Source organism: Psychromonas ossibalaenae ATCC BAA-1528, from assembly GCF_000381745.1.
GTDB classification, from domain to species: domain Bacteria; phylum Pseudomonadota; class Gammaproteobacteria; order Enterobacterales; family Psychromonadaceae; genus Psychromonas; species Psychromonas ossibalaenae.
Genome location: NZ_KB906992.1, coordinates 1 through 57,671 on the forward strand (window position 1 = coordinate 1; position 57,671 = coordinate 57,671).

Annotated in this window: 55 protein-coding genes and 1 pseudogene (1 of these 56 running past the window's edge); 25 read left to right on the plus strand and 31 right to left on the minus strand. The window is 42.9% G+C overall.

Features of this window, described 5'->3' with window-relative positions; translation table 11 throughout:
• Positions 1-289: IS1595 family transposase (locus G327_RS24690; protein ID WP_019615245.1), on the plus strand; the 289-nt coding region annotated here is incomplete at its 5' end.
• A gap of 12 nt (positions 290-301) precedes the next feature.
• Here the strand turns inward: G327_RS24690 and tatC are convergent.
• The 15 genes and pseudogenes from tatC to agaR form a co-directional block, all read right to left on the minus strand.
• Positions 302-784, minus strand: a pseudogene (gene tatC, locus G327_RS24695) (twin-arginine translocase subunit TatC); the annotation flags it as partial.
• Positions 781-1,191, minus strand: coding sequence for a Sec-independent protein translocase protein TatB (gene tatB, locus G327_RS0113140; RefSeq protein WP_019615247.1), 411 nt, complete (start codon positions 1,189-1,191; stop codon positions 781-783). The gene tatB and the pseudogene tatC, both read right to left, overlap by 4 nt.
• Positions 1,192-1,410, minus strand: a complete 219-nt coding sequence (gene tatA, locus G327_RS0113145; protein ID WP_019615248.1) for a Sec-independent protein translocase subunit TatA — start codon at positions 1,408-1,410, stop codon at positions 1,192-1,194.
• A gap of 186 nt (positions 1,411-1,596) precedes the next feature.
• Positions 1,597-2,406: a Cof-type HAD-IIB family hydrolase gene (locus G327_RS0113150; RefSeq protein WP_019615249.1), complete on the minus strand. Its 810-nt coding sequence runs from the start codon at positions 2,404-2,406 to the stop codon at positions 1,597-1,599.
• Positions 2,407-2,477: 71 nt separating this feature from the next.
• Positions 2,478-3,560: a glycoside hydrolase family 88/105 protein gene (locus G327_RS0113155; RefSeq protein WP_019615250.1), complete on the minus strand. Its 1,083-nt coding sequence runs from the start codon at positions 3,558-3,560 to the stop codon at positions 2,478-2,480.
• 12 nt (positions 3,561-3,572) lie between these two features.
• A complete protein-coding gene (gene kduD, locus G327_RS0113160; protein ID WP_211217232.1) occupies positions 3,573-4,334 on the minus strand; it encodes a 2-dehydro-3-deoxy-D-gluconate 5-dehydrogenase KduD in 762 nt (253 codons plus the stop codon).
• A 60-nt stretch (positions 4,335-4,394) separates the two neighbouring features.
• On the minus strand, positions 4,395-5,225 hold the full coding sequence (gene kduI, locus G327_RS0113165; protein WP_019615252.1) for a 5-dehydro-4-deoxy-D-glucuronate isomerase: 831 nt from the start codon (positions 5,223-5,225) through the stop codon (positions 4,395-4,397).
• A gap of 46 nt (positions 5,226-5,271) precedes the next feature.
• Positions 5,272-6,420 (minus strand): N-acetylglucosamine-6-phosphate deacetylase, encoded by a 1,149-nt coding sequence (gene nagA / locus G327_RS0113170; RefSeq protein WP_019615253.1) that lies wholly within the window; start codon positions 6,418-6,420, stop codon positions 5,272-5,274.
• Between the two features lie 2 nt (positions 6,421-6,422).
• Complete coding sequence (gene agaF, locus G327_RS0113175; protein ID WP_019615254.1) at positions 6,423-6,872, minus strand: PTS galactosamine/N-acetylgalactosamine transporter subunit IIA; 450 nt, start codon at positions 6,870-6,872, stop codon at positions 6,423-6,425.
• Positions 6,873-6,932: 60 nt separating this feature from the next.
• Positions 6,933-7,841, minus strand: coding sequence for a PTS system mannose/fructose/sorbose family transporter subunit IID (locus G327_RS0113180; protein ID WP_019615255.1), 909 nt, complete (start codon positions 7,839-7,841; stop codon positions 6,933-6,935).
• Positions 7,831-8,601, minus strand: a complete 771-nt coding sequence (gene agaW, locus G327_RS0113185; protein ID WP_019615256.1) for a PTS N-acetylgalactosamine transporter subunit IIC — start codon at positions 8,599-8,601, stop codon at positions 7,831-7,833. Before agaW ends, G327_RS0113180 begins: the two co-directional genes overlap by 11 nt.
• A 38-nt stretch (positions 8,602-8,639) precedes the next feature.
• Positions 8,640-9,140 (minus strand): PTS N-acetylgalactosamine transporter subunit IIB, encoded by a 501-nt coding sequence (agaV, locus tag G327_RS0113190; RefSeq protein ID WP_019615257.1) that lies wholly within the window; start codon positions 9,138-9,140, stop codon positions 8,640-8,642.
• A 32-nt stretch (positions 9,141-9,172) separates the two neighbouring features.
• Positions 9,173-10,336 carry an SIS domain-containing protein gene (locus G327_RS0113195; RefSeq protein ID WP_019615258.1) on the minus strand — a complete coding sequence of 388 codons (1,164 nt, stop codon included), beginning with the start codon at positions 10,334-10,336 and terminating at the stop codon, positions 9,173-9,175.
• Between the two features lie 9 nt (positions 10,337-10,345).
• A complete protein-coding gene (gene kbaZ, locus G327_RS0113200) occupies positions 10,346-11,632 on the minus strand; it encodes a tagatose-bisphosphate aldolase subunit KbaZ (RefSeq protein WP_019615259.1) in 1,287 nt (428 codons plus the stop codon).
• 49 nt (positions 11,633-11,681) lie between these two features.
• Positions 11,682-12,455 carry a transcriptional repressor AgaR gene (gene agaR, locus G327_RS0113205; RefSeq protein WP_019615260.1) on the minus strand — a complete coding sequence of 258 codons (774 nt, stop codon included), beginning with the start codon at positions 12,453-12,455 and terminating at the stop codon, positions 11,682-11,684.
• Between the two features lie 425 nt (positions 12,456-12,880).
• Between agaR and G327_RS0113210 the strand changes: the two genes are divergently transcribed.
• Together G327_RS0113210 and G327_RS0113215 are read left to right on the plus strand one after the other, a co-directional pair.
• Complete coding sequence (locus tag G327_RS0113210; RefSeq protein ID WP_019615261.1) at positions 12,881-14,443, plus strand: sulfatase family protein; 1,563 nt, start codon at positions 12,881-12,883, stop codon at positions 14,441-14,443.
• 78 nt (positions 14,444-14,521) lie between these two features.
• Positions 14,522-15,250, plus strand: coding sequence for an oligogalacturonate-specific porin KdgM family protein (locus G327_RS0113215; RefSeq protein ID WP_019615262.1), 729 nt, complete (start codon positions 14,522-14,524; stop codon positions 15,248-15,250).
• A 104-nt stretch (positions 15,251-15,354) separates the two neighbouring features.
• Here the strand turns inward: G327_RS0113215 and G327_RS0113220 are convergent, their stop codons facing one another.
• A complete protein-coding gene (locus G327_RS0113220) occupies positions 15,355-15,975 on the minus strand; it encodes a histidine phosphatase family protein (protein ID WP_019615263.1) in 621 nt (206 codons plus the stop codon).
• Positions 15,976-16,270: 295 nt separating this feature from the next.
• A complete protein-coding gene (glmS, locus tag G327_RS0113225; RefSeq protein ID WP_019615264.1) occupies positions 16,271-18,103 on the minus strand; it encodes a glutamine--fructose-6-phosphate transaminase (isomerizing) in 1,833 nt (610 codons plus the stop codon).
• A gap of 283 nt (positions 18,104-18,386) precedes the next feature.
• Between glmS and G327_RS0113230 the strand changes: the two genes are divergently transcribed.
• The 3 genes from G327_RS0113230 to rmuC all read left to right on the plus strand — a co-directional run bounded on the left by G327_RS0113230 (position 18,387) and on the right by rmuC (position 22,925).
• The gene (locus G327_RS0113230; protein ID WP_019615265.1) at positions 18,387-21,197 is read left to right on the plus strand and encodes an FAD-binding and (Fe-S)-binding domain-containing protein; all 2,811 of its coding nucleotides are present in this window, start codon (positions 18,387-18,389) and stop codon (positions 21,195-21,197) included.
• Between the two features lie 127 nt (positions 21,198-21,324).
• The gene (locus tag G327_RS0113235) at positions 21,325-21,579 is read left to right on the plus strand and encodes a hypothetical protein (RefSeq protein WP_019615266.1); all 255 of its coding nucleotides are present in this window, start codon (positions 21,325-21,327) and stop codon (positions 21,577-21,579) included.
• Positions 21,576-22,925, plus strand: coding sequence for a DNA recombination protein RmuC (rmuC, locus tag G327_RS24700; protein WP_019615267.1), 1,350 nt, complete (start codon positions 21,576-21,578; stop codon positions 22,923-22,925). Before G327_RS0113235 ends, rmuC begins: the two co-directional genes overlap by 4 nt.
• Here the strand turns inward: rmuC and G327_RS0113245 are convergent.
• The 5 genes from G327_RS0113245 to def form a co-directional block, all read right to left on the minus strand.
• The gene (locus G327_RS0113245) at positions 22,922-24,319 is read right to left on the minus strand and encodes a TrkH family potassium uptake protein (RefSeq protein WP_051090318.1); all 1,398 of its coding nucleotides are present in this window, start codon (positions 24,317-24,319) and stop codon (positions 22,922-22,924) included. The genes rmuC and G327_RS0113245 overlap by 4 nt on opposite strands.
• Before the next feature lie 63 nt (positions 24,320-24,382).
• Entirely contained in the window at positions 24,383-25,759 is a 1,377-nt protein-coding gene (gene trkA / locus G327_RS0113250; RefSeq protein WP_019615269.1) for a Trk system potassium transporter TrkA, read from the minus strand.
• 178 nt (positions 25,760-25,937) lie between these two features.
• Positions 25,938-27,236 (minus strand): 16S rRNA (cytosine(967)-C(5))-methyltransferase RsmB, encoded by a 1,299-nt coding sequence (rsmB, locus tag G327_RS0113255; RefSeq protein WP_019615270.1) that lies wholly within the window; start codon positions 27,234-27,236, stop codon positions 25,938-25,940.
• A gap of 4 nt (positions 27,237-27,240) precedes the next feature.
• Positions 27,241-28,194 carry a methionyl-tRNA formyltransferase gene (fmt, locus tag G327_RS0113260; RefSeq protein ID WP_019615271.1) on the minus strand — a complete coding sequence of 318 codons (954 nt, stop codon included), beginning with the start codon at positions 28,192-28,194 and terminating at the stop codon, positions 27,241-27,243.
• 23 nt (positions 28,195-28,217) lie between these two features.
• Entirely contained in the window at positions 28,218-28,730 is a 513-nt protein-coding gene (gene def, locus G327_RS0113265; protein WP_019615272.1) for a peptide deformylase, read from the minus strand.
• 97 nt (positions 28,731-28,827) lie between these two features.
• Between def and G327_RS0113270 the strand changes: the two genes are divergently transcribed.
• The 14 genes from G327_RS0113270 (at position 28,828) to coaA (ending at position 40,004) form a co-directional block, all read left to right on the plus strand.
• Positions 28,828-29,910 carry a LysM peptidoglycan-binding domain-containing protein gene (locus G327_RS0113270; protein ID WP_019615273.1) on the plus strand — a complete coding sequence of 361 codons (1,083 nt, stop codon included), beginning with the start codon at positions 28,828-28,830 and terminating at the stop codon, positions 29,908-29,910.
• A 151-nt stretch (positions 29,911-30,061) separates the two neighbouring features.
• Positions 30,062-31,114 (plus strand): DNA-processing protein DprA, encoded by a 1,053-nt coding sequence (dprA, locus tag G327_RS0113275; RefSeq protein WP_483826383.1) that lies wholly within the window; start codon positions 30,062-30,064, stop codon positions 31,112-31,114.
• Positions 31,115-31,169: 55 nt separating this feature from the next.
• Positions 31,170-31,643, plus strand: a complete 474-nt coding sequence (locus tag G327_RS0113280) for a Smg family protein (protein ID WP_019615275.1) — start codon at positions 31,170-31,172, stop codon at positions 31,641-31,643.
• A 1-nt stretch (position 31,644) separates the two neighbouring features.
• Entirely contained in the window at positions 31,645-32,211 is a 567-nt protein-coding gene (locus tag G327_RS0113285; protein WP_019615276.1) for a DNA topoisomerase family protein, read from the plus strand.
• Positions 32,212-32,270: 59 nt separating this feature from the next.
• Positions 32,271-32,780: a 5-(carboxyamino)imidazole ribonucleotide mutase gene (gene purE, locus G327_RS0113290; RefSeq protein ID WP_019615277.1), complete on the plus strand. Its 510-nt coding sequence runs from the start codon at positions 32,271-32,273 to the stop codon at positions 32,778-32,780.
• 40 nt (positions 32,781-32,820) lie between these two features.
• Positions 32,821-33,384, plus strand: a complete 564-nt coding sequence (tsaC, locus tag G327_RS0113295) for an L-threonylcarbamoyladenylate synthase type 1 TsaC (protein WP_019615278.1) — start codon at positions 32,821-32,823, stop codon at positions 33,382-33,384.
• A 135-nt stretch (positions 33,385-33,519) separates the two neighbouring features.
• Positions 33,520-34,338, plus strand: coding sequence for a shikimate dehydrogenase (gene aroE / locus G327_RS0113300; protein ID WP_019615279.1), 819 nt, complete (start codon positions 33,520-33,522; stop codon positions 34,336-34,338).
• Positions 34,339-34,342: 4 nt separating this feature from the next.
• Entirely contained in the window at positions 34,343-34,603 is a 261-nt protein-coding gene (locus G327_RS0113305; RefSeq protein ID WP_019615280.1) for a DUF1488 family protein, read from the plus strand.
• A gap of 11 nt (positions 34,604-34,614) precedes the next feature.
• Positions 34,615-34,878: a YihD family protein gene (locus G327_RS0113310; protein WP_019615281.1), complete on the plus strand. Its 264-nt coding sequence runs from the start codon at positions 34,615-34,617 to the stop codon at positions 34,876-34,878.
• A 143-nt stretch (positions 34,879-35,021) separates the two neighbouring features.
• On the plus strand, positions 35,022-36,425 hold the full coding sequence (gene ccoG, locus G327_RS0113315) for a cytochrome c oxidase accessory protein CcoG (RefSeq protein WP_019615282.1): 1,404 nt from the start codon (positions 35,022-35,024) through the stop codon (positions 36,423-36,425).
• A gap of 208 nt (positions 36,426-36,633) precedes the next feature.
• Positions 36,634-37,626, plus strand: coding sequence for a serine/threonine protein kinase (locus tag G327_RS0113320; RefSeq protein ID WP_019615283.1), 993 nt, complete (start codon positions 36,634-36,636; stop codon positions 37,624-37,626).
• A 55-nt stretch (positions 37,627-37,681) separates the two neighbouring features.
• Positions 37,682-38,290, plus strand: coding sequence for a thiol:disulfide interchange protein DsbA/DsbL (locus G327_RS0113325; protein ID WP_019615284.1), 609 nt, complete (start codon positions 37,682-37,684; stop codon positions 38,288-38,290).
• A 108-nt stretch (positions 38,291-38,398) separates the two neighbouring features.
• Positions 38,399-39,064, plus strand: a complete 666-nt coding sequence (locus G327_RS0113330) for a nucleoside/nucleotide kinase family protein (protein ID WP_019615285.1) — start codon at positions 38,399-38,401, stop codon at positions 39,062-39,064.
• Positions 39,042-40,004 (plus strand): type I pantothenate kinase, encoded by a 963-nt coding sequence (gene coaA, locus G327_RS0113335; RefSeq protein ID WP_019615286.1) that lies wholly within the window; start codon positions 39,042-39,044, stop codon positions 40,002-40,004. The genes G327_RS0113330 and coaA overlap by 23 nt, the downstream gene beginning before the upstream one ends.
• 86 nt (positions 40,005-40,090) lie before the next feature.
• Here coaA and glpX read toward each other — a convergent pair whose 3' ends face one another.
• The 3 genes from glpX to G327_RS0113350 all read right to left on the minus strand — a co-directional run bounded on the left by glpX (position 40,091) and on the right by G327_RS0113350 (position 43,129).
• Complete coding sequence (gene glpX / locus G327_RS0113340; protein WP_019615287.1) at positions 40,091-41,104, minus strand: class II fructose-bisphosphatase; 1,014 nt, start codon at positions 41,102-41,104, stop codon at positions 40,091-40,093.
• Positions 41,105-41,200: 96 nt separating this feature from the next.
• Positions 41,201-42,415 (minus strand): aspartate aminotransferase family protein, encoded by a 1,215-nt coding sequence (locus G327_RS0113345; protein ID WP_019615288.1) that lies wholly within the window; start codon positions 42,413-42,415, stop codon positions 41,201-41,203.
• Between the two features lie 144 nt (positions 42,416-42,559).
• On the minus strand, positions 42,560-43,129 hold the full coding sequence (locus G327_RS0113350; protein WP_019615289.1) for an anthranilate synthase component II: 570 nt from the start codon (positions 43,127-43,129) through the stop codon (positions 42,560-42,562).
• Positions 43,130-43,278: 149 nt separating this feature from the next.
• Between G327_RS0113350 and G327_RS0113355 the strand changes: the two genes are divergently transcribed.
• Positions 43,279-44,175 (plus strand): TIGR01777 family oxidoreductase, encoded by an 897-nt coding sequence (locus G327_RS0113355; protein ID WP_019615290.1) that lies wholly within the window; start codon positions 43,279-43,281, stop codon positions 44,173-44,175.
• A gap of 2,028 nt (positions 44,176-46,203) precedes the next feature.
• Here the strand turns inward: G327_RS0113355 and G327_RS0113360 are convergent.
• From G327_RS0113360 to rpmH, 6 genes are all read right to left on the minus strand, one after another.
• Entirely contained in the window at positions 46,204-47,118 is a 915-nt protein-coding gene (locus tag G327_RS0113360; RefSeq protein ID WP_019615291.1) for a porin, read from the minus strand.
• Between the two features lie 312 nt (positions 47,119-47,430).
• A complete protein-coding gene (gene mnmE / locus G327_RS0113365) occupies positions 47,431-48,798 on the minus strand; it encodes a tRNA uridine-5-carboxymethylaminomethyl(34) synthesis GTPase MnmE (RefSeq protein ID WP_019615292.1) in 1,368 nt (455 codons plus the stop codon).
• Between the two features lie 84 nt (positions 48,799-48,882).
• Complete coding sequence (yidC, locus tag G327_RS0113370) at positions 48,883-50,547, minus strand: membrane protein insertase YidC (protein WP_019615293.1); 1,665 nt, start codon at positions 50,545-50,547, stop codon at positions 48,883-48,885.
• 8 nt (positions 50,548-50,555) lie between these two features.
• Complete coding sequence (gene yidD, locus G327_RS26540) at positions 50,556-50,825, minus strand: membrane protein insertion efficiency factor YidD (protein ID WP_083938514.1); 270 nt, start codon at positions 50,823-50,825, stop codon at positions 50,556-50,558.
• Positions 50,792-51,148: a ribonuclease P protein component gene (gene rnpA, locus G327_RS0113375; RefSeq protein WP_026339355.1), complete on the minus strand. Its 357-nt coding sequence runs from the start codon at positions 51,146-51,148 to the stop codon at positions 50,792-50,794. Before rnpA ends, yidD begins: the two co-directional genes overlap by 34 nt.
• A gap of 10 nt (positions 51,149-51,158) precedes the next feature.
• The gene (gene rpmH, locus G327_RS26545; protein ID WP_028869407.1) at positions 51,159-51,293 is read right to left on the minus strand and encodes a 50S ribosomal protein L34; all 135 of its coding nucleotides are present in this window, start codon (positions 51,291-51,293) and stop codon (positions 51,159-51,161) included.
• Between the two features lie 530 nt (positions 51,294-51,823).
• Here rpmH and dnaA point away from each other — a divergent pair.
• The 4 genes in view from dnaA to gyrB are tightly spaced (at most 52 nt apart) and all read left to right on the plus strand, a layout consistent with a single transcriptional unit that may run on beyond the window.
• Positions 51,824-53,197 carry a chromosomal replication initiator protein DnaA gene (dnaA, locus tag G327_RS0113380; protein ID WP_019615295.1) on the plus strand — a complete coding sequence of 458 codons (1,374 nt, stop codon included), beginning with the start codon at positions 51,824-51,826 and terminating at the stop codon, positions 53,195-53,197.
• A 13-nt stretch (positions 53,198-53,210) separates the two neighbouring features.
• The gene (gene dnaN / locus G327_RS0113385; RefSeq protein WP_019615296.1) at positions 53,211-54,314 is read left to right on the plus strand and encodes a DNA polymerase III subunit beta; all 1,104 of its coding nucleotides are present in this window, start codon (positions 53,211-53,213) and stop codon (positions 54,312-54,314) included.
• Between the two features lie 52 nt (positions 54,315-54,366).
• A complete protein-coding gene (gene recF, locus G327_RS0113390; RefSeq protein WP_019615297.1) occupies positions 54,367-55,446 on the plus strand; it encodes a DNA replication/repair protein RecF in 1,080 nt (359 codons plus the stop codon).
• A gap of 11 nt (positions 55,447-55,457) precedes the next feature.
• A protein-coding gene (gene gyrB, locus G327_RS0113395; RefSeq protein WP_019615298.1) for a DNA topoisomerase (ATP-hydrolyzing) subunit B crosses the window boundary here: on the plus strand, positions 55,458-57,671 show its 5' portion. 216 nt of this gene lie beyond the right edge of the window; the window shows 2,214 of its 2,430 coding nt (coding positions 1-2,214); the start codon lies at positions 55,458-55,460; its stop codon lies beyond the right edge, outside the window.

The window sequence follows — 57,671 nt, forward strand, 5'->3', positions numbered from 1 at the left end:
CCACATAGCAGAAAGTTCGGTATTATGCAGTGATGGTGCTTGGGCATATGTCAGTGTTGCAAAAAACACAAATTGCGATCACAAACGATTGATAAGTGGTAAAAAAAGAGTGATAGATAAAATTTATCATATCCAAACAGTTAATGGAGCAATAGCTCATTTCAAAGGTTGGGTGGATGTAAAAATGCGAGGTGTTGCGACAAAGTATTTGCCACATTATCTTGCTTGGTTTAGAGAAAGTAACTCAAACTTTGATTATCAGCGAATTTTACAATCCGCATACGGGTAACAACACATAAATGGAACAGAGCCCAGTTGCTATAGTGACACCTTCCGGCGCTGTACTGGTGAAAAAGGAAAAAGCTAAGGGGAAAACCACATAATAAGAAAATGCCATACCTAAATAAAATAGCAGCGCACTAGTGACCACCAAAGGCCAAATTAATTTACGTTCATGTTTGTATAAACCCGGTGCAATAAATGCCCAGACCTGATGTAAAATAGCCGGAATGGCAATAAAAAAGGACAGGACAATGGTCAGTTTGATCGGAGTGAAAAACGGCGTCGCTACCCCGGTTGCAATCATACTTGAACCTTCAGGAAGCTGGCTGCTAAGCGGGATTGCTAAGTAGTGATAAATATCATTAGCAAAATAAACCAGACTTAAAAAGAGAACCATAACGATAGCAGTAACACGTAATAAGCGGTCACGAAGCTCTAATAAATGCGTTATTAACGGCAAGCTGTGTTTTGTCTGCGGATCACAGGTTTCACTTGAACTCATTCACTTTTATCCGGTGTAATCGATGCGGCTGACTTGTTAATAATACTGTTTTCATCTGTCTTTACTGTGTTGACACTCTTTTCGGCAACTAATGAGTTTAAGTCTTCATTGCTGGCCTGATATGGACGGGTAATTTTCTGTGCCGTTTTTTTCATATCATCAATTGAGTCTTTAAGCTCAGGATCCAGATCGTTAAGACCCAGCTTACTCGCTTTAACCATATTCTCGTTTATTTCATGCAGCTTTAACTCTTGAGATATTTCAGTTTTGACAGAGTTAGCCATACCTTTGGCAGTATTTACCCAGCGCACAACACTACGGATAGCAGGAGGCAAGCGCTCGGGACCGAGCACTACTAACCCTATTACGGAGATAAAAACCATCTCCCAAAATCCAATATCAAACATTTAAATAGTTTTTCCGCTGAGAGTCTGTTCATCAGCAGCGCTTTTTTCTGATTTTTCATCAAATGCTGGAGAAGTTGACTCTTCATCTTTCACCGCATTTTTAAAGCCTTTTATTGCGCCGCCTAAATCACCACCAATGCCGCGTAGCTTTTTCGTGCCAAAAAGTAGAACTACAATCACTGCGACAATGACTAGCTGCCAGATACTGATACCACCCATAATTTGTTTCCTTCTCTTTCTATTATTTAATTAAACGGTTCCATGCAGGTAACCAGAAAAACTGCCGGCACTGCAAAGAATAATGTTTTAAAAATGTACACCTCGACCGACTCGAAGGTGCTTAACCAAACTCCGCCATAGCGCCTGAAAACTGTTTTTCTATGCTGATAAAAAATAGTTATGGCGCTACAACAGGTGTTTTTGTATATATTCAGCAACAGCCTGGTCAGCACTGCAGCCTATCACTTCATTATCAGGCAGCCGTTTTATTAAACGCTTCTGGCCCTCTGCCATAATCAAACCAAAACCGCTCATTTCCAGCATCTCCAGATCGTTCATCGCATCACCAAAAGCCATATAATTCTCAAGCTTATGCTTATGACGCTGTGCAATGATCTGCAGCGCTTGCCCCTTCGACGTACCGGCTGCGGTTACTTCTAAATTAGTCGGTGTTGACAGGTAAATATTGGCCCGACCGGAAAAAGAACTAATAATAGATTTTTCCAGTTTCGCCAGATAATCACCGCAGGGGTGAGATACTGATAATTTAGCCACATTTTCAGCCGGCGCAGCCGCTTTCTCAAAAAGCTGATAAGTAAAACCGCTGTCGGGATGGTACTTATCTGTATCAGCATAATCTTTGCTTGCTAACCAGGCGTTCTCAGTAAACAGATTAAGGGTAATACTGCTGTCATCTTTAAGCATGGCGGTAATGTTTTTTACCACATCGACATCAACATCTTTCCTGTAGATCAGCTGATCATTCTTATCATGAATCCGGGCGCCGTTGGAAGTGATCAGATAAGCGGGTACAGCCGCTGAATCACGAATATATTTAGCATCGAGGTAGTGACGTCCCGTTGCAACAATAAAATGAATATCCTGCTCATGCAGCGTCTTTAAGGTTTTCCGGGTATAAGCACCGATTCGATTATCGGCGGTTAACAGGGTACCGTCGAGATCCGAGACGACAGCCTTAATTTTTTTATAGCTCATAAAATACACTCTGAGTTTTCAGAAACGTTCTGCAGAAATGAAAAATCCCAGACTAGCTGGGATTTTTATCTTTACTCGGCGAGAATAGCCACTTCCGTAGCCGCCAGCATAAATGCACCAGCTCCATAATCCATATTGTGTTCAAACTTCACATCACGCGGGTTAAATGCAGGCAGCTGCACCCAGCCCATCATGCCGTTATCATGAACAGCAGTCTGCAGTGCACTCCAGGAGGACTCAACAACCGGCAGATAAATCTCACGATCTAAAATGCCGTTATTAACTCCCCATGCCAGACCGTAACAGAACAAAGATGTGGCACTGCTTTCCGGTGCAGGGAAGTTATCCGGATCTAATAAACTGGTACGCCAGAAACCATCAGCCTGCTGATACTTGATCACTTCTGCTGCCAATGCCGTAAACAAATCGATATAAGACTGGCGCTGCTCGAACCCCTCTGGCAGACGTGCCAGAATACGCGGGCATGCTGCCAGCATCCAGCCGATACCGCGCGACCAGAACACCTTCTCACCGTTAGCTTCGCGCAGCTCTGCCCCGCCGTCACCGAACTCATCACGGTACTTCTGACCCAGCTCAGTCGGCATGTAACGGTAGTCACGATAAAACAGTTTCGTTTCAGGATCATAAAGATGATCAATCGAATCCCAAAACGCCGTATGCATGTAATCAACATACTTGCGCTCGCCGGTCACTTTCGACAAAGCAGCAAAGGCAGCTGGTGCCATAAACAGTGAGTCCACCCACCACCAGTCGCGATGACCTGGTTTCGGCTGATCAAGCATAATATCAAACGCTTTAATGGTCGGTTCCAGCGCTTCAGGGATGTTTATTGCTGGGTAGACGTCCAGATAAGCCTGGGCACAAACATGGTCATCCGCAAAACGCGGAAATGCACCGGTACGAAAACCGGTGTGTAATGTGTAGTTCATGACACCATTCAGGTATTCCTGATCGTCAGTCGCCAGCCATGCCGCAGAGGCACAAGACCAGAATACACCACGTTCCCAGTCCGTATCCTTGATAAAGCGAGTCGCGCCGCTGCGACGGATCACGCTGCGAGTCTGGTTTTCAGCCTGATAGCGGTATACCCGCTTCATTACCTGTAAAACACTTTGTTTAGTACCTAAAGCCATCACTTTTACTCCTTAGCGTGCTAACCAGCCGCCGTCAACGGCGATGGTGTAACCATTTACATAATCACTTGCCGGTGAAGCAAGGAACACGATAGGACCAGCCAGATCTTCAGGGGTTCCCCAGCGATTGGCAGGAATACGCTCAAGAATAGCAGCATTACGCGCTTCATCGGCACGCAGTGCTTCAGTATTATCAGTCGCCATATAACCCGGTGCGATAGCATTAACATTTACTTCGTACTGTGCTAATTCATTAGCCAGTGCACGAGTCAGGCCCATTACCGCTGATTTGCTTGCAGTATAAGAAGGAACACGAATACCGCCCTGAAAAGACAGCATAGAAGCGATATTTATGATTTTACCGCCCTTACCCTGTTTAACGAACTGTTTAGCAACAGCCTGAGACAAGAAAAATACAGTTTTCTGGTTAATATTGATCACGTCGTCCCAGTTTGATTCAGAGAAATCGAGGAAATCTTCACGACGGATAATACCAGCATTATTGACCAGTATATCTACACGTCCCATTACCTCAACGGTTTCAGCGACAATATTTTCAAGCTGATCCTGAACCATCAGATTAGCTGTAATGTAGTGAAATTTACGCCCTAATGCTTCGATTTGAGCCTGAGTTTCCGGGGCTGGAATGTGCCCAATACCGACGATATCTGCGCCCGCTTTAGCAAGGCCAATTGCAGAACCCTGACCAAGACCTGTATTACAACCTGTTACAATCGCGACTTTACCGCTTAGATCAAAATTGTTCATGTTAATATCCTAATAATGAGTTAACTACGGCGCAGCTGCGGCACCGTAAATTGAAAGTGTTGAGGCTTATTTCAGGTCGCTCATAGCAACATGGTCCATATCGTGGAAAGTCTGATTTTCACCGACCATTCCCCAGATAAATGTATAAGAAGCAGTACCGACGCCAGAGTGAATAGACCAGCTTGGGCTGATCACAGCCTGTTCGTTACGCACTACGATATGACGGGTTTCACTTGGCTCACCCATGTAATGAAATGCAATGTTGTCGTCTTTCATATCAAAGTACAGATACACTTCCATACGACGCTCATGCGTATGGCATGGCATGGTATTCCACAGGCTGCCCGGCGCTAGCTCTGTCATGCCCATTAACAGCTGGCATGTTGGTAATACATCTGGGTGTAGATATTTATTAATAGTACGGACGTTACAGTTTTCCTGATTACCGATTGTTTCAGGTGAAGCTTCTGCACGCGTAATTTTACGTGTTGGATAAGCATGATGTGCCGGTGCGCAATTCAGATAAAAACGCGCCGGTTGATCGGCATCGACGCTGGCAAAGCTGATCTCTTTAGCACCCATTCCTACATAAACAGCTTCGCGGGCGGCTACTTCAAATCTTTCACCGTCAACAGTAACAATACCTGCAGCGCCGATATTGATAGCCCCTAATTCTCTGCGTTGTAAAAAGAAATCAACCCCAATCTCTTTACCGCCTTCAAAATCTACTGCGCTTGTTGTTGGTACAACACCGCCGACAATAATGCGGTCAATATGGCTGTAAGTCAGATTGATCTGACCTTCCTGAAACATATCTTCAATCAGGAACTGCTCGCGTAACCCGGCTGTATCTAACTGTTTAGCGTGATCACTATGAATTGGCTGACGAATTTCCATCTTTACCTCTTAACTTTTATTTAATTTGTGGTCTGACTGCCGGAATTTATTTTTTATATTCCCACTCGCCGTTAATAATTGTTCCCTGCACCTGTAGTTCATTATCCATAATGGTAAAACTTGCATCTAAACCCGGGGCTATACTGCCTAGGCGATGTTCAATACCCAGGTATTTCGCGGGAACTGCCGATGCCATCTGCACCGCTTCCCATTGTGGAACATCACTTTTAAAAACCATGTTACGCAGCGCCTGATCCAGACTGCAGGTACTGCCGGCTAAAGAGCCGCAGGGACTGCGCGCTTCGCCGTCTGTTACGGTAATAACCTGAGCGCCCAGCTGATAATCACCATCTGCTAACCCGCCGGCACGCATACAGTCGGTAATTAATGCGATGCCCTGGTAACCTTTCATGCGGTAGGCCAGCTGCATCATGACTGGATTAACATGAATACCGTCTGCAATCAGCTCGGCTAACATGTCGTGATATAAAACCGCACCGCAGCATCCAGGCTGGCGGTGATGTAATCCGCTCATGCCGTTAAATAGATGCACACCGCAGTCAGCACCAAGATGGAAAGCTTCAGTTACCTGCTCGAAAGTGGCATCGGTATGGGCCACAGAGGTTTTTATACCGTTTTCTGTCAGCCAGCGGACTGCTTCCATTGCGCCAGTGCCTTCCGGCGCAACCGCAGCTCGGATTAAAGAGCTTCCGGCGGCCTCTTTTAATTCCACCAGCTCAGAAATCGTTGGAGACTTCAAATAAGCAGGCGGATGTGAACCTCGGTGAGGCTCGGTAAAATAGGGCCCTTCTAAAAAACTGCCCAGCAGCTGTGCCCCCTGAGTCTGTTCTTTTCGGGTAAAACTGCGCACGGCAGCTAACGAATCTAAAATATCCTGCCAAGGGGCAGTTACCGTGGTACCAACCCAGCCGACAACCCCCGTTTCAGGCAGCGCATCGGCAATATTCTGCAGGGCCGACTGCGATGCATCCATCACATCCGCACCATCACGGCCGTGGATATGAATATCAATAAATCCTGGTAATAGAGATAAACCTTCAAGCTTGATCAGCTCGCAGTCAGTAGGAATATTTTCAGTGACAGCGGTGATTTTGCCGTTTTCAACTACCACGGCAGTATTCTTTTCAATTCCAGCAGCACCAAAAACTCGATCAGCAATTAAGGCATAACGCATATTTACAGTCCGTCTTCACATTCAAGTTCAAGTTCCGGCTCACTGGCCATTATTTTGTCCAGCTCGGCGCGCATATCCTGTATACAGGAAGTACCGATATCCAGCAGAACTTCAACAAGCTCTTTCAGTCTGGCACCGTCACGTTCAAAAGCAGCATTGGCGATCATCGGCAGGTTGGCTCCGGCAATCAGCTCAACGTTCTCTGTATCCATTAAAATGGCTGAAGCACGGTTCGAAGGTGATCCGCCCGGCACATCCGCGAGGAATAAAACACCGTCTCCAGAATCAACCTGTTTGGCGGCCTGACGTAATTGAGCTTCTAACTGATCTGTTGACATTGATTCAACGAAGTCAACATAAGCCATCTGTTCCTGCTCTCCGGTAATCGCCTTTACAGCCGACTGCATACCGGACGCAAAGTTAATATGTCCTGATACAACAATACCTATCATGGGGAAATCCTTAAAAAATGGGGGAAGTCTCCTTCCCCTTAACTATGTTTGAAATGCGGTTTATAAGATGCCTAGGTAATGTCCGATAACACCACCGGCTAAGGTTGCGAAAATCAATACCGGCGGCTTAGCCCAGAATCCTGTGCCTTTCACCATTTTCAGCATAAAGAACACCAATGCCAGCGGCAGCAGGTTAGGCATAATCTTATCGAACAGTGCAGTCTGCAGTTCAACAACCGCCCCGCCCAGTTCGACTGATAAGGTTGTCTGCACCCGGATAAAGGTGGCCGATAAGGCCCCGATAACAAAGATACCCATTATGTTGGCGGCTTTAGCCATTTTCTCCGTCGAGTCAGCCATACTTACCATGGCGTTAGTACCCGCTTTATAACCCATAAACATCAGGGCAAAGTACACCAGAAAATGTACTGTCTGGTATAAGATGAAGAAAACAAACGGTCCGGCAATCGACCCTTCAATAGCAATGGACGCCCCGAGAGCCAGGGTTAACGGCATCAACGTCATATGGTCAATAGCATCACCAATCCCCCCTGTCGGCCCCATTCCGGCAACTTTCATTACGTTAATCGTCGACGGCTGCTCTTTGTTTTCTTCCATTGCTACTGCAGTACCCAGCAGGAAGGTAAACAGTTTAGGGCTGGCATTAAAGAACTGTAAATGGTTCTTCAGTGCAGTAGCGAAATCACGTTTGTTATTGCCGTGAATACGCTTCAGCGCCGGGATAATTGAGTAGGCAAAACCACCCGCCTGCATACGTTCAAAGTTAAAGTTACCTTCCATAAATAAACCGCGGATAGCACACCACCACAAGTCTTTTTTGGTAATAACCTGACGTACTTCAGTATCCTGGTAGGCATCAATACCATCAGTTAAAACTTGTTTATCTTCTGTATCGCCTGCCATGTCGATGTCGTTCGGTAAAGTACCGGCTGCGCTGTTAGATCCCATCTTCAAATTCCTCTGCTTTTTGATTGTTTGAATTGTCATTTGAGCCGCTAAAGAAGAAATACAATGCGGCTAGCGACGCGCCGATAATTGCTACTGCCATAATTGGAAGCTGCAGGTAAGTTGTCATTACAAAACCGATAAAGAACACACCCGCCACTTCTTTTGACCACATGATTTTAAGCAGCATTGCAAAACCAATTGCCGGTACCATTCTCGCGCCGATACCTAAACCTTCTAACAGTACGGTCGGAGCATTTTCATCAATCCAGGCCGCGCCGTGCTCACCAAAGTAAACCGTTAAGAAAGCAACAACGGCATATAACATCGCACGCAGGCTGATAGTGGCATAGAGAAGATTATCGATACCTTTCGAGTCCCCCTTATCCGCATAATCATCCGCTTTACCCATAGTAAAGGCAGTCATCGCGAAGAAGCCGATAACCAGCATCTGCATAATAACGGCGATAGGCATACCTACACCCATTGCTACTTCAGCCGACTGCCCCGTCATTACTGCAAAAGCAACAGCGGCAATGGTACCCAGAGTAACATCCGGCGGCTGAGCACCGGCGTTAGGCACAAGACCTAACCAGGCTAACTCAAGTGTTGCACCGGCAATCAAACCGATCTGCATATCACCCATAATCAGGCCGATAACCGGGCCGGTAATTAACGGGCGGTGAATATTCAGTGCGACATCGTATTTATCGATACCACAGAAGAAGGCCCAGACAGCGACCAGTAAAGCTTCGTATAACATGCTCTATTCCTTTTTATTTAAGTTAAACCCGTGCTGACTTATGCCGAAGCCATTGCCTGTTCTAATACATCAACAGGTTTTTGATCCGGTGTATTCTGAATGGTGCAGGTCACGCCCAGTTTGACCATACGCTCAAAGGCATTAAGGTCATTTTCATCTACTGATACCGTTTTAGTGATCTGCTTTTTACCTTCATGGAAGTGCATATTGCCGACGTTACAATGGGTAATCGGCACGCCGCCTTCCACCAGCTTAGCGACATCTTCCGGGCTGTTACATAAGATGAAAATCTTCTGTTTAGCAGAGGCTTTGCTGATCACGTCAATGGTTTTCTGTAGTGAGAAAAACCGCACGGCATATTCGCCGCCGGCAGAGGCTTTCATTCCCGCCTGCATAAATGCCGCGTTAGGCCCTTCCGCCGCCGCATCATTTGCTACCAGAATAAGATTCGCTTCTGTCTGCTTACCCCAGGTGATACGGATTTGTCCATGTAATAGACGCTCATCAATACGAGTCCAAACAATATTAGGTGCTGTCATAGTAGTTCTACCTATCGGTTATTATTTAATGATTAACAATTAAAAGGGTGAATAGTCACGCCTTGTACAACTCGGTTAACTTCGCCGCTCGGACAAGGATTATCGGGTGAATTTTTCAGTGATACTGCGCGATGAAATGCATATATCTGAGCGAAAAACATATAAGGAAATAATAACTCAGTATCAGAAACGCTTCTCATGTCGGGAATATATATATGATCTCCGTCCGTTACTGCCTGGTCAGACTGAGCTGTAATGGCGATAACTTTAGCCGCACTCTGATCCTTGCGCAGTTCTTTTAACAGATCCAGATCGTACTTGCGTGTGTAAGCGTCGTTAGAAATAAATACAACGATTAATGTTTTATTATTAACAATGGATTTCGGACCGTGACGGAAACCTAAAGGAGAATCAAAACAGGCAACCACTTCACCTGCGGTTAATTCTAATAGTTTTAACGCACACTCCTGCGCCAGACCTTGTAAGCCGCCGCTTCCCAGATAGATAACACGCTCATAGTCACTGGCAGCGATATCCGCAATACTGCTGTTAACCTGCTGAATCAGCGCATCTGAAACACTGCTGAACAGGTTAACTTTTTCTGCACAATCTGTTTGCCCGGATAAAACCGAAATAGCCGCCACCATCATTGAAGAAAAACTTGATGTCATTGCAAATGATTTATCATTGGTTTCTTCAGGCATTAATAATGCTAATGCTTTACTGTTATTCACACTGCTTTTATAAAGCTGACCTTCGTTATTACAGGTTAAAAACAGGTGATAACAATTACTCAGACACTGGTCTGCAAGCTCAACAGCAGCCACACTTTCCGGGCTGTTGCCTGAACGGGCAAAGGAGACCAGCAGCGTCGGCAGATCTTCAGCAAAATACTGATCCGGATTAGAAACGATATCGGTCGATGCAATCGCTTCAACTCGACGGCCGCTGTCTTTTGCTAATGACGGTGCCAGCGCCTGTCCGGCAAATGCCGAAGTACCGGCTCCTGTCATTACTATGCGTAGATCTTTATGGGCAAATACCTTGTCCATAAAAGGTCCAATCTCGGCTTGTCTATTTGCAACAATTGCCTGCGTTTTTTTCCAGCATGACGGCTGCTGTTCAATCTCTTTCGCAGTCCAGAATGCCTTTAAATTGTCTAACTCTTTTTCTGAATAACCTAAATACTGATTCATAATCTTCTTTTAACCTTTACTTTGCTGACATGCGCTTGCGTAACTGCGTAATACTTCTTGAATGCTGTCTAATACCAGAGACTTCGGATCTGCCTGTACATCTCCTTCCCGAACACCTTTAAACTGGATAGGTAAATATTGGTTTAATAACGGCAGAGAGATACCGGTACGGGATAAGTTAGTGAACAGCTTGTCCTGTGCATTCTGGATAGACTGCTCAGGCCAGTAATAGCGAATACGATCACTAAAACTGTAGCTGCGTGCAAAACGCTGTTGAGATTCTGTTCCCTGGTAGTATTTTTCCCAGTAACCAGGCGCGGCGCACATCTGCTCTTCAATGATTTCTTTAAAGTTTGAACAGTGTGCTTTGGCAATAATCTGCTCTTCTACATCAGCGAGGTTATAAAGTGCTTCACGCATAGCAAACGTTAACGCCGGTCCGACTTTTAAAATGGCAAAATGCCCTTCAACTAACGCTTTATAAGCACTGTCTGTCTGGTAGTCTGTTGAGTGAGCTTCAAAAATCAGATTATCGTAATCATTAACAACGGCACTGAGTTTTTGAGCTTTTTCAGGTTTGAAATCAATAATACCGGTATGATCAAATTCCACACCCGGCTGCACAACTAAACCGATAACACGAGGCCAGCAGTCACTGACACCGGCTTTCTCAAAAGCCTGCTTATGGCAGTTAATGGTTTTGTGAGCAGCTTCAGGAGATGTGACTTCAAGCTCTTCAAGCTCTTCAGCCGCACCGCCTGGAACTGGTACTTCAGTACCGATAACATAAACAAGGTCGCTGCTGCCGAATGCTTTAACTGCCGTTTTTTCTGCAATATCAGCTAAACGCGCGGCACGCTGTGCAACGATTTCGTCTGAAAGAGGAACGGGATCACCAGCACAAGACATACTGCAGTCGAGGTGAATCTTGGTAAATCCAGCTTCAACATAAGCGGCGATAAGATCATCGGCATTATTCATCGCTTCTTCAGAAGGCAGGTTCTGCCAGCGGTTTGGACCGAGGTGATCGCCGCCTAAAATAAGATTTTCTGCTGGAAACTGTACTGTTGCGGCAAGTTGTAAAACAAACTCTTTAAAGTCCACCGGTTTCATTCCAGTGTAACCGCCAAACTGATCTACCTGATTAGAGGTCGCTTCGATCAGTAATAGTGACTGGTCATTTAAAGCCTGCTTCAGCGCGGCTTCAATAACAAGGGGGTGGGCTGAGCAGACAGAATAAATACCATTCTTTTCGCCTGCTTTATTGCTCTGTACTAATTTTTGAAGGGTGTTCATATACTAACTCCACAGTAAACATTTACAATGCGGCAGTGGAGTTAGTTAATCAGTCTTCTTCTACAATAATAACTTCAACTTTCATCTCACGGAGACTTTGTAAATAGTCTTCCGGAATATTCGCGTCTGTTACTAAGATATCAATATTTCCGAACTCTCTAATCATGTGGCAGCTGCGTCGACCAAACTTTGTTGAATCGGTCACTGCAATAACCTGTTCAGAAACATCACACATTAACCGGTTAAGACTTGCTTCCTGCTCGTTATGTGTGGTGATACCTGCTCTCAAATCAAAACCGTCAACACCTAAAAAGACTTTATCAAAACGATAATTCTTCAGGCTGGCTTCAGCTTGTGAGCCGGAAAAAGAGAGTGCATTCTTACGAAGCACTCCGCCTGACATCAGCACATCTACACCAGGTGCCGATACCAACTCCATTGCTACATCCAGACCACTGGTCATTACCACTACGTTTTCTAGTTTTTTCAAGCTAGAAGCGATTTCTCGTGTAGTCGTTCCAGAATCCAGAATAACTGTGTCACCATTGTTAATCAGTTTGGCAGCAGCCTGAGCAATAAAAGATTTAACACCCGCATTCTGGCGGCGTTTCTCTTGCACTGTCAGTTCTGCAATTACCCCTGAATTTGGAATTGCCGCACCATGAGAGCGAATCACATAGCCGTTCTTTTCCAGAAAACTCAGGTCACTGCGAATAGTGACACTCGATACATTAAATTTTTCGGCTAGGTCCTCAACACGCGCTTTACCATTCTGGTTAACCATGTTGACGATTTCCATACGCCTTTCTATAGCACTTTTCACTTCGTTTCCTTACAAACTCAATGAAACTGCTTTCGTTTAATTTCGAATACAGCTTACACTTAAAAAATAAAGTAGCAATACGTAACTTTGAAACTTTGATCGCTTTCACAATCTTTCGCTAAATCACGCTAAAACTTACGCATACTTACACATTAGCTTGCATTATATCTTGATAAAGTCATTTCACCTAATGTGAAACAAAAATTTACACAAAAACTTTCGAAAAGACAAAAACACAAGAAAACAACTTTCAATAAGCTTCATTACCTTTTTTGTGATCGATTACACAGCTATTTAATCTTCGATAACTTACGATACGCAACAATTCGGAAGCTAGTGAAGATATTAAACCGTTGGGGAACGATAGAATTTCAAAACACTAGTCTTTCATTTAGTTTCTAATTTTTTCATTTATGGAGTTGAACATGTCAATAACCCGTCGCGATATGCTGAAAGGAATGGCAGCCACCAGTGCATTTGCAGCTGCCTCTTTAACTGCCGGATGCTCTACATCTACAGCAGCCGGCAAAACCGGTGAAAATAGTGAAGCACCAGCCAAAAAACCTAACCTGTTAATTATCTTTCCCGATGAGATGCGTACCCAGGCATTAGGCTTTATGAATGAAGATCCATCCCTGACTCCGAATATTAATAAATTTGCAGCACAGAGTGTGGTACTGAAACAAGCGGTTTCTAATTTCCCGTTATGCACGCCTTTTCGCGGTATGTTAATGACAGGTCAATATCCTTACCGTAACGGTATTCAGGGTAACAGCCATACTGCAGACGCGGGACAATTCGGCGGCAAAGACTTTGGTATTGAACTGAAAAAAAATACCACTACCTGGTCTGATATCCTTAAAGAGCAGGGCTACAGCATGGGTTATATCGGCAAATGGCATCTTGATACGCCGGAAACACCTTTTGTACCCAGCTACAACAATCCAATGGAAGGACGTTTCTGGAACGACTGGACAGCACCCGACCGTCGCCATGGTTTTGACTTCTGGCATGCATACGGTACCTACGATCTGCACTTGAAACCTATCTACTGGACCAATGAAACACCACGAGATAAACCGCTGCAGATTGACCGCTGGAGTCCGGAGCACGAAGCAGATGTTGCGATTGATTATCTGCGTAATACCGACGGAAAATTCAGAGACAGTGACAAGCCGTTCACCTTAGTCGTTTCAATGAATCCGCCGCACTCACCGTATGATCAAGTACCGCAGAAGTACTTAGACCGCTTTGAAGGTGAAACATCTGAAAGCCTGAATACACGCCCGAACGTGCAGTGGGACGTTGATTATCAAGAAGGTTACGGACCAAAATACTTTAAAGAGTATATGGCTATGGTCAACGGTGTTGATGAACAGTTCGGCCGGATTATTGACGAGCTGGACCGTTTAAATTTAAGCGAAGATACGCTGGTTGTTTTCTTCTCGGATCACGGCTGCAACATGGGCTCAAACGGCATGCCGACTAAGAATATTCACTATGAAGAGTCAATGCGTATTCCGATGATCTTCCGCTGGCCGGGTAAATTATCTGCTAAGCATGATGATCTTCTTTTCTCGGCACCGGATATATATCCAACCCTGTTTGGTTTAATGGGCATGTCCGACTTGATCCCGGATACCGTCGAAGGCGCTAATTTCGCACGAACCGTTCAAGGGTTAAGCGGCGATAAAGCACCAACATCACAACTGTATAGTTTCATGCCTTACGGCGCACAGTCATACGGCCGCCGTGGTATCCGCACCGATCGCTATACGCTGTCGATTGACCGCAAAATAGGTAAACCACTGACCTACGTTTTACACGACAACCAGGTAGATCCCTACCAGATGAAGAATATAGCAGAGCAGAATGAGAGGTTAATAAAGCAGCTCATTGAACAAGAACTGCTGCCGTGGCTTGAACATACCGGCGATCCATGGCGCCCGACTGAAGTACCTGAGCATGTATTAAATGCTTATACCTGATACACAGTTTGCACCACCACTTTAGCCGCTAGCGTGCGGCTAATTTAAATATAACTAAATAAAAAACTAAGGATTATTATGAATACCATCACTAAAGTTGTTATCTCTTCAGCACTGCTGGCAGCAACGGGATACGCGGCAGCCAATGACTACAAAACCACTATTGAGTACCGCCATGAATACCGTGACGGCGCGAATAAACATTCGGATCGTGTAAAAGCATTTATTGATACCGGCAACAATCTCGGTTTTGAGCTTGATGCACGTTATAACAATGACGGTGAAGATGAAATGTTTAATTCTATGACTATGAACGGTTCAGAGCTGTCAATTTTTTACTATAACAACCTCAGTGAAAATATAGTCGGCGTGTTCGGTGGATCTCTCGATTACAACCCTGACGGCCTGGTTTATGTACCTTATGCACGTTTGAACTACTCCTTTGATAACGGTTTCCGTGTACAGGGCCGTTATAAGTGGAAACTATGGGATTACAGCCAGGAAGGAACAGACGGAGAGTCTTACCATTCAAAAATCCAGCAGGTTGACGGCTGGTTTGGTTACAAAACAGGAAACTGGGACTTTGAATATGGCTTCGAATACTGGAAAGAGATGGAAGATAATGCCAAGCCTCAGTTTGACAACGGCTCAACAAACTATCTGAATAATATTCGTTTCATGTATTCAATCAATACGACAGAGGGAACAACATGGCGTCCGTTTATAGAGATTGGTGATGTAAGTGTTAATAATTACACAGATGAACGCCAGATACGCTACCGTGTTGGTATTAAATACACCTGGTAAGATGTAAAAGATAAAAAAGCCCCGTTATGGTTTAACCATAACGGGGCTTTTTTCTGTCTTTAAAACAATACGCCGGCGGTTTGATACAACCGCCGGTTAAAAGGTTATGCTCTGCTGACAGCAGATTTACTTTCCCCATAAAAATGCGATTTAATTTCGTGAACATCACCTTTTTTACCTAGTTTCACCTGCCAGATCTCACCATTATGAGCAATCTCCCGCGGATATTCAGGCAGCATATTCAGTAAAATTGACTTAACCATGCGCAGGGTCACCGCATGGGTAATAATTAATATATGCTCATGTTTCTGCTCAAACATTTTATCGAAGAAAGGCTGCAGGCGATGTGCAATCATTTCATAAGACTCCCCTTCTCCCTCCGGCACCCACTTCCAGCGTAAACTTCTATCATGGCAGTAGTCAGGTTCGTCATCCAGCTGTGCATAAGTTTTACCGGCGTATTTTCCAAGATCCTGTTCAATAACCCGGGCATCTGTATCAGCAGTTAAAGCGAACAGTTTTTCAAAAGGTTCCGCTGTCTGCTTAGCACGTATAAGAGGCGAACTGATAATATGATCTATCGGGTGAAACTGCTGCACTTCTTCAGCTATTTTGGCGGCATCCTTTCGGCCTTTTTCGGTTAGAGGGAAATCTAATTGTGAAGCTAAAATATCAGAGAGGTTTGCTTCACTTTCAGCATGGCGCATAAAATAAAGAGTAGTCATCAAATAACCTTATAAATCAATATTAAAACAAACAGAAAATAAAGATTAACAGCAATAAAAACACTGTTTCCTTTAATCAAAATAATGAGCTGAAATTATACAGGATAAGGACTTAAATAGCTTAATTTGCGGGCTTGAGAAAGGTAAATTTTTAGAAAAAAATAGATTTAATAAACAGAGTTTTTTCGCAATCGGCTGAGTATATATCAGTTAAAAAAAACCTCCGGCAGAGCAGTTTCTACAGGAGGCAGATAGGGGAAATAATTAACTTTTATTCAAAGAGTTAATTTAATTTTTATTCCACAGTAACGCTTTTCGCCAGATTACGCGGCTGATCTACATCGGTACCTTTAATTAAAGCTACATGGTAACTCAGCAGCTGCAGCGGAATGGTGTAGATAATCGGTGCCAGAAGCGGATCACATGTTGGTACTTCTAGTACTTTCATGGTGTTATCACTGCTGAATTTGGCATTTTTATCGGCAAATACATACATCAGACCGCCACGGGCACGCACTTCTTCGACGTTAGATTTCAGCTTTTCAACCAGATCATTATCCGGAGCAACAACAATGACAGGCATATCGGCATCAACCAGTGCTAACGGGCCATGTTTTAATTCACCAGCCGCATAAGCTTCGGCGTGGATGTAAGAGATCTCTTTCAGTTTAAGCGCTCCCTCCATTGCTATCGGGTACTGATCACCACGTCCTAAAAACAGGCTGTGGTGTTTATCAGCAAAGTCTTCAGCAAGCTCTTGAATTGCACCATCCATAGCAAGGGTTTGTTCTATTTTAGCCGGCAGGCTCTGCAGCGCTGTGACAATATCCGCTTCCTGCTGACAGCTTAACGCATTATGACGGCCGATTGCAGTAACCAGCATCATTAAACCGGCAAGCTGCACAGTAAAGGCTTTGGTTGATGCCACGCCGATCTCTGCACCTGCTTTCATCATATAAGCCATATCTGATTCACGCACCAGTGAAGAACCGGGTACGTTACAGATGGTAAGACTAGCCATATAACCCAGCTCTTTTGCAAGGCGTAAAGCAGCTAGAGTATCCGCCGTTTCACCAGACTGAGACATAGTAACCAGTAAGCTGTTAGGCATCACTACTGATTTTCGGTAGCGGAATTCAGAAGCGATTTCAACATTACAAGACACGCCGGCTAGAGATTCGAACCAGTAACGGGCTGTCATCGCTGAGTGGTAGCTGGTACCGCAGGCAATAATCTGAATATGTTTAACATCTTTCAGCAGCTCTGATGCGCCTTCACCAAAGGCACTGTCCTGCACTTTGCCGCCGCCGATACGACCTTCAATGGTACGCTGCAGTGCTACAGGCTGTTCATAAATTTCTTTCAGCATGTAATGCTTATATTGACCTTTATCACCCGCATCATGGCTGACTTCTGATTCGTTAACCTCACGTTCAACACTATTACCTTCAAGGTCAAAAATACTGACAGTTTTACGGGTAATTTCAGCAACATCGCCCTCTTCTAAAAAGGCAAAACGGCGAGTAACCGGCAGTAGAGCCAGCTGATCCGAGGCAACAAAGTGCTCTCCAACGCCATAACCTATTACCAGCGGACTACCGGAACGGGCTACGATTAAACGCTCAGGATCACGTTTATCAATCACTACTGTACCGTATGCACCTTCAAGCTGCTTAACTGTTTTCTGTACCGCTTTTAGTAGTGATGTTTCTGTCTGCAGATGTAAATGTACTAAATGCGTAATCACCTCGGTATCTGTGTCCGAAGTAAATTGATAACCTTGAGACTGCAGCTGGCTGCGTAACTCTTCATGGTTCTCGATAATACCGTTATGTACAACAGCAATCGTGTCATTGGAAACATGGGGATGAGCATTTGCTTCATTAGGCTCGCCATGTGTTGCCCAGCGCGTATGTGCTATACCGGTACCACCGGAAACAGGCTGCTCAGCAACGGCATCAGCCAGTGACTTTACTTTACCTACGCGGCGCAGACGCTGCAGTTCGCCGGAACCGGAAATAACCGCCAGGCCTGCAGAATCATAACCACGATACTCAAGGCGCTTTAAACCCTCGATTAAAATTTCAGATACATCTCTCTGCGCAACGCCGCCAACGATTCCACACATGAACTTATACTCCAGTAATAAATAATTTACCGCACCAAATGACCATAGAGGTCGAAAAAAAACGCAAATAGACATGCGCCTTTGTGCACTTACATGCATATTAGTGCATGTTTATTTTTATTTCATCTTGTTTTTCATATTTGACATTTATTCGCAGAGAAAAATATCTTTCACTGTAAAATCGCCGCAAAAACGCGAGGAAAGACAATAATATAAAGTATATTTCAGTGTATTCTTAGCCTCTGATTGAGGTGTACCAAGCTGTTGATATCTGGAGAGAAAAATGGAAAAACGTTATCTCGAACTGATTAAACGTATAAGCACAAAGATTGATTCCAGTAGAATCATCAGTGATCCTGCCCTGCTCTTCGCTTATGGCGGTGATGCCAGTTTTTATCGTTTAACCCCGCAGCTGATTGTGCAGCTGGACAACATCGATGAAGTTATTTTAGTTATCGTCCACTGTGCAGAGTTGTCTATTGCGGTTACCTTTCGGGCGGCCGGTACAAGTTTATCCGGACAGGCTCTTTCAGATTCCCTGCTAATTACCTTAACCAGCAGCTGGAACAATTTCAGAATCAGTACGGACGGCGCTAAAATTTCGCTGCAGCCCGGCATTATAGGCACACAGGCAAATCAGTATTTAGCCCCCTACGGCAGAAAAATCGGTCCGGACCCCGCCTCTATTGATACCTGTAAAATAGGCGGCATTGCAGCTAATAACTCCTCGGGAATGTGCTGCGGCACGGCGCACAACAGCTATAATACATTAGCGGGCATGACTGTAGTTTTATCCGACGGCACGGTCTTAAATACCCTGGACGAAGATAGTATCAGTGACTTTAAATACAGCCGTCAAACCTTATTAGATGATTTATCCATGCTCGCAGAAACCTGTACAGCTAATAAGAAACTGTCAGCTAAAATCCGCCATAAGTACCGTCTGAAAAATACCACAGGTTACGGCATTAATGCGTTAATCGATTTTCAGGATCCGATTGATATTCTTCAGCATTTAATGATCGGCTCAGAAGGCACCCTGGGATTTATTGCTGAAATAACCTATCACAGCGTAGCGGATCCCGCTTTTAAAGCCTGCGGCTTATTTGTATTTAACAATATTGAAAATACCTGTCTAGCGGTCAGTGAATTACAAAAAACCTCAGTCGCAGCCGTGGAATTAATGGATAACCGCTCTCTGCAGTCAGTCGCAGATAAAGCGGGCATGCCGGATTTTATTAAAAAGCTTGATAATGAATCGGCGGCTTTATTAATTGAAATACAGACACAAGATGCCTTAGCTCTGCAGCAGCAGCAGAGCAGCATAATGGAATTAATCAACATTTTTGATCCCGTTCATTACACGCCTTTCAGTCAGGATAAAAAAGTCAGTGAGCAGCTCTGGGCTGTTAGAAAAGGCCTATTTCCCGCTGTTGGTGCTGTGCGGGAAACCGGCACCACGGTGATCATTGAAGATATTGCATTTCCGACGGAACAGCTGGCGGCTGCGGTGCGGGATCTACACCTGCTGTTTAAACACTATCACTACCATGAAGCAATCATCTTCGGTCACGCTTTAGACGGCAATCTGCATTTTGTATTTACTCAGGCTTTTGAGACCGAACAGGAAATTCTGTGCTACCGGGATTTTATGCAGGATGTTGCTCTACTGACTGCAGTTCAGTACAAAGGCTCATTAAAAGCGGAGCATGGAACCGGTCGCAATATGGCACCTTATGTGGAATTAGAATGGGGAAGTGAAGGTTATGCTTTAATGCGCCGCATTAAACAGATTTTTGACCCGGAAAATATCTTTAATCCCGGCGTGATTATTAATGAAGATAAACAGGTGCACCTTAAAAACCTGAAAGCGATGCCGGCAGCCGATACGCTGATCGATAAATGCATTGAATGCGGGTTCTGCGAACCGGTCTGCCCTTCCAGAAATTTAACCTTAACACCTAGACAAAGAAACTCACTGTACCGGGAGATCTGCCGCCTGCAGCGCAGCGGTGAGAATCCGCGCCGGCTCGCTGAACTGCGCGTCTCATTTAAATATTATGGTATTGATACCTGTGCAGCCACGGGACTTTGTGCAGACCGCTGCCCTGTTGATATTAACAGCGGTGACTTAATACTTAAATTACGTCAGGAACATTCATCTTTTCAGCGCCGTATTGCGCACTGCAGTGCACAGCATTTCAGCGCAGTCTGTAAATCAGCTCAGTTAGGCCTGCAGGCAGCCGATACAGCACATACCCTTCTCGGTAGTAAAAGAATGAGCACCGTTAGTAAAGCTTTACATCAGCGGTCAAAACAGCATTTACCTTTATGGTCTGTCAGTATGCCCCGTCCAGCGGGAAAAATGCCTCTTAAAATCAATGCAGTTAATCGGGAAAAAGTGGTTTACTTTCCAAGCTGTGCCGCCCGAAATATGGGAGGTGCAAAAAATAGTGCCGATCCGCGTCCGCTTGTGGAGGTCACACTGGCACTGTTAAATAAGGCCGGTTATCAAGTTATTATTCCTGAAGAGCTAAACACGCAGTGCTGCGGCATGCCCTACAGAAGCAAAGGTTTTACGGATATTTATAAAGATAAATCCCGGCAGCTTGAACAGGTTCTGCAGAAAGCCTCAAAAAACGGTAAATACCCGGTTCTAATGGATACCAGCCCCTGTGCAGCTCTAAGTAAAAAAACATTCACCTGTCGCGTAACAATTTTTGAACCTTTTCAGTTTATTGACCAATATGTATTACCCAAACTGCGTATTACTACGCAAACGGATCCGGTTATGCTCCATATCACCTGCTCTTCGTGGCGCTCCGGATTAGCTTCAATCATGCACAAAGTAACAAAAGCCTGTGCACAGACGGTCATTATACCGGATCAGATTGACTGCTGCGGTTTTGCCGGAGACAAAGGATTCACTTATCCGGAGTTAAATGCCAGTGCGCTTGCACCATTAAAATCGCAGATACCCGATAACTGCAGCGAAGGCTACTCAAACAGCCGTACCTGTGAGATAGGCCTGTCAGAGCATAGCGGTATTGAGTACCGCTCTATTTTATATTTAGTGGATAAAGTCAGTCGTTAATAACCCCAAACGACTTGGAGATACATATTCAAACGACTTGGGTATACAATTGTTATAATTATTTATTTCTTTATTTCATGTAAATGTTTACAGTTAAAACTCTTCACTAGATTATTTAGGATATTCGATGCTGCTTGTTCATCTGAGTCATTTACTGCTGCTGCTGTGGAAGTTATCCACCGTTTTTGTGATCCCGATTATTATCGTTACTTATGTAGCAGTAATGAACACCTATTCCGGTGATTTCACTTTTCAGCAGTTAGACCAGGGGAAGAATCTGCATAAATGGAGTGTATTTGCGGCTTACTTAGTTTATTTACTGGTTTGGAACCGTTCTAATAAAATGGTTTGTAATTACCTCAACAAGTTAAAATTTTCATGACCCAGCTGGCACCACAAGACCTGTTATTAGCTGCTGTAATACTGACCACCACCCTGTTAATTTTATTGTCCTGGTTTTTACTGCGCTTTAAACAAGAGCGTGACGCTCTTTTTCTAGAACAGAGATTAAATGAACAGGAACTGCAGCAGCAGTCTGATCTTAATCAGGAAAAATTAGGTTTATTAGAAGAAAAGCAGCTGCTTATCGACAGCCTTCAGGCACAGACAAATAAACTCACCGCACGCATACGCGAATCAGAAGTGCGTCTGCAGGCGGGAGAACAGCGTCTGCGCGACCAGCAGTTGAGCGAAGCGAAGTTAAGCGATCAGTTTGAACTGCTTTCGCAGCGCATATTCAACGACAAATCTGCACAATTCAAGCAGATTAACCAGGACAGTATTAATCAATTATTAGCCCCTCTTAAAGTACAGCTGGACGGCTTTAAAAAACAGGTAACTGACTGTTATGTAAATGAAAGCAAAGAACGCTATAACCTGCAGAATGAAATATCTAAACTCGCCAGGCTCAATGAACTAATGCAGCAGGAAACCAGCAATCTTACCAATGCATTAAAAGGTGATAACAAACAGCAGGGTAACTGGGGAGAAGTCATTTTACAGCGTATTTTAGAGTCTTCCGGACTGCGCGAAGGTCATGAATACCAGACTCAGGTCAGCTTTAAAAATGATAGCGGTCAACGCCTACAGCCCGATGTTATTGTGCATCTGCCGCAGAATAAAAATATTATTATCGATTCAAAAGTATCGTTAACCGCATATGAACGATTTTTTAATGCCGATGATCTGCAGGAACAGAAAGAAGCCCTGCATGCCCATGTTTTATCGGTTCGTCAGCATATTAAAGGGTTAGGTAAAAAAGATTATCAGAAATTAATCGGCACTAATTCTCTTGATTATGTACTGCTATTTGTTGCCGTTGAACCAGCCTTTATCAGTGCTATTGAGCATGACCCTGAACTGGTAAAATTAGCACTGGATAACAATATATTATTAGCCAGCCCGACCAACCTGATGATTGCACTGCGCACCATTGAGAATTTATGGCGCTTTGAACAACAGGAACAAAACGGACGTCTGATTGCCGCCCAGGCAGGCAAGTTATACGACAAACTACGTCTGTTCAGCGAAAATATGCTTGATGTCGGAAGCCAGCTGAATAAAGCGCAGAACAGCTATGATCACGCCCTGAAACAGTTAAGCCAGGGGCGCGGCAATATTATTCAGCAGGCGGAGTCATTAAAGGCAATGGGAGTAACGGTCAATAAACCACTGCCCGAGCAGCTGCTTGAAGCTACCCGTTTAGCGGCCGAGCCGGATAGAAACTAGCGACGCCAGAAATGGCGCGTGAACATCACTACCACGGTAAGAATTTCTAATCGCCCCATCAACATACCTACGGATAAAATCCATTTAGAAATATTAGGTAAATGCGCGAAATTACCCGACGGACCAATCGACGGTGCAAGCCCAGGTCCGACATTAGAAACAGCGGTAATAGAAGCAGTCAGCGCAACCATATACGAGGAACCGAACAGAGTCAGCAGCAGCGTAGATACGGTAATGGTCGCCATATAAGCCAGAATAAAGGCTATCAGCGAGCGCAGGATATCATCACTTACAGTGCGGTTATTATACTTTTGAGGGAAAATACCGTGCGGGTGCATCAACAGCATTAACTGACGTTTTAACAAAGTAATAGCAATCTGAAAACGGAATATTTTTATACCGCCCGATGTTGACCCTGAACAAGCCCCGGCAAACAGCAGACCAAAAAACACCACAATACTAAAATCACCCCAAGTCAGGAAGTCATCCAGGCCGAACCCGGTTGTAGTGATAACTGAAATAACATTAAACAGACTTAAACGTACAGCATCCCAGATGGAAAACTGCCCGCTCAGTACCAAATATACAGCTAAGCTCGAGGCAAAAACCAGTACCAGTTTAAGAAAACCTAAGACCTGCGCATCTTTAACTAAAGGAGCAAAACTATGGCGGTTAAAAGCACGGATAAATAGTAAAAACGGCAGCCCGCCCAGGAACATAAACACAATTGCATTCCAGTGCGCACCATGACTGAAGTTGCCCATAGAGCTGTCTGAAGTGGAATAACCGCCGGTCGATATGGTCGTCATTGCATGATTCAGCGCATCAAAATTATGCATACCGGTTAAACGGTAACCGACAAAACAGCAGGCCGTCAGAAGTAGGTAAACCAGCAGAATATCGATAGCCACACGGCGTGTTTTTGATTCGGCTTTATCTGACCAGTCTGAAGATTCCGTCTGGAAGAGGCGCATACCACCGACATTTAAAAACGGCAGAATTGCCACGCCCATTACAATAAACCCGACACCGCCTAACCACTGCAGGATAGAGCGCCATAACAAAATGCTCTGGTGCATAGTATCTAAGCCATGCAGAACGGTACTGCCGGTAGTGGTTATACCCGACATGGTTTCAAAAAAGGCATCGCTGTAACTGATATGTTCAATCAGAACAAAAGGTAAAGCAGCAAACATACTGGCCAATACCCACACCCCGGTGGTTAAGAGAAACATCTCACGCACACCTAAGCGGGAACGATCTTTTTCATCTCCGAGATAAATAAAAATAAAGGAAGCAAAGTGAGTAATGATGATGGCAGATAAAAATTCAATACCACCAAGACTGTTATTATAAAAAGCCAGAATCATCGGAAAGTACATAAATACTGCCATTTTTGACAGTACTAGGCCGGTGATAAAAAATAGAGGACGATAAACCAAAAGACGCTGCCTTATTTACAAAAAGAACGGACTAGGCTGGAATAGTTTTTCAATATCGCTGATATACTTTTTATTCACCAGAAACAAAATAACATGATCATCGCTTTCCACTATTGTCTTATCGTGGGCAATCAATACTTCACCGTTCCGCACAATAGCGCCGATACTGGTACCACGCGGCAGTTTAAGCTGACACAACTCCCGCCCGACGACTTTCGAGGTCATATTGTCACCACGGGCGACGATTTCAATGGCTTCAGCGACACCTTCACGTAATGAATAAACGTGTTTCAGATCCGCTTTACGTACATGGGTTAACAGTGCAGAAATGGTCGCCTGCTGTGGTGAAATGGCAATATCTAAAATATTCCCCTGCACTAAATCAACATAAGCATTACGCTGAATCAACACCATCGCTTTACGGGCGCCCATGCGTTTTGCCAGCATCGCTGACATAATATTAGCTTCATCATCGTTAGTCACAGTAATAAACAGATCAATCTGCTCAATATGCTCTTCGGCAAGCAGTTCCTGATCCGATGAATCACCGCAAAAAACGATGGTATTCGAGAGGTTTTCAGACAAGTATTCAGCGCGTTTTAAATTCTTTTCAATCAGCTTAACTGAATTTTCTTTCTCAAGGCGCTTAGCCAGGTTTTCACCAATATAACCGCCGCCGACAATCATAATACGTTTATAAGGATGCTCAAGTTTCTGCATCTCACTCATAACCGCGCGAATATGCTGGCTTGCAGTAATAAAGAACACTTCATCATCAGCTTCGATAATAGTTGTGCCCTGTGGACGAATCGCTTTCCCACGGCGGAAAATTGCCGCTACCCGAGCTTCTGTATTAGGCATATGCTCTTTCAGCGTAGAAATTGCATTACCCACCAGCGAACCACCGTAATAGGCTTTAATGGCTACCAGCCCTACTTTACCATCGGCAAAGTTAGCCACCTGCAGTGCACCGGGATGTTCAATTAACTGAAAAATATAATCACTGACCAGTTTTTCAGGCGCAATAATATGATCAATCGGGAAGGCATCACTGTTAAACAGCTCTTTTTCGTGCATAACCACACTTTGCGAGCGGATGCGGGCAATTTTTTTCGGTACGTTAAACAGCGTAAATGCAATCTGACAGGCAACCATATTCACTTCATCGGAATTGGTGACCGCAATTAACATGTCGGCATCTTCAGCGCCGGCCTCACCTAAGGTTTTCGGACTGGAAGCATTACCCTGCACAACACGTAAATCAAAACGATCCTGTAATTCCTGCAGATGTTCAGAGGAGTAGTCAATAACCGTAATATCGTTATTTTCACCAACGAGATGCTCTGCCAGTGACGCGCCGACCTGGCCCGCGCCTAGAATAATAATTTTCATAGAATAAACTATCCATCTTTGATTTAACGGTTAACTGAGGCTTTTTACCTGCGTGGCTAAGAACCCGTCTGCATTCAGGCGCAGCCATTGTACAGAGGGCCCGATAATCTTTTTTGACCTGTCTCGGCTATAGGAGTAATAAACATAGCCTATAGCCGCAGGTCTTTGCTCAATTTATTTATATCGCTTTGTACAGTTTTGCGTAATAAAAACCATCCATACCGTCTTCATTCGGTAATAACTGACGGCCTTTGTCTTTATTATCATACTGCTCAGAAAGCGGGATTAATGATGCATCACTGGTGCTTTGTAAAAATTCTTGAATCTGCAGATCATTTTCATCGGGAAGAATTGAACAGGTAGCATAAAGCAGTACACCGCCGGGTTTCAGTTTCTCCCATAATGCATTTAATATTCTCTTCTGCAGGGAAACTAATTCGCCAATATCACTGTCACGGCGTAACCAGCGGATATCCGGATGACGTCGAATCACTCCCGTTGCACTACAGGGTGCATCACAAAGAATACGATCAAACAGCTCGCCGCTCCACCAGCTGTCAGGCTTGGAAGCATCACCGTGAATAACAGTAGCTTTTAATTTTAAACGATCTAAGTTCTCCTGCACGCGCACCAAGCGTTTATCATCGGCATCAACCGCAACCATCTGTTTAATCTGCGGCTGCAGTTCCAGGGTATGCACTGTTTTACCGCCCGGTGCGGCACAGGCATCTAAAATCAGCTCATCCGGCTGCGCATCTAAATAATGAGCGGCTAACTGGGCAGCGCCGTCCTGCACGGATACCCAGCCGTCTTCAAAACCAGGCAGTTTATAAACATCACAGGCTTTTTCTAAACACAGCGCATTATCATTATCCTGCAGAGCAGAACTTGGCAGCTCTGCTTCATTTAACAACACCTGATACTCATCACGACTGTGATGCAGTGCATTTACGCGCAGCCACATAGGTGCCTGCTGATTATTTTCTTCCATAATCTTAGCGGCAGATTCTTTACCATAAGCAGCCTGCAGACGTTTAACTAACCAGCCGGGGTGGCAGTAAAGCAGGGTATCTTCTTTATCCGCCTTTTCTATTAAGCTTTCCTGCTCACGTAAAAAACTACGTAATACACCGTTTACCATGCCTTTTAAAGCCGGTTTTTTAAGGGCTTTAGCGCCATTTACCGTTTCACCAACCGCAGCATGGCTTGGGATACGTGTATAAAGAAGCTGATAAAACCCCACTAAAATCAAAAAGTGCATAGCTCGCTGCTTGCCTTTAAGCGGTTTACTCATCAACGAGCGACAGAAAAAATCTAAACGCGGCAGGGTGCGTAAAACACCGTAGCAAAGCACCTGTAATAAGGCTTTGTCTTTGGGATTAAGATCCTGCTGAGCGGCCGGCAATGCCTGGGATAATGACTGCCCCTGCTCTACAACCTGGTTTAATACTTTGGCAGCTAGTGCTCTTACATTCATGAAATTAACCTTGTACAGACAAGTTGGTGTCGACTGCGAACAGTTCACGGCGGGAATTAAGGATATCCTGTACCGGCATCGCTTTTTTGCCGGAAAGCTGAATCACTTCGAGGTTTAAAATACCTGCACCTGTATTCACCTGGATGCCGTTTTTATCGGCACTGACAATCGTACCGACCGGTTTATCTGAGGAAGCGTTAATAACCCCTGCTTTGTGTACCTTGACAGGCTTACCCTGGAGTTCAAAGTAACTCATCGGCCAGGGATTAAAAGCACGGATACAGCGTTCAATAAACTCAGCATCATCAGACCAGTTGATTAAAGCTTCGGCTTTACTTAATTTTTTAGCATAGTTAGCCAGGCTTTCATCCTGTACTTCAGCCGTTAGTTCATCTTTAACCAACAGGTTAATCGTATCAACTAATACCTGCGGCGCCTGCTGAGCCAGTTTCTCATAAAGTGAAGCACTGGTTTCATCGGGGCTGATCGGACAGCTGACTTTAGAGAGCATATCTCCGGTATCCAAACCTTCATTCATCTGCATAATGGTCACACCGGTTTCGCTGTCACCCGCCCAGATTGAACGCTGAATCGGAGCGGCCCCTCGCCAGCGCGGCAATAATGAACCGTGCACGTTCAGGCAGCCTAAACGCGGCGTTTCTAATACCGCTTTCGGCAGCAGCAGGCCATAAGCAACAACAATCATGATATCGGCATTTAAACCATCAAGCTGCTCTAGACTGCCCTCTTCTTTAAAGTTAACCGGCTGATAAACAGGGATATTTTTATCAACAGCCAGTTCTTTTACGGCGCTTGCACTTAGTTTTTTACCTCGGCCTGCCGGACGATCCGGCTGGGTATAAACTGCAATTACATTATGCTCTGATTCAAGTAACGCGCTGAGGTGTTTGGCGGCAAAATCAGGAGTGCCAGCAAAAATGATATTAAGTTTTTCCACGAATAGCCTTAGGTCTTTAAATGTTATGCAAATTTTTCATTATGGTGCTTTAATTTTTCAAGCTTGGTTTTAATACGTTTTTGTTTAAACGGCGATAAATAATCAATAAATAACTTACCGGTAAGATGATCCAGCTCATGCTGTATACACACAGCTAATAAACCGTCAGCCTTTAGTACCTGGGTGTTACCGTCAAGATCTAAGTATTCTACCGTCACAAATTCAGCGCGTTTAACATTTGCATTGGTTTCAGGCACAGAAAGACACCCTTCTTCCGACTCTTCCTGCCCAGATTGTTCTATAATCTCAGGGTTGATAAGAACCATCGGCTGATCTCGTTCCTGTGAAACATCGATTACAGCAATACGCTGGTGAATGTTTACTTGAGTAGCCGCCAGGCCCACGCCGTTCTCTTCATACATGGTTTCAAGCATGTTTGTAGAGATATCAATGATTTCTGGTGTGACCTGAGCAACAGCTTTAGCAACCGTTCTTAGGCGCTGATCTGGAAATTGTAATACTTCGAGTAAAGCCATGATAATATATTGCTCTATAGTTAATGTTAAAGAACACTAATTCTAGTCATTTCCTTATACAAACAAAAGTTTTATTAATCACCAGACAAGGATTGTTATGAAATTAAAGCTAATTACCTCTTTCTTATTAGGTGCTGCGCTTTCAATCACAGCTTTTGCCGATGTGCTTACCCTGAAGAAAGATCATCCGGAAACCTATACGGTTGTTAAAGGCGATACCCTGTGGGATATTTCCGCACATTTCTTAAATACTCCGTGGTTATGGCCGCGTTTATGGCAGGCGAACAGCCAGATTGCTAATCCCCATCTTATTTATCCCGGTGATGTACTGACGTTAATCTGGGTTGATGGAGAACCGCAGCTGACACGTAAGCAGTTAAAGAAAATGTCGCCGACACCGCGTTTAGAAGATAAAGGAACTCCGATACCAACAATTCCGCTGGCTTCTATCTCGGCATTTTTATCTAAAGATCATGTTATTGATCCGAAGTTATTAAAAGACGCACCACGCTTATTAGGAGATGCTATCAGTACGCCGCGTTTCTTTGAAGGTGACGTCTTCTATGGGCAGGGAAAATTCAACAAGCGTAAAATATACGGTGTATACCGTTTAAGTGATAATTACCTGGATCCGGTTACTGAGGAGTTTTTAGGTACAGAACTGACCTTTATCGGACACTCACAAGTTTCTAAAAACCCCAATGTAAGCACAACGGAGCAGGTTACACCGCATGACTTCTTAAAAAGCTCCAGAGAAGCGCGTCAGGGGGATCTGATTCTGCCGATTCCTGAGCATGAAAGCCTGCCTGCCTATTTCCTTCCACAGCCGGTTCCAGTATCAACCACAGGGCAGATTATAGCTGCACTTAATAATGCTGTTGCGATTGGTAAATGGGATATTGTTGTTATCAATAAAGGTAAACGCGAAAACATCCAAATAGGTTCAATGTTCTCTATCCTCCAGTCAGGACCAAAAGTCTTTGTTGATAAAGACAAAATTGAATATAAAGAGGATGCTAACCGGTTTGCGCAAATGGCTGAAGCTGATTTAGTTATTCCTGCCGAGCGGGTTGGTGAGCTAATGGTATTTAAAGTCTATGAAAAAGTCAGTATTGCGATGGTTATGCGCAGCACGGATATCATGGGGGCCAAATACAAAATACAAGGGCTGGAATTTTAGTCACTTAATCAATTAAGCAGAGCGACTCCTACGGACGCTCTGCTTATCTGTATTCCTGTTTTAATAACATTAAGTTACAAGGAATAAAACTATTCAAATAGACCTGCTTCAACAGGAAACTAACCATCAAAGTCAGATCCGCGACTGGATAATTTTAGATGCCGTCCCGGCACTGCGTAAACGCACCATCTTCAAACTGCTTAGCCGCCATTCACTTCAGCAGTTGTTTCAACTTAGCAAAACACAGCTCCTGGCATACAAACTCACAGAAGAGCAGGTTAATGCCCTGTTTAACCCGGATCCGATAATAATTAATAACAGCCTGAACTGGCTAGACAGCGGTACGGATAAGCATATTATCTGTTATGACGATGACCGTTATCCCAAGCAGCTCAAAGAGATCAGCAGCCCGCCGCTGCTGCTTTATCTACAAGGAAATCTGTCTTTATTAAACACTGCGCAGATTGCTCTGGTGGGCAGCCGCAGCTGCACCCCGTACGGGCGGGAGAAAGCTTATTTGTTTGCAGGGCAGCTCAGTGAAGCAGGCTTTACCATCACCAGCGGTTTAGCGTTAGGAATCGACGGCTTAGCTCATCAGGGCGCACTCGACAAACAAGGCGGAACCATTGCGGTTCTGGGCACTGGATTAAATAATATCTACCCCAAACGGCATGCACAACTTGCTCAGCAGATAATCGAACAAGGTTTGTTAATATCAGAATTCAGACCCGATACAGTGGCCTATCCGGCTAATTTCCCCAGGCGTAACCGTATTATTTCAGGATTAAGCCTGGGAGTCCTGGTTATCGAAGCGTCACAACGAAGCGGATCGCTGATCACTGCCCGTTATGCGGTAGAGCAGAACCGGGAAGTATTTGCCTTACCCGGCTCCATAGATAACAGTGAAGCCTGCGGCTGCCATCAGCTGATCCAGCAGGGAGCTAAACTGGTTGTTAACAGTCAGGATATTTGTGAAGAATTTAAACACCTGTCAATAAATATCGTTACAGCCGTTCAGCCTGAAAATAATAATGAAGAGGCACATCCCCTATTAAAATATATCGACTTTCATCTCACTACACTTGAACAATTACTCAACCGCAGTGCCTTAGATATAGTTAGCTTACAAAATCAGTTAATAGAATTGGAGATAACTGGTAGAATCAGCGTTACAGCAGAAGGGTATATAAAATTAAAGCACTGAAAATGCTTTTAATCCGCACTTCGTCTTCTTTGAAAATCAAGTCAAAAGGCTAAAAATGTTTGAAGTTATAATGTATCTATTTGAAAGTTATATGCAGGTAGACCAGACCATTGAAATCGACGCGCAGGAGATCACTGATGAACTGCTGGAAGAAGGTTTTCAAAAAAACGATATTTCTAACGCCCTGGCCTGGCTTGATAACTTATCAAATCTGCATGAGCAGAACCCACAAAGCAAAACACAGTTAGCAAAACATACATCACACCGCGTTTACAGTGCTATTGAACAGCATCGTTTAAGCACGGAATGTCAGGGTTATATTTCCTATTTAGAGCACGCACGTATACTCAACACACACACTCGTGAAATCGTGATTGACTGTGCGATGTCGTTAGATATTGAAGAACTACACCTGCATGATCTGAAATGGTTAATACTAATGGTGCTGTTTAACGACCCGACCAGCAATGATGCATTTTTGCAGCTTGAGTCGATGCTCCTTGACTTTGAAGACGGGTTAATTCACTAATATGAGCAAAGCATCGCAGGCTTTAGAGACTCACCACGAAAAGAGCAGTGAAACCTGCCCGCAGTGCGGCTCGCCTTTACATATACGCAATGGTAAACAGGGTCCGTTTCTCGGCTGTTCCAATTACCCTGAATGTGAATATCTGCGTCCGCTTCATGAAAAAAGTGAAATAAAAAAAGTGCTCAGCGGCACCAGCTGCCCTCTCTGTAATCAAGAGTTAGTATTGAAACAGGGACGCTACGGATTATTTATCGGCTGCAGTGCTTATCCGGACTGTTTACATACGGCACAGCTAAGTGAAAAAAAAGAACAACAGGCAGAAAAAGAGAGTGAGATCAGCTGCCCTTCATGTAAAAAAGGTCACTTAATAAAACGTCAGTCCCGTTACGGAAAAACCTTTTACGCCTGTGATAACTACCCAAGCTGCAAGTATGTGCTTAACGATAAACCGGTCAATGAATTCTGCCCGGACTGCCACTGGCCGATTATGGTTGAACGGAAAACAGCCAGCGCCTTTCGCATAATATGTCCAAAAAAAGGGTGTGGTTACCGCAGTAAGCCTATATAATCACCGCAACTTTTACCTATCTACTATTTTTAGTCGATTAATTCAGTGAGGAAACCACTATGACAAAACCATTTGTTGCCATCCTAATGGGTTCAGATTCAGACCTGCCGGTAATGCAGAGCACCATTGATGTATTAAAATCATTTGATATTACTTTTGAAGTTAAAGTAACATCTGCACACCGTACGCCTGCAGCAACTCATTCTTACGTCACTGACGCGGAGCAGCGCGGCTGTAAAGTATTTATCTGTGCGGCAGGTCTTGCAGCCCATTTAGCAGGTGCAGTGGCAGGTATTACGACGCGACCAATTATCGGAGTTCCAGTTGACTGCGGCCCTTTACAAGGTAAAGATGCCCTGCTTTCTACGGTAATGATGCCGGCGGGTGTACCTGTAGCAACAGTTGCAATCGGTACCGCTGGAGCAAAAAATGCAGCTTACCTGGCAGCGCAGATTCTTGCCACTGCAGACGATGCTTTAGCACTGCGTGTTAAGGAAGATCGCGCCGAAAATGCCAAAGCTGTCATCGCTAAAGATGCGGCATTACAAGCCAAGTTAGCAGCACTTTAATCGAAAAAGAATAGTATGAACTCTACAGTGACCAGCAATAATGAGTGATTACGATTTAACAAACGCCCTGCATGCTTTAAATACTCAGGGCGTTATTGCCTATCCGACCGAATCTGTTTTTGGACTAGGCTGCGATCCTGACTGCGACAGCGCGATTCAAAAAATCCTGGATTTAAAAAAACGTCCTGCTTTTAAAGGTCTGATCTTAATTGCAGCGGATATCGAGCAGTTAAAAAGCTATGCCGATTTTTCTTTATTAACTGAGGCGCAGCTGGCTGCTGTCAGCAAAACCTGGCCAGGTCCTTTTACCTGGGTTCTGCCTGCTAAAAAATCACTTTCAAAGCTGATCAGCGGCGACTTCGACAGTATTGCCGTCAGGGTAACAGCTCACCCGGTCGTACAGCAGTTATGCAGAGAATTTGCTAAACCTATCATCTCCACCAGTGCAAACCTGTCCGGATTAGAAGCCTGCACAGACAGTAAACAGGTTGCAGAAATGTTTTTAAATCACCCGCTGCTTAATTATATTATTGAACAGCCTGTTTCCGGTTTAGAAAACCCCTCCCAGATTCACGATGCTTTAAGCGGCAGACGATTACGTTAATTATTTTTTAGGCCATAAGAGCCGCATGCACCGGCCGTTTTAATACACAGAAAATTTGATCCAGCGTATATTTCCACTCTTTCTATTAAAGTGATAGATTAGCCACTATGAAATTATTCATCATTTGGGAGTTTTATGGATCACTACGCTGTTTTTGGTAACCCGATTAAACAAAGCAAATCACCATTTATTCATACACTGTTTGCCAGCCAGACAGCACAACAGATGGTTTATAGTGCAATAGAAGCTCCTACTGACGGTTTTGAAAAGACATTAAACGACTTTTTTACCAACCAGGGGAAAGGCTGCAATATTACCGTGCCTTTTAAAGAACAGGCCTTTTTATATGCCCAGCAGTTGACTGAACGCGCACAGTTAGCAGGGGCTGTAAACACCTTAAAATTAACCGATGACGGTTTAGTTATCGGCGATAATACCGATGGTGCCGGGTTAGTTTTAGATATTAAAAACAACCACATCAACATTAAAGATGCACGTATTTTATTACTTGGAGCTGGCGGTGCCGCCCGTGGTGTATGCGGACCTTTACTTGCTGAATCTCCACGTGAGCTGGTGATAGCTAACCGGACATTTTCAAAAGCACAGACACTGGCAGATACCTTTGCTCTGCTCGGCAGTGTTAATGCCTGTGAATTTGAGTCTTTATGCGGTGAGTTTGATCTGATTATCAACTCAACGTCCGCAAGTTTGAACGGCAGCCTGCCCCCGATCAGCGGCAGTTTAATTCGTCCGGAAACAGCTGTTTACGACATGATGTACAGTGTCCAGGCAACCGTATTTAATGTATGGGCAAAAGAACAGGGCTCACGACTAGTGTTAGACGGGTTAGGCATGCTGGTTGGACAAGCCGCAGAGAGTTTTGCCATTTGGCGCGGAGTTAAACCCGGTGCCAAACAGGTATTAAACGAATTACGCCATAATTTAGCGGGATAACTTTATGAACCAATCAATTTTATTTCCAGAACTGCAGAGCTACTGTGAATTAACTGAGCATATTGAGTTCCCGGCGCAAACAAACGGTCAGCTGATTTACTGTGTTCTCGGCCGGGATAAACTACATCATATCAGTCAGGAGCAGAGTGAAAATGAAGCACAACTGTTAGCTCTGTTTGAACAATACCGTTTTGATATTGAAGAATTAGCTGAACAATTAATTGAAAACGAACAATTTGCCGAAGACGGCAAAATTTATATTTAAAGGAAAATATTATGCAGTGCCACCGTGTTAATGAAGTGCTTGAACTTTTAAAACCTTACTGGTTAAAAAACAAAGAATTAAGTTTAATGGAAGTATTAGCGTTACTGTCTAAAGAGTCAGGCTTTGACAAACCACTCGATCAGTTAAGCGATGAAGTTATTATTTACCACTTAAAAATGGATCAGACAGAAGAAGGTGAAATGATTCCAGGTATCGCGAAAGACTGCGAAGATGACTTTCAAGCGGCTTTATTAAAAGCACGCGGTTTACTTTAAAAAAGATCAGACATAGCATACACGCAGTAACAACTGTAGAATTTTTTACAGCCGTTACTGCATTTTACGTTATTCATTTACCTTTATTTAACAAATTTACTTTATAATGCGCCCCTTAAATTTATGATTTCAGGTAATGAACCATGACTCAGCGCATTAAAATCAAAGAGATAAAAACCACACATAAAGACAGTGCAGATCGTTTTAACCCCGGCAACCGAATTTATGTACGCGCAGCTTATGGTTTTTTCCAAAAATTACGCCGTTATACTGGCTGGGGTCTTATTTTATTATTTCTAGCTTTACCTATGATCCGCTGGAATGGCCATCAGGCAATATTACTGGATTTTGGCAAACAGCAGTTTCATATTTTTAGTATGACCCTGTTCCCGCAGGATTTAACTCTGCTCGCCTGGTTATTTATTATCGCCGCCTTTGCATTGTTCTTTTTTACTACTTACCTGGGACGAATATGGTGCGGTTATACCTGTCCGCAAACCGTCTGGACCTTTATTTTTATCTGGTTTGAAGAACGCTTCGAAGGATCCGCGAATAAACGTAAGCGCCTGGATCAGATGCCCTGGGACTTTAACAAAATCTGGCGGAAAACAGCTAAGCATACGGGTTGGTTAGTCGTTTCATTGTTCACAGGTTTAGCTTTCTGCTCTTATTTTGTACCTGTTGAGCAGCTTTACGGTGATTTTTTTACTCTGCAGAGCAGTTCACTGATACAACTTAGTATTTTCATCTTTACCATATCAACCTATGCCAATGCGGGCTGGATGCGTTCAATTTTCTGCATCCATATGTGCCCCTACTCGCGCTTTCAGTCGGCAATGTTTGATAAAAACACCTACATTGTCGGTTACGATACAAAACGCGGAGAAAGCCGCGGAGCAAGACGCCGCAGCGCAGACCCTAAAGAACTGGGCCTGGGCGACTGTGTTGACTGTGATCTATGTGTTCAGGTATGCCCATCCGGTATAGATATTCGTGAAGGCCTGCAGTATGAATGTATTAACTGCGGTGCCTGTGTTGATGCTTGTGATCAGACCATGGATAAAATGGGTTACCCGCGGGGATTAATTGCATACACTTCAGAACAGAAGCTTGAAGGTAAAGAAACCAAGTTATTACGCCCTAAAATCATTGGTTACGGTCTGATGCTGGGAATCATGGTGGTGATGTTCGCAGTTAATATCTTCAACCTAAGCAGTGCTGAAATGGAAATTCTGCGTGATAGAACCGCTTTATACCGCGAAAACAGCGAAGGTCTGATCGAAAATACCTATACACTGAAAATTCTTAATAAAACACTTAACCCGCAGACTTATGATTTATCAATTTCCGGCCTACCGGATGCGCAGCTGATCGGTCCTAAGCAGATAGTGATTAACTCGGGTGAAATATTAACCCAGCCGATTGCGGTCGCCGTTGATGCCTATGGAATAAAAGCGAAAAAAATAATGATCACCATTACTTTAACCAGCAGCAGCGGTGATGTCGAAAAGATTGAACAGCAGAGCCCGTTCTTTATCGGTTTATAATTATACCAATTCCATTAATTAAATGATCTATTTAGGCGTAGGAAAAATGGATGAAAGCAAGGCGTTGATTGCAGTAACTAGTTATTCTAATTACAAAATCAAGGGCGAAGCTAGCGTTCATTTTAACAAGCATAAATGAATAGAAAATTAGTGGATTTGGTCTTCATCCCAAAGGCGCTGATTAGCGCCAAAATTTTTAAGAGCAGTTATGACAGAAACAAACTTTAGTTACACTTCCCTCACCCCGGAGCTGCAGCTGGATGCTTTAGCCAGTATCGGCATTTATCCGGAAAGCGGGTTAAGCGCGCTTAATTCTTATGAGAATCGTGTTTTTTCATTCACTGATGAAAATCAAAGCCGCTGCGTGGTGAAGTTTTACCGCCCGCAGCGCTGGACTGAAGCACAATTGCATGAAGAGCAGAGGTTCAGTCTCGAACTCAGTGAGCAGGGATGCGATATAGCAGCTCCAGTTATTATAAACGGGCAGAGTCTGTTTCACTTTCAGGGATACACTTTTGCCCTGTTTCATAACCTCTCTGCACGCTCTATGGAGCTTGATAATATTGATATACTCTATGAAGCAGGACGCGCTTTAGGAAAAATGCATCGTATCGGCGCACAAAGCTCTTTTCAACATAGAGAGCACCTGGATCTGCAGACCATGCTAACAAACCCGATTAAAGAGCTGCAGAAAAGCCGCTACATTCCGGATTTTATCAAGCCAGAACTGTTTATCACACTACAAAGCATAGAGAAGGAAGTAAGCCCCCTGCTTTCTAAATATGATTTTGCTGAGATTCGTCTGCATGGAGACTGTCACGCAAGCAACATTTTAATCAGCAATGATCTGCCCTTTTTTGTCGATTTCGATGACTGCAAAACCGGCCCCGCTATTCAGGATTTATGGATGTTAATAAATGGTGATATGCAGGAAAAGCAGCTGCAGCTTTCTATGCTGCTGGATGGTTATCAAGAAGAATATCAGTTTAACCAGCAGGAACTGAGCTTAATTGAGCCGCTGCGTTGTATGCGCATGGTTAATTATGTGAACTGGATCAGCAATAGATGGTCAGATCCGGCATTTCCATTGAACTTTCCTTGGTTTACAACTGACCAATACTGGAAAGAATTGTTACAATTGCTGCAGCATCAACTAGCTGCACTTAAGGAAGCACCTATTTCTCTGCAGCCGGGTTATTAATTCAGCTGTTGACAACAACATAATAAAAATTATTAATTTAATAAAGGATAATACAATGAAGAAAGTCTTTGCACTTTTCCTGGGTTTAATACTGCTTCCACTGACAGCAAATGCTGTTGATTACAAAGAAGGTACTCATTACGAGATTGTTAAACAAACAGCAACAGCGGAGCCTGAAGTAGTAGAGTTTTTCTCATTTTACTGTGGGCACTGTTTTAAATTCGAACCTTTAATGAGCGCAATGAAAGAGAAGCTGCCTAAAGATGTGACAATCAAAAAAAATCACGTTAACTTCTTAGGTAAAGAAATGGGCCCTCAGCTTACACAAGCTTTTGCCGCTGCAGAAATGCTTCAGGTTGACGATAAGTTTTCCAGCCTGGTATTTGATCAAATCCATACTCAGCGTAAAGCAATTAACGGTGAACAGGATATCCTGGCTATTTTCGAAAAAACAGGTATTACTCAATCTGAAGCCAAAGGTGCATTAGCAAGTTTTCCAGTGAGCGGTTTAGCATCACAAATGAAACGTAATACAGAAACATTCCGTATCAGCGGTGTACCGGCAATCATAGTCAACGGCAAATACAAGGTAAACACAGGTTCAGTGCGAAGCACTGAAGAGTTTATCGCTTTAGTCGACTTCTTATCGAAGAAAACCAACTAAAAACATAAGCCATTGAAATAAAACAACTAACGGCCGCTATCGCGGCCTTTTTTGTGCACTGTTATTTTTATGGCATAATAGCCCCACATTGATGTAGGAGCATTATCTTTGAAAACCGTATTCAACAATGCAGCGCAAATAAAATCTGTTTTACGAGATCTGCACAATCAGAAAGAATCAACCAAAGCACAAATAGTCGCTATCAGCGGCATTGAAGGCGGCGGCAAACGCGCACTAACCGATAAAGTGGCGGCGGCTTTAGCACTAGAAGGTGTTCGAGTTGCAGTTGTCCATTGCGATGACTGGGAAGCCAGTGAGAGTGTACGCTTTAATGTAATGAGCAGCCCGGAAGAATATTATTTAAATGCTTATCGTTTTGATGAAATGGTTGAACAGCTGATTTTACCGCTTAAGCTGTTCGGCAGTATCAAAACATCGGTAACACTGGATGATGTCTTAAATCCTCGTACTGTAGACTATGATTTTACTGATATTGATCTGATTCTTATCGAGGGTGTTTATCTGCTGCAGGAAGCCTATATGGACCTCTATGACTATACCTGCTGGGTCGCAAGTGATTATGACGCCGCTTTTGCCCGCTTAGCCGGTCAAGCTGATATAGAGCAGTCTCAAGAGGCATTAGTGAATCTGTTTGAGTTATTAATTAAGCCTGCCGGCCAGTACCATATCTACACAGATGATCCACAGGGTCGTGCCAAGTCTGTCTATATTGAACAAGAAAATATTGAAAATGAAGATAAATCCGCTACTTGATCAGCACAATATTCACAGTGCTTATATGCACTTTGAACGTAAGCAGTGGGCCGAGCTGCGCGACAATGTACAGTTAACACTTTCTGAAGAAGACCTGCAGCAGCTGCAGGGCATCAACGAATCAATTTCAATTCAAGAAGTTATTGATATTTATCTGCCGCTTTCCCGTTTGCTTAATTTATATGTTGAAGCACAGCAGTACCGTCACACTGTACGCGATAAATTTCTGAGCAGCAGCAATGAGCATGTACCCTATGTGATAGGCATAGCAGGCAGTGTAGCTGTAGGTAAAAGTACCACGGCACGTATTTTACAAGCTTTGTTATCACGCTGGCCGGAACATCCGAAGGTTGCCTTAGTCACTACCGACGGTTTTTTACGCCCCAATCAGGATTTAGTCGCCCGTAACTTAATGCATAAAAAAGGCTTCCCCGAGAGTTTTGATATTAAAGCTCTAGTTGACTTTGTTGCAGCTATAAAATCGGGTAAAGAGCAGGTTTCTGCCCCGATATACTCGCATCTGACCTACGATATTATTCCGGAGAAGTCGATTTCCGTTAAAAAGCCCGATATCGTGATTTTAGAAGGGCTGAATGTACTACAGACCGCTATTAACTATCCCGATCACCCGCATCGTATTTTCGTTTCGGATTTTGTCGATTTCTCAATCTTTGTTGATGCTGATACCGACTTATTAAAACAGTGGTATATTCAGCGTTTTTTGAAGTTCCGTGAAGGTGCATTTACCGATCCGAATGCTTATTTCCATGGCTACTCAAAGATGTCTGAACGTGAAGCCATCTCTATTGCAGGAAAAATATGGGATGAAATTAACGGCATAAACTTAGAAGAGAACATTCGCCCTACACGTGACAGAGCCAACCTGATCCTTAAAAAAGCGACCAATCACCAGGTATCAAGCGTTAAATTACGCAAATAATAACTCTGAACCTAAGGTCATAGGTCTAAGTATTTTTCAGATATATAAAAGGCGCAAAATGCGCCTTTTAATAGTTATCCTTAAAATTAAAGAATGATTTCTTTTAATTTCGGATCTTTACGATCTAAATAATGAATAGAATGAATACGGCGTACTGTACGGGATTTACCACGTACCAATAGTGTTTCTGTTGTTGCCATACGACCGTCTACACTAACACCTTCAACTAAATCACCTTTAGTAATGCCCGTCGCAGAGAAGATGATGTTGTCATTTTTCACTAAGTCTTCAAGTTTTAATACTTTATTCACTTCAATACCTTGTTCGGCACAACGTCTGGTCTCTTCTTCACCTATTTTAATATTCTCAGGTGTTGCTTCTTTAACCATAGGACGGGGAATCAAACGAGCCTGCATATTACCGTCTAATGCACGGACTACTGCAGCCGAGATAACTCCCTCAGGCGCTCCGCCGATACAATAAAGTACATCAACCTGATTATCCGGCATACAGGCTAATACAGCGATAGCCACATCACCGTCAGGGATAGCAAAGACACGACAACCTAAACCCTGCATATCTTTGATCACACGATCATGACGAGGTTTTGCAAGTGTTGCTACGGTTAATTCACTTAAAGGCTTACCTAAAGCAAGCGCAATGGCTTTTAAGTTCTGCTCTAAAGAGAGTTCCAAATCAATCGAATCTTTAGCATTTGGACCAACAATTAGTTTTTCCATATACATATCCGGCGCACGTAAGAAACTGCCTTTCTCACCAATCGCTAATACTGCAAGTGCATTAGACTGCCCCATTGCAGTCATTCGTGTTCCTTCAATAGGATCTACAGCGATATCAACAGCATCACCACCGGCTTCTGTTCCAACATGTTCACCGATATAAAGCATCGGTGCATCATCGATTTCACCTTCACCGATAACAATCTCACCATCGATATCGATCTGATTGAAAATCAAACGCATAGCTTCAACAGCTGCACCATCTGCGGTATTTTTATCACCACGGCCTAACCATTTATAAGCAGCTAATGCAGCGGCTTCAGTTACTCGAGAAAATTCTATTGCTAATTCGCGTCTCATTATATGAGCTCCCAGTTTAAAACATTGTTTTTAGATTAAAATTCTGTCCTGACAAGAAAATATTGTCAGCTGTAATTGTTGTTTTTATTACCATTATTACTGTTCTGTTACTAATTTTACTGCTTGTTTAAACTTAACCATCGCCAGGCGTATCTGCTCATGACTAATATTTAATGCCGGGGCAAAACGGATCACATTCGCACCTGCTACCAGCACTAACAACCCCTGTTCTGCACTTGCCAGAAAGAACTCTTTAGCGCGATCTTTATACTGCTCATTTAGCACAGCACCTAATAATAAACCTGCACCACGCACTTCTTTAAAAACCGCAAATTCGTTATTAATTTCTGCTAATAAATCGCGAAGTAATATCTCTTTATCTTTAACTCCCTGGAGCATTTGCGGCGTATTGATTAAATCAAAAGCTTTATTTGCCACTGCACAGGCCAGCGGGTTACCGCCAAAAGTTGTGCCATGAGTACCTACTGTCAGACTGTCTGCAAACTTAGTAAGTGTTAACATAGCCGCAATAGGGAAACCAGCCCCCAGTGATTTAGCCGATGTTACAACATCAGGTGTTATTCCCAGCCCCATATAGGCAAACAGTTCACCGGTTCGCCCCATGCCCGTCTGTACTTCATCAAAAATCATTAATGCATGGTGTTTATCACATAATTCACGAACGCCCTGCGCAAAAGCTTTATCAATAGGTAAAACGCCGCCTTCTCCCTGTAGAGGCTCTAAAATGACGGCACAGGTTTTGTCTGAAATAGTCTTTGCTAAGCTTTCTAAATCATTATATTCAATATGCGTGATATCAGCGGGCTTCGGACCAAATCCATCTGAATACGCTGGTTGCCCGCCTGCTGTAACAGTAAAAAAAGTACGACCATGAAATCCCTGATAAAACGCAATAATTTCGGTTTTTTCTTTTGAATAATTATCAAAAGCAAAACGACGCGCAAGTTTTAAAGCTGCTTCATTGGCTTCCGCACCGGAATTTGCAAAAAAAACCTTTTCAGCGAAAGTATTAGCCACCAGTTTCTGCGCTAATGTTAATGCAGGTTCATTGGTGTAAATATTACTGACATGCCATAACTTTTTTGCCTGCTGCGTTAATACATCAACCAGTTCAGGATGTGCATGTCCCAGTGCATTAACTGCTATGCCGCCGGTTAAATCTAAGTATTCATTGTCTTCCTGGTCCCACACACGAGAGCCCTCACCGCGCACGGGTATCATAGCTAAAGGAGCATAATTAGGCACCATAACCTGATCAAATAATGGACGAGTAATTTGTGTGTTTGACATAAGAAAATCCTTTAATGGTGTAAAACAGATTAATCGACATTAATATACGCACTTATTTTTTGAAACCAATAGCTAATAGCAATACAACTGAATTCTTTTCCACACAACCGGCGGAAGACAACTCTATTTTACAGCCGTACTCATTTATCCTTGTTTAATAAAATTATTTAACAGCTGCAGACCTTGTTCTGAGCAGATACTTTCCGGGTGAAACTGCACACCTTCAACGGCTAATGTTTTATGACGAACCGCCATAATTTCACTACCGTCAAGCACCGTTGCAGAGACATCTAAACAATCCGGCAGACTTTCCGGTTTAAGTACTAAACTGTGATAACGAGTAATATCTAAAGGGTTATTTAACCCCCTGAAAACACCTTTGCCATCATGCTTTATCAATGAATTTTTACCATGCATGACTTTAGCTGCTCGAACAACCTGCGCGCCGAAAACCTGACCAATGCTCTGATGACCCAAACAAACACCTAATAGGGGGATCTTCCCGGCAAACCGTTCAATAGCAGCCAGCGAAATACCCGCTTCATTTGGTGTACAGGGACCGGGAGAAATAACTAAATGATCGGGATTAAGATCGGCAATTTCTTTAAGGCTGATCTGATCATTTCTTTTTACAATAACCTCTTGTTTTAATTCACTAAAATATTGAACCAGGTTATAGGTAAAAGAATCATAATTATCGATCATTAACAGCATGAATGGTCTAACCTGTGTATAAGTAAAATAACAAAGCAGGTATTTTAACATCAGCCAACAACTTAATACCAATAACATAAACTAAGTTCACAATAATAAGGCTGATAATAATATTTAAAACAACAGCTGATTTTCATTCGGAGTTCATTATGAACAAAAAAAAAGTACTTATTATTGGTTCTTCGGGATTAATCGGCTCTGTTTTAGTGCCTTTTTTACAAAGACACGGTTTTGAAGTGGGGAGGTTATTACGCAGGACACAGGAGGAACATCCGTACTGGGACATAGAAAATAAATCACTGTGTTTAAAAAATTTTAACAACCCGAATATAATCATAAACTTAGCAGGAGAAAATATCGCTTCAGGGCGCTGGACAAAAAAGAAAAAACAGCAGCTTATAGACAGTCGAATTTTATCTACCCAGTTATTGGTTGAACACTTTAAAAACATCCAGCCGGCACCAGAGCTGTTCATAAACGCATCTGCCATTGGTTTTTATGGTGACAGGGGAGAAAAGCAGATGTATGAAGACTGCAGCCCCGGGATTGATTTTGTTAGTCATTTAAGTAAGTTATGGGAACAAAGCAGTCAGGATATTAAAACCGTCGGAACCCGCTTAATTAACTTACGTACGGGGCTTGTTCTTAGTAAAGAAGGAGGAGCTTTAGCTAAAATGTCACCTGCTTTTAAACTAGGCCTAGGCGGCCGGATCGGGTCAGGAAAACAGATCATGAGCTGGATTGATATCAATGATTTTCTGAAAGCCCTTTTGTTTATCATTAACAACCAGCAGATAAGTGGGCCGGTAAATATGGTCTCGCCGAATCCTGTTTCTAATCAAAACTTTAGCCAGTTACTCGCAAAACAATTACAACGTCCGTGTCTGTTTCCTTTACCGGAGTTTGCTGTAAAGTTCTTATTTTCTGAAATGGGTAAAGAATTACTGCTGGCAAGTACCAATGTTTTTCCAAAAAAATTAATCGATGCGGGTTTTGAATTTGAATATGAAAAACTGCAGAAGAGTTTATTAAAACAGCTGGGCTAGGTATATATCTAAAAATTAAACGTCGAAAAAGAAAGGCCAGCCAGGGCACTTAACTTAGCTAAGTTTTTTGAAACTCAGCTAAAAATAAATAAATCGTAGAAAAAGGAAAGGGCAGCCGAAGCTGCCCTAAGTTTAGTCACTCTATCTGATCCGTGATAGTTGATGCTCCCTGCTGTACATCCGTTTGACTATGCCTATCCAAGGCGTCCACTTCCCAATCCTTTGGGTACATCCTTATAACATCCGTATGAGATAAACATCCTGCTTATCAATCATCTCCCTTTCCTTAGGAGGTGTCCTTCTTTTGTCATCCTGACTTAATAACATCAATCCTAGATATTACTAATCTTCCATCCTGGAAGTGATCCTTAACCGCATCCTGCAGCTTGTTCCGTTTATCATCCTGATATATAAAACAATCCTGTTTTATAATCTCCTGTCCTAGGAGTGTCCTTTTGTCATCCTGACCTGATAAATAATCCTAATTTATCATTAACAACATCCTGTTGTTATCCATGCATCTTCCGTTGATTGTTTCACATCCTGTAAAACACTCTCCTTCCTTGCGGTATAAATAATACGTCTGAACAGCCTTAAATATTGTATGCAAAAAAATATATTTTCAAACAAATGTAAAGAACAAAACAAATAACACATTAAATTCAATGCGTTACAAAAAAACATTCATCGAGCAAGACATAATTCAGCGTTTAACAGGCAGGATCTCTGCTAAGAGCAATGGTCGATCTCTCACAAGACATGTTTTCTATATTAATTTTTTCAGGGTAAATGCAGTAAAATAATTCAACCTGACTGTTTATAATAAACAAACATAGCCGAATAATTTTTGTTATTAGATTGATAAAAAAGAATTATTACAAAAAATGGCACAAAGTATACGACGGAATAAAACAGTTGAAACGGTGGTATTAACGGTTGTGAAAAGAAAAAGGCAGCCAGGGCTCTTGATGTTAGCTAAGTTTTATTGAAGATCAACTATAAGTAAATAAGTCGTAGAAAAAGGAAAGGGCAGCCGAAGCTGCCCTAAGTTTAGTCACTCTATCAAGTCCGTGATAGTTGATGCTCCCTGCTGTACATCCATTTGACTATGCCAGTCCTAGGCGTCCACTTACCAGTCCTTTGGCTGCATCCTTTTTATGTCCCTATCAGATAAACATCCTGCTTATCAGTCATCTCCCTTTCCGTAGGAGGTATCCTTGTTTTGCCGTCCTGACTTAATAATATCTATCCTGGATATTATTAATCCTTCCATCCTGGAAGTGTCCCTTAACCGCATCCTGCAGTGTATTCCGTTTATCATCCTGATATATAAAACATCCCGTTTTATAAGCTTCCGTCCTGGAAGTGTTCCTTAACCGCATCCTGCAGTGTATTCCATTTATCGTCCTGATATATAAAACATCTTGTTTTATAAACTCCTAATCCAGGAGTGTCCCTTTGTTTTCCAAACCTGATAAATATTCCATCTTTATCATTAACAACATCCTGTTGTTTTCTCTGTATCTTCCGTTGATTGTTTTACATCCTGTAAAACATCCTGCTTCCTTGTGAAATAAATAATACGTCGCAACACTGATAAATACTGCCTTTAAAAAATAACAGTTTTCAAGAAGTGTCAAGAGAAAAACGACAACCACCTAAAAATCAACAACTTAGCAAAAACAACAAATTAACACTGCCGTAATTCAGCGCATAATGAGAAGGATGTCTGCAAAAGCGAATGGTCAATCTCTTACAGCCCATAATTATCAGCGCGAATTATCCATGAGTGATAGTAAGATATTGTTTTATTGCCCGTTATTAGGACCAGAAAGATAAGCGGGTTGCTGATGCTTGCCGAATAAACTGATGAAATCACAGTCATTTTAGATAGAAACTACGACTGACACTGCCAGAGGCTGTTATTAATAGCAGCAGAAAAAGACTGCCGAAGCAGCCTTATGTTTAGTCACTTTATCCAGATACCGACTTCAACACTCAAACTCAAACTCAAAAAGCTTTATAGGTTTAGAAACTGTAACGAAGACCTGCTAATAATTCGTCTTCACCACCGTCTAAATTATCCAATTTATAAGAAACATAAGTGCGGATAGATTTATTAAAGCGGTATTGTGCTTCTAAAGCGGCAAAGTCCTGTGTATCTGTTTTAGCTCCGGCTTTATCTTGTTCTGCCATACCGTAAATAGCCAATAGACGGAACTCTGTAGTAAATTTATACTGAGCAGCCAGCTCTAATGAAGTAAAGTCGTCGTTTTCAGCTTCTTCACCAGCAGCATAAGTGGCACCGAGGTAAAGACTGTTTAAGGTATAGGCAGCCCCTGCAGTTACCTGCTTTTTTTCACCTTCGTCTGTGTAAGAAACACCTAAATCTAAACCAAAATCAAAAGCGTACAATGCAGATAGAGCCGCTGAGTCTGCATCTTTCTCATCACTGGCAATGTAGTTTGCCTGTACAGATAAAGCATCGTTTAAAAAGCTGCCCGCATATACGAAGTTATTACTTTGTTTGTCCGATGACGCGTCAATGTGCTGCTGCTGACCTGAATGGTAAGATGCAATATCAGTCATATCTGAAATCTGGACATTTGCAGTATCTTGTTTACCGTAAGAAAAATCACCTACGACAGTACCAAAACCTGCATATAAGTAACGATTTTTAAGATCACTATCAGGTTTGATTTCATACTCCATAAAACCAAAACCGGTTAAATTTTCGGAAATTTTAGTTTCACCAGCAAAATTAATACGTGCACGACTTTTATCTTCCATTGTGCCTTCAACCGAATCACTGAACAGCCCGCGCACTTCTGCACGTCCGCCGACTGAGAGCTTAGTACCGTCTTTTTCATAAACGTCTGCAGCGTTAGCCGCACTTGAAATAAAGCTTGTTAATACCGCAACTGCTAATAATGTTTTTTTCATAATTCTTCCGTGTTATTTAGTTAAAGGTTTAGACTTATCAGCTCTAACGGCTGCTCACGAAATGAAGCTTAACTTTGCGCTGTGACATATTTGTGACAAACTGCAGGTGTCATCGAAAATTCATATTCGCTTCATTTCAAACGAACTGGATCTTAATGATAATCACTATCAACATCAACAGGAAAACAAAAAAAACCGCAAATTAGCGGCTTTTTTATTAAACAGGAGGGTTCTTATAGTCGTAAAACAGCTATTCGATAAGCTTTATATGCTCAAAAACAAGCAGATCCTGAACTTAGTAGGAGTGATCAATTATTTTCCAATACAAAAACTTGAGAAAATACGCCCCAGCAGATCATCGGAGGTAAACTCACCGGTAATTTCACTAAGGTACTGCTGTGTTAAACGCAGCTCTTCAGCTAATAACTCACCAGCCTGAAACTCTTCCAGTTGAATTTTACCTTCAAGCAGGTGTCTCTGAGCGTTATCAATCGCTTCTAAATGACGACGACGCGCCATAAACCCGCCTTCTGTATTACCCTGGTAACCCATAATATCTTTTAGATGCTCTTTAAGGGCATCGACACCTAAACCTGTTTTAGCTGAAATACGGTATACCGGATGATCATGATCTTCGGTAACAGATAAAGATTCACCGGTTAAATCAGCCTTATTTCGAACAACCGTTAAACCGATATTTTCAGGTAGTTTATCAATAAAATCAGGCCATATTTCATGGGGATCCTGTGCATCCGTGGTGGTTGCATCAAGCATAAATAAAACCCGGTCTGCGTTATTGATCTCTGCCCAGGCGCGCTCAATACCAATTTTTTCAACTTCATCGGCCCCTTCACGTAAACCTGCAGTATCGATAATATGCAGCGGCATACCATCAATATGGATATGTTCACGCATGACATCACGTGTCGTCCCGGCAATATCAGTAACAATGGCACTTTCTTTACCAACAAGGTTATTTAACAGACTCGATTTACCGGCATTGGGGCGCCCGGCAATCACAACTTTCATACCTTCTCGTAAAATGGCACCTTGCTTGGCCTGTTTCTGCACCGCATTTAAGTTGTCAATAATCTGGTATAAATCATTAGCGATTTTTCCGTCACTTAAAAAATCGACCTCTTCTTCAGGAAAATCAATCGATGCTTCCACATAGATACGCAGATGAATCAAACTTTCAACCAGATGATATATTTTCTCAGAGAACTCGCCCTGTAGAGAGTGTAAAGCGCTTTTGGCTGCCTGTTCAGATGTTGCTTCAATAAGGTCGGAAATCGCTTCAGCCTGCGCTAAATCGAGTTTATCATTCATAAAAGCGCGTTCAGAAAACTCACCGGGATTAGCACTGCGAATATTTTTGATGGTTAAGATAGCTTTAATCAGCATATCCATTACCACAGGACCACCATGCCCCTGAAGCTCTAATACATCTTCTCCGGTAAACGAATTCGGCGCTTTAAACAGCAGAGCAATACCTTGATCTAATACATCCTGGTTCTGGTCACTAAAAGGCAGATATTCGGCATAACGCACTCTTGGTACTTTACCTAGAATGATTTTTGCCACAGCTTCAGCATCGGGGCCTGAAACACGGACAATGCCTACACCACCACGACCAGGTGCGGTCGCTTGAGCAACAATTGTATCGGTAGCTTTGATCATGGTTTATTCCTAAAAAAAATGAACAAATAAAAAAGGCGGCTTTAATAAGCCGCCTTTTATTTTAACTCTGCGTTATCAACAAAGCTATTTCTTATCGCTTAGACCTTGTTTTTCAAACTGCTTGTAGATGTAAGTCTGTTGTATCAATGTAACAATATTACTCACAAGCCAGTATAGTACCAGGCCAGCCGGGAACCATAAGAAGAAGAAAGTGAAGATCACAGGCATGAACTTCATGATTTTCTGCTGCATCGGATCCTGTACTGTGTTTGGAGACATCTTCTGAATAAAGAACATGCTCACACCCATCAGGATAGGCATGATGTAGTACGGGTCTTGTACTGACAGATCTTGAATCCATAACATAAACGGCGCATGACGCAGTTCAACCGACTCCATTAGTGACCAGTACAATGCAATGAAAATAGGCATCTGCAGCAGGATAGGGAAACAGCCGCCAAGCGGGTTAACTTTCTCTTTCTTGTACAGTTCCATCATCGCTTTAGATACTTTCTGACGGTCTTCTCCGTAACGATCACGTAATGCCTGAATCTTAGGCTGTAATAAGCGCATCTTCGCCATCGACGTGTACTGTGCTTTGGTCAGCGGGTAAAGAGCACCTTTCACAGTAAATGTAATCAGGATAATCGCAACACCCCAGTTACCAACAATTCCCTGAAAGAAAATAAGCAGTTTGAACATCGGTTGAGCAATAAACCATAACCAGCCGTAATCTACAGTTAAGTCAAGGTGCTCTGCCGTTTCAGCCATCTTGTTTTGCAGTTTAGGACCAACCCACAGCTTAGTACTAATTTCAGCAGCACTGTTTGCGTCGATAGTTTTAAGCGGTGCTTTGAAACCAATAGCAGCATCTTTGTTTTGAATGATATTACTGTACAGGTGATTCTGCTCTGTAGGAGATGGAATCCATGCTGATACAAAGTAGTGCTGCAGCATTGCAACCCAGCCGCCTTCAGTGGTTTTGTTTAACGCACCGTCTTTCATGTCATCAAAGCTATATTTACTGTAACGCGTATCACTAGTGGAGAAAGCACCACCACGGTATACAGGCATCATCATATTCGTTGATGTTTCTTTTAAAGACTCTTTTAGCTGTGCATATAACTGCACATTTAACGGCTCTGCTGTATTGTTTTCAATGTTATAAGAAACATTAACAACGTATTCACCACGTTTCAGAGTAAAGGTTTTAGTAAATACATTACCTTTATCATCAACAAAACGAAGGGCAGTTGATACTTCAGTCTGACCGTCTGCTAATACTGACTCTGTCTTATCTACACTGTAAAAAGGACGGCCTTTTTTATTTGCATCCGGACCTTGTCCAATCAGACCGCTTTGTGCGATATAAGTGAAACCATTACCGCTGTCTAACAGGCGGAAAGGCGTTTCAGAATCGAATTCAATATCATGTTCTAATAAATCAGCAGAGATAACATCACCGCCGACTAATGAGATTGCTAAGCGTAACTGGTCATTTTCTAAAACAACTGACTTGCCGGCAGGCTGTTCAGCAGGAACTTCGCTGGCCGCAGCTGTTTGTGAAGAGGCAGGAACATCAGCACTAAAGTTAGTACTTGACGGGACCGATGAATTAACTTGTTCAGTCGCTACTGCAGCTTGTGCCTGTGGATCCTGTTGAGGATTTTTTTCCACTACCCATGCTTGATAAAGCAAAAAGCTGACAAACAGCAGTGCGAGTAAAAGTAAATTGCGTTGTGATTCCATAACGTTTTTTAATCTCTTTTATTAGGTTTATTTTTATTAGCGCAACAAGCAGGTACAGGATCGTAACCGCCTTCACTTAAAGGCTGACATTTTATAAGACGGGCGCCCGCTAGCCAACATCCTTTTATAATACCATGCATTTTTATCGCTTCGATCGCATAATGAGAGCAAGTTGGCGTAAAACGACAACGAGGACCTATCATTGGGCTAATGAATATCTGATAAACCCGAATTATTTTAATAACTACCCATTGCAGCGCTGCACTAATTTTCGCCATAATTTATCTAATATCTTATTAATTTCTTGATTTGATAAATCAGCAATACCCGCCTTAGCAATGACAACAATATCAATTGCTGGAAGTTGGTGTTGTTGATGACGGAATTGCTCTCTTACGATACGACGAATACGATTACGCCCGACAGCATGTTTAATATGCTTTTTAGGAATAGCCATTCCTATACGCGGGTGATCTAGGGTATTTTTACGAGCGAGAAGAGTCAGGTGTGGAGAAACTGCTGGAACAGCATTTTTAAAAACGGGTTGAAAATCTTCGGGAGTTAACAGACGTAACTCCCGAGAAAACGAATAATTCACCACGTCTGGTAAATTATGCGCTTAAGCTTGCGCGGCCTTTAGCACGACGACGAGCTAGTACTGCACGACCATTTTTGGTCGCCATACGAGTTCGGAAACCGTGTGAACGCTTACGCTTGATGTTGCTAGGTTGAAAAGTACGTTTCATGCTCTTTTCCACTTATTGTTAAGTACTGTACAGTAGCTAATATTTTTAGCTTATTATTGGTAAATCACTCAGAGAGTAAATCACAAATAATAAAGAAAAAGGTTTAGCCGATTAAAAAGAGAGCGAATTCTATGTATTGATCGACCAAAAGTCAATCAGAGATGCTTCTTTCAAGCACATTAAATAATTACCTCAAAAAGAATTAACTTAATAAGGATAATTTAAACTGTGAGCCAGACTCGAAAGTTTGGGTGGGGGGATTATATAGAAGCGTAATTAATAAGCAAGGATCTTGCTGTGATCTTTACATGTTTCGTTTTAATAAAGAACAGCCGGCAGACGATCTTTATACGTACAATAGATCCCGGGCACCTGTTAAGCCCTACTTATTTAGTATAGATCTAATCAGACCCGCACCTAATTCAAGTAAACACAAGGATCTTTTTTATATATTTATTCACAGATCTTCTAGCGAAAAACAGATCTTATCGGTAGAATTATCCGCCCGAAATTAATAACTGGAGTTAGTGATGTCCCTCGCAATTTGGCAAGAGTGCTTAGCACAATTAAAAGATGAACTGTCAACGGGAGACTTCAGTACTTGGTTACGTCCTTTACAGGCGGAATTCAACAATTCCACGCTTTCTCTTTACTCGCCGAATAAATATACCAGCGAGTGGGTACGTAACAAATATATGGATATTATTGAAAGTAAAATCCAGCAGATTGGTGCTCTGGAAAATGTGCAGCAGCCGATCCAGATCCGTTTATTAGTAGGCACCGCTAACTCAACAGAAACAAAACCAGTAAAAGCAGCGGCTCCTGCCGCCGCCTCTTCTCAGCCATGGGAAGGTGAAAGCAAAGCAAACAGTGTTGCCCATAAAAGTAACTTAATTAAAAAATATACCTTTGAAAATTTTGTTGAAGGTAAATCAAACAACTTTGCCATTGCAACAACTCAGCAGATCGCTGAAAATCCGGGCGATGTTTACAACCCGTTATTTTTATATGCGCACCCTGGGTTAGGTAAAACACATTTATTACATGCGGTAGGTAATGCAATTGTTGCAGAAAATCCGGACAGCAAAGTGGTCTACATTCGTTCTGAACGTTTTGTGCAGGATATGATTAATGCTATCCGTAATAATACAATCGAACAATTCAAAGAATATTATGCATCACTTGATGCATTGCTGATTGATGATATTCATTTCTTTGCCGGCAAAGATCGTTCTCAAGAAGTGCTTTTCCAGACATTTAATTCAATGTTAGATGCGCATCAGCAGGTTATATTAACCAGTGACCGTTTCCCGAAAGAGATTGAAGGTATTGATGAACGTCTGCGTACACGTTTCGGCTGGGGATTATCAATTCCGATTGATCCGCCGGAACTAGAAACACGTGTTGCGATTCTAATTACTAAAGCAGAAGAACGCGGCTTGAAACTGCCCGATGATGTTGCCTTCTTTATTGCAAAACGTCTAACCATTACCGATGTACGTGTTTTAGAAGGAGCGATTGCTAATATCTCCGCTAAAGCACAGTTTACCGGACAGGATATCACTATCTCACTGGTACAGGATGCGCTGCGCGATATGCTGGCAGTTCATACTAAACAAACAACCATTGATAATATTCAAAAAGTGGTTGCTGAACATTACCGTATTAAGACTTCGGACATGTCATCAAAACGCCGCACCCGCACAGTCGCTCGTCCTCGCCAGATTGCCATGGCGTTAGCTAAAGAACTAACTCAGCACAGCCTGCCGGAAATCGGGGAAGCATTCGGCGGACGCGATCACACCACAGTGCTGCATGCCTGCCGTAAAGTAAGTGAATTACGTCGTGAAAATAACGATATCCAGGAAGATTATAAAATTCTAATTCGCACACTGTCGATGTAAGGTAAGTCTGATTATGCAGTTTTCAATATCCAGAGAAGCATTTCTTCGTCCGTTACAACTTGTAGTCGGTTCAGTTGCCGGCGGACGTCCGGCACTGCCTATTATGGGTAATATATTAATTGAAGTTAAAGATAACTTATTAAGCCTGACCGGAACAGATCTTGAAGTAGAACTGATTGCACAAGTGACACTTGAGCAGCCGTCACAGGATGGTGTTATTACCGTTCCGGCACGAAAGTTATTAGATATCTGCCGTGGTTTAGCCGATCCCTGTGAAATTACCTTTCAAGTAAAAGATGAGCGGGTAACAGTGCGTTCAGGTCGAAGCCGCTACTTACTTTCTTCATTACCAGCCGCTGATTTTCCGAATATTGAATCTTGGCAGAGCATTATTGAACTGACCGTTGCCCAGGTCGAATTCAAAAAACTGATCGAATTTACCCAGTTTGCCATGGCCAGTCAGGATGTTCGTTATTACCTGAACGGTATGTACTTTGAAGCATCAGAGCAGACACTGCGCAGCGTAGCAACAGACGGCCATCGTCTTGCTTCCTGTGCCATTGCTTTAAATCAGAGCATTGAACAGCAGTCAGTTATTGTACCGAGAAAGGGCGTAATAGAACTGGTTAAGCTGCTTGATAATGACCAGGCGGATGTCACCATTCAGATCGGGCAGAATAATCTGCGCGCTATTATTAATGGTTTTGTGTTTACGACAAAACTGGTAGATGGAAGGTTTCCAGACTACCGCCGCGTTATTCCGCGTAACGGCGATAAAGAGCTGATTTCCGGTCGTGAAACACTTAAACAAGCCTTTTCCCGGGCAGCCATTTTGTCTAATGAAAAATTTCGAGGCGTACGTTTAACCCTCTCAGAAAACCTGCTGCAGATCACCGCCAACAACCCGGAACGAGAAGAAGCTGAAGAGTATATTGATGTTAACTATCAATCTGCAGATCTGGAAATTGGTTTTAATGTCAGCTACGTACTAGATGTTCTTAATACACTTAAAAGTGACCAGGTGAAAATAACATTCAGCAGTTCAGATCACAGCGCATTAATAGAGTCCATTGATAGCGATGACTCACTTTATGTTTTAATGCCGATGCGTTTATAATAAAACTGAAGCTCTTAAAGCCCGCCTATGAAAGTTTACGGAGTTTCAGTTTATGTCTTTAGCTAAAATAGTTATTTACCAGTTTCGTAATATAGCCAATGCAGACCTCAACTTTAACCCCAAAACAAATCTGATAGTCGGCGCGAACGGCAGCGGTAAAACCTCGCTTCTGGAAGCAATTCATTTTCTCGGGTTAGGGCGCTCATTCCGCACTCACCTGACCAGTCGTGTGATTGCCTACGACCACAAAGAATTTACCCTATACAGCGAACTCAGCAATGAGAATGTGTCGATTCCAGTCGGACTGCAGAAATCGAAAACCGGTGAAACATTACTCAAAATAAACGGCGCACATGCTAAAAATCTAGCTGCATTAACACAATACCTGCCCCTGCAGCTGATCACTCCGGAAAGTTACGCATTACTCTCAGGAAGCCCCAAAAACCGCCGGGCTTTTCTTGATTGGGGGGTCTTTTATCATGAACCTCTGTTTTACAACAACTGGGCTCGCATAAAGCGGCTGTTAAAGCAACGTAATGCTGCTTTAAAGCAATGTAAAACTTACAATGAGCTCCAAGTATGGGATAATGAACTTTGTCATTTAAGTGATGAAATCAGCAGGCAGCGTCAGGCATATTTTGATTTACTAATACCATTAATAAATCAGACCATTACTGACTTTTTACCTGAATTTTCAATTACCAGTCAGTTCTTCTGCGGCTGGGATAAAAACAATAAATCACTACAGGATTATTTAACAGCTAACTTTAACCGCGATAAGCAGCTTGGTTATACAACAGCCGGCCCTCAAAAAGCAGATATACGCTTTAAAATCAATGGACTGCCGGTTGATGACGTATTGTCAAGAGGGCAGTTAAAGCTGCTTGTTTATGCATTACGGTTAGCACAAGGATTATTTTTAAACTCTTTTAACAATAAACAGTGTGTTTTTTTAATTGATGACTTCAGTTCTGAATTAGATAAGAACAGACAACAGATATTAGCAAAACATATTTCCAACTCCGATGCTCAAGTGTTTATCAGTGTCATTGAAAAAAATGGCATAGAGACATTATTTGGGCAGGAACGCACTGTGTTTCACGTGGAACACGGCAAGATTACAGTAGAATAGGTGAAAGTTTTATGGCTGAGAATAGTTATGATTCGTCAAGTATTAAAGTACTAAAAGGGTTAGATGCTGTACGTAAGCGCCCTGGTATGTATATCGGTGATACCGATGATGGTACAGGTCTGCACCACATGGTGTTCGAGATCCTTGATAACTCAATTGATGAAGCATTGGCAGGTCACTGTAGTGACATTATAACAACCATTCATACCGATGGTTCTGTTTCAGTACGCGATGACGGCCGTGGTATCCCTGTTGACATCCATGAAGAAGAAGGTGTTTCGGCTGCTGAAGTTATTATGACCGTACTGCATGCCGGCGGTAAATTCGATGATAACTCTTATAAAGTATCCGGCGGACTTCACGGGGTAGGTGTTTCTGTTGTTAACGCGCTTTCTCATAAACTGCGCTTAACCATCAAACGTCACGGTAAAATTCATCAGCAGACTTATATTCACGGTGAGCCGGAAGCACCTTTAGCTGTGATTGGTGATTCAGAACACACTGGTACAGAAATCCGTTTCTGGCCAAGCAAAGAAACCTTTACAGATACACTATTTCATTACGATATTTTAGCTAAACGTTTACGTGAGCTTTCTTTCTTGAATTCAGGTGTATCAATCAAGCTTATCGACAAGAGAGAAGAAGATAAGTCTGACCACTTTTGTTATGAAGGCGGTATTCAGTCATTCGTTGAGTATTTAAACCAGAACAAAACGCCTGTACATCAGAAAGTATTCCATTTTTCTGTAGACAACGATGACGGTACCAGCGTTGAAGTAGCTATGCAGTGGAATGACGGTTTCCAGGAAAATATTTTCTGTTTCACTAACAATATTCCTCAGCGCGATGGTGGTTCACATCTGACCGGCTTCCGCGGCGGTTTAACACGAACTTTAAATGCTTACATGGAAGCTGAGTTAGCAAAAGTTAAAAATAACAAAAACAAAGCAACAACTGAAGGCGGTGATTCACGCGAAGGATTAACAGCAGTTATCTCCGTAAAAATACCTGATCCTAAGTTCTCATCACAGACTAAAGACCGTTTAGTTTCATCTGAAGTTCGACCAATTGTTGAAAGTGCAATGGGTGAAAACCTGCAGGACTTCTTGTTAGAGAATCCATCTGAAGCAAAAATCATTACATCTAAAATTATTGATGCGGCCCGCGCACGTGAAGCAGCCCGTAAAGCACGTGATATGACGCGTCGTAAAGGTGCATTAGATTTAGCTGGTTTACCGGGTAAATTAGCCGACTGTCAGGAAAAAGATCCGGCACTTTCTGAACTATATATTGTGGAAGGGGACTCTGCTGGCGGTAGTGCTAAGCAGGGTCGTTCACGTAAAAATCAAGCTATCTTACCGCTTAAAGGTAAAATCCTAAATGTTGAAAAAGCACGTTTTGATAAAATGCTGTCTTCACAGGAAGTGGCTACCTTAATTACTGCTTTAGGCTGCGGTATCGGCCGTGATGAATATAATCCGGAAAAAACACGTTACCACCGTATCATCATCATGACCGATGCCGATGTCGATGGTTCGCATATCCGTACTCTATTATTAACCTTCTTCTTCCGTCAAATGCCGGAGCTGATCGAAAATGGTTTTGTATACATTGCACAGCCTCCTTTATATAAAGTTAAAAAAGGTAAGCAGGAAAACTACATTAAAGATGAAGCGGAACTGCAGACCTATTTAACTACATTAGCGATGGAGAATTCATCTCTACATGTAAATGCAGATGCGCCTGGAATTTCCGGCCTTGCACTTGAAGGTTTGATTCAGCGTTACCGCGGCGTTCAGGAAACTATTGAGCGTTTAGCGCGTCGCTATCCTTCGGTTATTTTAGATAAACTGATCTATCAGCCGGAGTTAACTTTAGAAGACCTAGCAAAAGAGACCGTTGCTTCAGCATGGGTTAAAGAAGTAGTGGCCTCATTAAATCTTGAAGATTTAGAGGGGACAATTTACGACTCTGAAGTTGTTCAGTCAGAAGATGAATTAAGTAATAATATTATCTTTACTGTACGTAAACATGGCGTTGATGCGAACTTTACTTTCGATGAAGAATTTTTCGGTTCAGAAGGTTACAAATCATTAGTATCTGTCGGTACTGAGATTCAAAGCCTGTTAGAGGACGGCGCCTACATTAAGCGCGGCGAACGTAGAAAAGATGTAAGCAGCTTTGTTGATGCGGTTAACTGGCTGATGCATGAATCCAAACGCGGT

Excerpts from the sequence above, each read along its gene's own strand:
- G327_RS0113210 (WP_019615261.1), top strand. The coding sequence starts at position 12,881 with ATGTCAATAACCCGTCGCGATATGCTGAAAGGAATGGCAGCCACCAGT.
- dnaN (WP_019615296.1), top strand. The coding sequence starts at position 53,211 with ATGCAGTTTTCAATATCCAGAGAAGCATTTCTTCGTCCGTTACAACTT.
- G327_RS0113155 (WP_019615250.1), bottom strand. The coding sequence starts at position 3,560 with ATGGCTTTAGGTACTAAACAAAGTGTTTTACAGGTAATGAAGCGGGTA.
- tsaC (WP_019615278.1), top strand. The coding sequence starts at position 32,821 with ATGAGTGATTACGATTTAACAAACGCCCTGCATGCTTTAAATACTCAG.
- aroE (WP_019615279.1), top strand. The coding sequence starts at position 33,520 with ATGGATCACTACGCTGTTTTTGGTAACCCGATTAAACAAAGCAAATCA.
- G327_RS0113285 (WP_019615276.1), top strand. The coding sequence starts at position 31,645 with ATGAGCAAAGCATCGCAGGCTTTAGAGACTCACCACGAAAAGAGCAGT.
- yidC (WP_019615293.1), bottom strand. The coding sequence starts at position 50,547 with ATGGAATCACAACGCAATTTACTTTTACTCGCACTGCTGTTTGTCAGC.
- G327_RS0113310 (WP_019615281.1), top strand. The coding sequence starts at position 34,615 with ATGCAGTGCCACCGTGTTAATGAAGTGCTTGAACTTTTAAAACCTTAC.
- tatA (WP_019615248.1), bottom strand. The coding sequence starts at position 1,410 with ATGGGTGGTATCAGTATCTGGCAGCTAGTCATTGTCGCAGTGATTGTA.
- tatB (WP_019615247.1), bottom strand. The coding sequence starts at position 1,191 with ATGTTTGATATTGGATTTTGGGAGATGGTTTTTATCTCCGTAATAGGG.
- yidD (WP_083938514.1), bottom strand. The coding sequence starts at position 50,825 with ATGGCGAAAATTAGTGCAGCGCTGCAATGGGTAGTTATTAAAATAATT.
- G327_RS0113180 (WP_019615255.1), bottom strand. The coding sequence starts at position 7,841 with ATGGGATCTAACAGCGCAGCCGGTACTTTACCGAACGACATCGACATG.
- G327_RS0113305 (WP_019615280.1), top strand. The coding sequence starts at position 34,343 with ATGAACCAATCAATTTTATTTCCAGAACTGCAGAGCTACTGTGAATTA.
- G327_RS0113150 (WP_019615249.1), bottom strand. The coding sequence starts at position 2,406 with ATGAGCTATAAAAAAATTAAGGCTGTCGTCTCGGATCTCGACGGTACC.
- dnaA (WP_019615295.1), top strand. The coding sequence starts at position 51,824 with ATGTCCCTCGCAATTTGGCAAGAGTGCTTAGCACAATTAAAAGATGAA.
- G327_RS0113355 (WP_019615290.1), top strand. The coding sequence starts at position 43,279 with ATGAACAAAAAAAAAGTACTTATTATTGGTTCTTCGGGATTAATCGGC.
- agaF (WP_019615254.1), bottom strand. The coding sequence starts at position 6,872 with ATGATAGGTATTGTTGTATCAGGACATATTAACTTTGCGTCCGGTATG.
- G327_RS0113230 (WP_019615265.1), top strand. The coding sequence starts at position 18,387 with ATGGAAAAACGTTATCTCGAACTGATTAAACGTATAAGCACAAAGATT.
- recF (WP_019615297.1), top strand. The coding sequence starts at position 54,367 with ATGTCTTTAGCTAAAATAGTTATTTACCAGTTTCGTAATATAGCCAAT.
- def (WP_019615272.1), bottom strand. The coding sequence starts at position 28,730 with ATGGCTTTACTCGAAGTATTACAATTTCCAGATCAGCGCCTAAGAACG.
- glmS (WP_019615264.1), bottom strand. The coding sequence starts at position 18,103 with ATGTGTGGAATCGTTGGCGGCGTTGCGCAGAGAGATGTATCTGAAATT.
- G327_RS0113345 (WP_019615288.1), bottom strand. The coding sequence starts at position 42,415 with ATGTCAAACACACAAATTACTCGTCCATTATTTGATCAGGTTATGGTG.
- agaW (WP_019615256.1), bottom strand. The coding sequence starts at position 8,601 with ATGTTATACGAAGCTTTACTGGTCGCTGTCTGGGCCTTCTTCTGTGGT.
- trkA (WP_019615269.1), bottom strand. The coding sequence starts at position 25,759 with ATGAAAATTATTATTCTAGGCGCGGGCCAGGTCGGCGCGTCACTGGCA.
- G327_RS0113325 (WP_019615284.1), top strand. The coding sequence starts at position 37,682 with ATGAAGAAAGTCTTTGCACTTTTCCTGGGTTTAATACTGCTTCCACTG.
- agaV (WP_019615257.1), bottom strand. The coding sequence starts at position 9,140 with ATGACAGCACCTAATATTGTTTGGACTCGTATTGATGAGCGTCTATTA.
- G327_RS0113245 (WP_051090318.1), bottom strand. The coding sequence starts at position 24,319 with ATGGCAGTATTTATGTACTTTCCGATGATTCTGGCTTTTTATAATAAC.
- kduI (WP_019615252.1), bottom strand. The coding sequence starts at position 5,225 with ATGGAAATTCGTCAGCCAATTCATAGTGATCACGCTAAACAGTTAGAT.
- mnmE (WP_019615292.1), bottom strand. The coding sequence starts at position 48,798 with ATGATCAAAGCTACCGATACAATTGTTGCTCAAGCGACCGCACCTGGT.
- G327_RS0113280 (WP_019615275.1), top strand. The coding sequence starts at position 31,170 with ATGTTTGAAGTTATAATGTATCTATTTGAAAGTTATATGCAGGTAGAC.
- G327_RS0113270 (WP_019615273.1), top strand. The coding sequence starts at position 28,828 with ATGAAATTAAAGCTAATTACCTCTTTCTTATTAGGTGCTGCGCTTTCA.
- G327_RS0113195 (WP_019615258.1), bottom strand. The coding sequence starts at position 10,336 with ATGAATCAGTATTTAGGTTATTCAGAAAAAGAGTTAGACAATTTAAAG.
- coaA (WP_019615286.1), top strand. The coding sequence starts at position 39,042 with ATGAAGATAAATCCGCTACTTGATCAGCACAATATTCACAGTGCTTAT.
- ccoG (WP_019615282.1), top strand. The coding sequence starts at position 35,022 with ATGACTCAGCGCATTAAAATCAAAGAGATAAAAACCACACATAAAGAC.
- G327_RS0113320 (WP_019615283.1), top strand. The coding sequence starts at position 36,634 with ATGACAGAAACAAACTTTAGTTACACTTCCCTCACCCCGGAGCTGCAG.
- purE (WP_019615277.1), top strand. The coding sequence starts at position 32,271 with ATGACAAAACCATTTGTTGCCATCCTAATGGGTTCAGATTCAGACCTG.
- nagA (WP_019615253.1), bottom strand. The coding sequence starts at position 6,420 with ATGCGTTATGCCTTAATTGCTGATCGAGTTTTTGGTGCTGCTGGAATT.
- G327_RS0113215 (WP_019615262.1), top strand. The coding sequence starts at position 14,522 with ATGAATACCATCACTAAAGTTGTTATCTCTTCAGCACTGCTGGCAGCA.
- kbaZ (WP_019615259.1), bottom strand. The coding sequence starts at position 11,632 with ATGAACACCCTTCAAAAATTAGTACAGAGCAATAAAGCAGGCGAAAAG.
- G327_RS0113220 (WP_019615263.1), bottom strand. The coding sequence starts at position 15,975 with ATGACTACTCTTTATTTTATGCGCCATGCTGAAAGTGAAGCAAACCTC.
- G327_RS0113350 (WP_019615289.1), bottom strand. The coding sequence starts at position 43,129 with ATGCTGTTAATGATCGATAATTATGATTCTTTTACCTATAACCTGGTT.
- glpX (WP_019615287.1), bottom strand. The coding sequence starts at position 41,104 with ATGAGACGCGAATTAGCAATAGAATTTTCTCGAGTAACTGAAGCCGCT.
- rpmH (WP_028869407.1), bottom strand. The coding sequence starts at position 51,293 with ATGAAACGTACTTTTCAACCTAGCAACATCAAGCGTAAGCGTTCACAC.
- G327_RS0113360 (WP_019615291.1), bottom strand. The coding sequence starts at position 47,118 with ATGAAAAAAACATTATTAGCAGTTGCGGTATTAACAAGCTTTATTTCA.
- rsmB (WP_019615270.1), bottom strand. The coding sequence starts at position 27,236 with ATGAATGTAAGAGCACTAGCTGCCAAAGTATTAAACCAGGTTGTAGAG.
- rmuC (WP_019615267.1), top strand. The coding sequence starts at position 21,576 with ATGACCCAGCTGGCACCACAAGACCTGTTATTAGCTGCTGTAATACTG.
- G327_RS0113235 (WP_019615266.1), top strand. The coding sequence starts at position 21,325 with ATGCTGCTTGTTCATCTGAGTCATTTACTGCTGCTGCTGTGGAAGTTA.